Annotated in this window: 47 protein-coding genes and 1 pseudogene (2 of these 48 only partly in view); 16 read left to right on the plus strand and 32 right to left on the minus strand. The window is 54.8% G+C overall.

All coding sequences use genetic code 11. From position 1 onward, the window contains the following. From FJ695_RS16630 to FJ695_RS16650, 5 genes and pseudogenes are all read left to right on the plus strand, one after another. On the plus strand, positions 1-344 hold the final stretch of the coding sequence (locus FJ695_RS16630; protein ID WP_141186490.1) for an NAD(P)/FAD-dependent oxidoreductase. The gene continues 1,222 nt to the left of window position 1, outside the view; 344 of the gene's 1,566 nt are visible here — the last part of the coding sequence; the start codon falls outside the window, past its left edge; its stop codon occupies positions 342-344. A gap of 137 nt (positions 345-481) precedes the next feature. Beyond that, a pseudogene (locus FJ695_RS16635) lies at positions 482-820 on the plus strand (RidA family protein); the annotation flags it as partial. Between the two features lie 127 nt (positions 821-947). Then, positions 948-1,412, plus strand: coding sequence for a MarR family winged helix-turn-helix transcriptional regulator (locus tag FJ695_RS16640; RefSeq protein WP_141186491.1), 465 nt, complete (start codon positions 948-950; stop codon positions 1,410-1,412). Between the two features lie 94 nt (positions 1,413-1,506). After that, positions 1,507-3,663: an indolepyruvate ferredoxin oxidoreductase subunit alpha gene (locus FJ695_RS16645; protein ID WP_141186492.1), complete on the plus strand. Its 2,157-nt coding sequence runs from the start codon at positions 1,507-1,509 to the stop codon at positions 3,661-3,663. Positions 3,664-3,686: 23 nt separating this feature from the next. After that, positions 3,687-5,201: an indolepyruvate oxidoreductase subunit beta family protein gene (locus FJ695_RS16650; RefSeq protein ID WP_141186493.1), complete on the plus strand. Its 1,515-nt coding sequence runs from the start codon at positions 3,687-3,689 to the stop codon at positions 5,199-5,201. A gap of 70 nt (positions 5,202-5,271) precedes the next feature. Here the strand turns inward: FJ695_RS16650 and FJ695_RS16655 are convergent, their stop codons facing one another. Together FJ695_RS16655 and FJ695_RS16660 are read right to left on the minus strand one after the other, a co-directional pair. Continuing rightward, the gene (locus tag FJ695_RS16655; protein ID WP_141186494.1) at positions 5,272-5,679 is read right to left on the minus strand and encodes a thioesterase family protein; all 408 of its coding nucleotides are present in this window, start codon (positions 5,677-5,679) and stop codon (positions 5,272-5,274) included. A 606-nt stretch (positions 5,680-6,285) separates the two neighbouring features. After that, entirely contained in the window at positions 6,286-7,698 is a 1,413-nt protein-coding gene (locus FJ695_RS16660) for a nucleotide sugar dehydrogenase (protein ID WP_141186495.1), read from the minus strand. 473 nt (positions 7,699-8,171) lie between these two features. Between FJ695_RS16660 and FJ695_RS16665 the strand changes: the two genes are divergently transcribed. Together FJ695_RS16665 and FJ695_RS16670 are read left to right on the plus strand one after the other, a co-directional pair. Beyond that, positions 8,172-9,014: a hypothetical protein gene (locus tag FJ695_RS16665; RefSeq protein WP_141186496.1), complete on the plus strand. Its 843-nt coding sequence runs from the start codon at positions 8,172-8,174 to the stop codon at positions 9,012-9,014. 2 nt (positions 9,015-9,016) lie between these two features. Continuing rightward, the gene (locus tag FJ695_RS16670) at positions 9,017-9,589 is read left to right on the plus strand and encodes an NUDIX hydrolase (RefSeq protein ID WP_141186497.1); all 573 of its coding nucleotides are present in this window, start codon (positions 9,017-9,019) and stop codon (positions 9,587-9,589) included. Between the two features lie 305 nt (positions 9,590-9,894). Here the strand turns inward: FJ695_RS16670 and FJ695_RS16675 are convergent, their stop codons facing one another. The 14 genes from FJ695_RS16675 to FJ695_RS16740 all read right to left on the minus strand — a co-directional run bounded on the left by FJ695_RS16675 (position 9,895) and on the right by FJ695_RS16740 (position 31,200). After that, complete coding sequence (locus FJ695_RS16675; RefSeq protein ID WP_209010687.1) at positions 9,895-11,406, minus strand: sigma-54 dependent transcriptional regulator; 1,512 nt, start codon at positions 11,404-11,406, stop codon at positions 9,895-9,897. A 32-nt stretch (positions 11,407-11,438) separates the two neighbouring features. After that, the gene (locus FJ695_RS16680; protein WP_141186499.1) at positions 11,439-14,939 is read right to left on the minus strand and encodes a PAS domain S-box protein; all 3,501 of its coding nucleotides are present in this window, start codon (positions 14,937-14,939) and stop codon (positions 11,439-11,441) included. A gap of 130 nt (positions 14,940-15,069) precedes the next feature. Beyond that, positions 15,070-16,956: a hypothetical protein gene (locus tag FJ695_RS16685; protein ID WP_141186500.1), complete on the minus strand. Its 1,887-nt coding sequence runs from the start codon at positions 16,954-16,956 to the stop codon at positions 15,070-15,072. A 10-nt stretch (positions 16,957-16,966) separates the two neighbouring features. Further along, positions 16,967-18,475 (minus strand): MBOAT family protein, encoded by a 1,509-nt coding sequence (locus FJ695_RS16690; protein WP_141186501.1) that lies wholly within the window; start codon positions 18,473-18,475, stop codon positions 16,967-16,969. A gap of 3 nt (positions 18,476-18,478) precedes the next feature. Then, complete coding sequence (locus tag FJ695_RS16695) at positions 18,479-19,702, minus strand: tetratricopeptide repeat protein (RefSeq protein WP_141186502.1); 1,224 nt, start codon at positions 19,700-19,702, stop codon at positions 18,479-18,481. Then, entirely contained in the window at positions 19,699-19,908 is a 210-nt protein-coding gene (locus FJ695_RS16700; protein ID WP_141186503.1) for a hypothetical protein, read from the minus strand. Before FJ695_RS16700 ends, FJ695_RS16695 begins: the two co-directional genes overlap by 4 nt. Continuing rightward, positions 19,901-21,169, minus strand: a complete 1,269-nt coding sequence (locus tag FJ695_RS16705) for a hypothetical protein (RefSeq protein ID WP_141186504.1) — start codon at positions 21,167-21,169, stop codon at positions 19,901-19,903. The genes FJ695_RS16700 and FJ695_RS16705 overlap by 8 nt, the downstream gene beginning before the upstream one ends. A gap of 183 nt (positions 21,170-21,352) precedes the next feature. After that, positions 21,353-22,945: a glycosyltransferase gene (locus FJ695_RS16710; protein WP_141186505.1), complete on the minus strand. Its 1,593-nt coding sequence runs from the start codon at positions 22,943-22,945 to the stop codon at positions 21,353-21,355. Next, on the minus strand, positions 22,942-24,519 hold the full coding sequence (locus tag FJ695_RS16715) for an HlyD family efflux transporter periplasmic adaptor subunit (RefSeq protein WP_141186506.1): 1,578 nt from the start codon (positions 24,517-24,519) through the stop codon (positions 22,942-22,944). Before FJ695_RS16715 ends, FJ695_RS16710 begins: the two co-directional genes overlap by 4 nt. A gap of 283 nt (positions 24,520-24,802) precedes the next feature. Further along, on the minus strand, positions 24,803-26,941 hold the full coding sequence (locus FJ695_RS28455; protein ID WP_209010688.1) for a DUF4114 domain-containing protein: 2,139 nt from the start codon (positions 26,939-26,941) through the stop codon (positions 24,803-24,805). 312 nt (positions 26,942-27,253) lie between these two features. Further along, positions 27,254-28,036 (minus strand): heme ABC transporter ATP-binding protein, encoded by a 783-nt coding sequence (locus FJ695_RS16725; protein WP_209011156.1) that lies wholly within the window; start codon positions 28,034-28,036, stop codon positions 27,254-27,256. Between the two features lie 53 nt (positions 28,037-28,089). Then, positions 28,090-29,223 (minus strand): FecCD family ABC transporter permease, encoded by a 1,134-nt coding sequence (locus FJ695_RS16730; RefSeq protein WP_371708788.1) that lies wholly within the window; start codon positions 29,221-29,223, stop codon positions 28,090-28,092. Positions 29,224-29,230: 7 nt separating this feature from the next. Continuing rightward, positions 29,231-30,115, minus strand: coding sequence for a hemin ABC transporter substrate-binding protein (locus tag FJ695_RS16735; protein WP_141186509.1), 885 nt, complete (start codon positions 30,113-30,115; stop codon positions 29,231-29,233). After that, positions 30,112-31,200: a hemin-degrading factor gene (locus FJ695_RS16740; protein ID WP_141186510.1), complete on the minus strand. Its 1,089-nt coding sequence runs from the start codon at positions 31,198-31,200 to the stop codon at positions 30,112-30,114. The genes FJ695_RS16735 and FJ695_RS16740 overlap by 4 nt, the downstream gene beginning before the upstream one ends. A 263-nt stretch (positions 31,201-31,463) precedes the next feature. On the opposite strand from FJ695_RS16740, the gene FJ695_RS16745 reads away from it, so the two are divergent. From FJ695_RS16745 to FJ695_RS16765, 5 genes are all read left to right on the plus strand, one after another. Beyond that, positions 31,464-33,536 (plus strand): TonB-dependent receptor domain-containing protein, encoded by a 2,073-nt coding sequence (locus FJ695_RS16745; protein ID WP_141186511.1) that lies wholly within the window; start codon positions 31,464-31,466, stop codon positions 33,534-33,536. A gap of 86 nt (positions 33,537-33,622) precedes the next feature. Further along, the gene (locus tag FJ695_RS16750; protein ID WP_141186512.1) at positions 33,623-34,312 is read left to right on the plus strand and encodes a MotA/TolQ/ExbB proton channel family protein; all 690 of its coding nucleotides are present in this window, start codon (positions 33,623-33,625) and stop codon (positions 34,310-34,312) included. Then, the gene (locus FJ695_RS16755; RefSeq protein WP_141186513.1) at positions 34,302-34,688 is read left to right on the plus strand and encodes a biopolymer transporter ExbD; all 387 of its coding nucleotides are present in this window, start codon (positions 34,302-34,304) and stop codon (positions 34,686-34,688) included. The genes FJ695_RS16750 and FJ695_RS16755 overlap by 11 nt, the downstream gene beginning before the upstream one ends. Beyond that, a complete protein-coding gene (locus tag FJ695_RS16760; protein ID WP_141186514.1) occupies positions 34,685-35,086 on the plus strand; it encodes a biopolymer transporter ExbD in 402 nt (133 codons plus the stop codon). The genes FJ695_RS16755 and FJ695_RS16760 overlap by 4 nt, the downstream gene beginning before the upstream one ends. Then, the gene (locus FJ695_RS16765; protein WP_141186515.1) at positions 35,083-36,204 is read left to right on the plus strand and encodes an energy transducer TonB; all 1,122 of its coding nucleotides are present in this window, start codon (positions 35,083-35,085) and stop codon (positions 36,202-36,204) included. The genes FJ695_RS16760 and FJ695_RS16765 overlap by 4 nt, the downstream gene beginning before the upstream one ends. Positions 36,205-36,270: 66 nt before the next feature. On the opposite strand, the gene FJ695_RS16770 is transcribed toward FJ695_RS16765, so the two are convergent. Continuing rightward, positions 36,271-36,474, minus strand: coding sequence for a heavy-metal-associated domain-containing protein (locus FJ695_RS16770; protein ID WP_141186516.1), 204 nt, complete (start codon positions 36,472-36,474; stop codon positions 36,271-36,273). A 162-nt stretch (positions 36,475-36,636) separates the two neighbouring features. On the opposite strand from FJ695_RS16770, the gene FJ695_RS16775 reads away from it, so the two are divergent. Both FJ695_RS16775 and cueR read left to right on the plus strand, forming a co-directional pair. Continuing rightward, the gene (locus FJ695_RS16775) at positions 36,637-39,147 is read left to right on the plus strand and encodes a heavy metal translocating P-type ATPase (protein WP_141186517.1); all 2,511 of its coding nucleotides are present in this window, start codon (positions 36,637-36,639) and stop codon (positions 39,145-39,147) included. A 10-nt stretch (positions 39,148-39,157) separates the two neighbouring features. Then, positions 39,158-39,550 carry a Cu(I)-responsive transcriptional regulator gene (cueR, locus tag FJ695_RS16780; protein WP_141186518.1) on the plus strand — a complete coding sequence of 131 codons (393 nt, stop codon included), beginning with the start codon at positions 39,158-39,160 and terminating at the stop codon, positions 39,548-39,550. A gap of 44 nt (positions 39,551-39,594) precedes the next feature. Here cueR and FJ695_RS16785 read toward each other — a convergent pair whose 3' ends face one another. The 15 genes from FJ695_RS16785 to FJ695_RS16850 all read right to left on the minus strand — a co-directional run bounded on the left by FJ695_RS16785 (position 39,595) and on the right by FJ695_RS16850 (position 55,983). After that, the gene (locus tag FJ695_RS16785) at positions 39,595-39,852 is read right to left on the minus strand and encodes a hypothetical protein (protein WP_141186519.1); all 258 of its coding nucleotides are present in this window, start codon (positions 39,850-39,852) and stop codon (positions 39,595-39,597) included. Then, positions 39,849-40,610: a hypothetical protein gene (locus FJ695_RS16790; protein ID WP_141186520.1), complete on the minus strand. Its 762-nt coding sequence runs from the start codon at positions 40,608-40,610 to the stop codon at positions 39,849-39,851. The genes FJ695_RS16785 and FJ695_RS16790 overlap by 4 nt, the downstream gene beginning before the upstream one ends. Then, positions 40,607-41,674 carry a Rieske 2Fe-2S domain-containing protein gene (locus FJ695_RS16795; RefSeq protein WP_141186521.1) on the minus strand — a complete coding sequence of 356 codons (1,068 nt, stop codon included), beginning with the start codon at positions 41,672-41,674 and terminating at the stop codon, positions 40,607-40,609. The genes FJ695_RS16790 and FJ695_RS16795 overlap by 4 nt, the downstream gene beginning before the upstream one ends. Beyond that, positions 41,671-41,844 (minus strand): hypothetical protein, encoded by a 174-nt coding sequence (locus tag FJ695_RS28040; protein ID WP_168206397.1) that lies wholly within the window; start codon positions 41,842-41,844, stop codon positions 41,671-41,673. The genes FJ695_RS16795 and FJ695_RS28040 overlap by 4 nt, the downstream gene beginning before the upstream one ends. Then, entirely contained in the window at positions 41,841-42,062 is a 222-nt protein-coding gene (locus FJ695_RS16800; RefSeq protein ID WP_141186522.1) for a hypothetical protein, read from the minus strand. Before FJ695_RS16800 ends, FJ695_RS28040 begins: the two co-directional genes overlap by 4 nt. Positions 42,063-42,133: 71 nt before the next feature. Then, positions 42,134-44,110 (minus strand): thiamine pyrophosphate-binding protein, encoded by a 1,977-nt coding sequence (locus FJ695_RS16805; RefSeq protein ID WP_141186523.1) that lies wholly within the window; start codon positions 44,108-44,110, stop codon positions 42,134-42,136. 21 nt (positions 44,111-44,131) lie between these two features. Beyond that, the gene (locus FJ695_RS16810) at positions 44,132-45,751 is read right to left on the minus strand and encodes a glutamate synthase-related protein (protein ID WP_141186524.1); all 1,620 of its coding nucleotides are present in this window, start codon (positions 45,749-45,751) and stop codon (positions 44,132-44,134) included. 53 nt (positions 45,752-45,804) lie between these two features. After that, the gene (locus FJ695_RS16815; protein WP_141186525.1) at positions 45,805-47,052 is read right to left on the minus strand and encodes a sodium:proton antiporter; all 1,248 of its coding nucleotides are present in this window, start codon (positions 47,050-47,052) and stop codon (positions 45,805-45,807) included. A gap of 300 nt (positions 47,053-47,352) precedes the next feature. Then, positions 47,353-48,648: an FAD-binding oxidoreductase gene (locus FJ695_RS16820; RefSeq protein WP_141186526.1), complete on the minus strand. Its 1,296-nt coding sequence runs from the start codon at positions 48,646-48,648 to the stop codon at positions 47,353-47,355. 14 nt (positions 48,649-48,662) lie between these two features. After that, on the minus strand, positions 48,663-50,285 hold the full coding sequence (locus FJ695_RS16825; protein ID WP_141186527.1) for a GMC family oxidoreductase: 1,623 nt from the start codon (positions 50,283-50,285) through the stop codon (positions 48,663-48,665). A gap of 13 nt (positions 50,286-50,298) precedes the next feature. Continuing rightward, positions 50,299-51,156, minus strand: a complete 858-nt coding sequence (locus FJ695_RS16830) for an ABC transporter permease (RefSeq protein ID WP_141186528.1) — start codon at positions 51,154-51,156, stop codon at positions 50,299-50,301. A gap of 11 nt (positions 51,157-51,167) precedes the next feature. Then, on the minus strand, positions 51,168-52,034 hold the full coding sequence (locus FJ695_RS16835; RefSeq protein ID WP_141186529.1) for an ABC transporter permease: 867 nt from the start codon (positions 52,032-52,034) through the stop codon (positions 51,168-51,170). Beyond that, the gene (locus tag FJ695_RS16840) at positions 52,034-53,155 is read right to left on the minus strand and encodes an ABC transporter ATP-binding protein (RefSeq protein ID WP_141186530.1); all 1,122 of its coding nucleotides are present in this window, start codon (positions 53,153-53,155) and stop codon (positions 52,034-52,036) included. Before FJ695_RS16840 ends, FJ695_RS16835 begins: the two co-directional genes overlap by 1 nt. Positions 53,156-53,307: 152 nt before the next feature. Next, positions 53,308-54,384, minus strand: a complete 1,077-nt coding sequence (locus tag FJ695_RS16845; protein WP_141186531.1) for an extracellular solute-binding protein — start codon at positions 54,382-54,384, stop codon at positions 53,308-53,310. 111 nt (positions 54,385-54,495) lie between these two features. Then, on the minus strand, positions 54,496-55,983 hold the full coding sequence (locus FJ695_RS16850) for a PLP-dependent aminotransferase family protein (RefSeq protein ID WP_141186532.1): 1,488 nt from the start codon (positions 55,981-55,983) through the stop codon (positions 54,496-54,498). A 68-nt stretch (positions 55,984-56,051) separates the two neighbouring features. Between FJ695_RS16850 and FJ695_RS16855 the strand changes: the two genes are divergently transcribed. Together FJ695_RS16855 and FJ695_RS16860 are read left to right on the plus strand one after the other, a co-directional pair. Further along, positions 56,052-57,218 (plus strand): mandelate racemase/muconate lactonizing enzyme family protein, encoded by a 1,167-nt coding sequence (locus tag FJ695_RS16855; protein ID WP_256370128.1) that lies wholly within the window; start codon positions 56,052-56,054, stop codon positions 57,216-57,218. A gap of 2 nt (positions 57,219-57,220) precedes the next feature. After that, positions 57,221-57,671, plus strand: partial view of an aldehyde dehydrogenase family protein gene (locus FJ695_RS16860; RefSeq protein WP_141186534.1) — the beginning only. The gene runs 1,043 nt beyond the window's last position; the window shows 451 of its 1,494 coding nt (coding positions 1-451); it begins with the start codon at positions 57,221-57,223; the stop codon falls past the right edge of the window.

The following is a 57,671-nucleotide window of genomic DNA, read 5'->3' on the forward strand; positions in this document are numbered from 1 at the left end:
TGATCGAGACCGATGGCTCTTGGAATGAGGCAACGCGGGAGGCTTTTGCGGACCGGATCGAGGCCATCCTTGCACAGCATATTGAGGATTTCGCCGCAATTAAGTTGGCAAGGCGGGCTTATTCGCCAGCGGATCTCGCCGAAATCAATCCCAACCTGGTCGGCGGTGATCCGTATGGCGGGGCTTGCACGATCGATCAGTTCTTTGTCTGGCGCCCCTTTTCCGGGTCCGTCAACAACGCAACGAAAATATCGAACCTCTATCACATTGGAGCTTCCACACATCCTGGGCCCGGGCTTGGTGGAGGGTCAGGTTACAATCTGGCACGGAAGCTGGGGGCCTAATCAACAACTGATAGATCATGCAAACGATCTATGAATAAGCGAAACGACTGACACACCGAAGGAGAAATTGAATGGAACGCAAGGCAGTCAATCCAGCAATTTTGTACGACTCGGTGTAGTTCGGCTTTTCTCATGCTGTTGAGAGCACAGGAGAACGCCTTCTTCATTTATCTGGTCAGGTGGCATGGGATGCGAACGGCGATCTCGTTGGTCCCGGTGATCTGGCGGCACAAGCTGCCCAGTGTTTTGCAAATTTGACCGAGGTTTTAGCACAGAGCGGTGCTACGGCAGCGAATGTTGTTCGCTTGCGGACATATGTGGTCGGGTATTCGCCTGATAAACTAGAAATACTGGGGCCTGCAATTGCTGCGTTTTATGGCGATGTTGTACCTGCGGCCAATACTTTGATAGGGGTTCAGGCACTTGCAATGCCGGAGTTTTTGATCGAAATCGAGGCCACCGCAATTCTCGGGTAGCGGGCTGGAATGTGTCGAATTATCTGCAAATCCGCCGTTGGGTTTAGATAATAATTCCAATTGGTTTTCGGTAAGAACTTGTTAGACACTGGCTTCAGTAAGTCCGGCGGAAGACGAAAAGACATCCATGACAAAAACCGATAGTGATGAGCTGACTGCCACCCAATTAACTGAATTTGCGCCCTACCTCATGAACAGAATTGTTCACCGCTACAACCAAACTGCTCAGGTAGCGATGAGCGAGCGCGGCATCACCACACCAAAAATGCGCGTGCTGGCGGCTTTGGCATCTCAAGGTGATCTCACAGTCAATGAGCTCACTGTCTTTGCGGTATCCGAGCAGTCCACTATGAGCCGCACGCTTGACCAGATGGAAAAGTCTGGCCTTGTGGTCCGGAAAACCGGCGATCAGGACAGCCGTGTCCGGCACGTCTCGATAACGGAAAGCGGTTTGGCGCTTTACCGGAGTATTTGGCCTGACATGTTGAAAGCGGAGGCGGAGTTGTTTGCCGGGCTGGATAAAAAGAAGAAAACAGCATTTCTCAACACTCTGAACCAGATTTTGCTCAATATCAGGGTGAATAAATTTTAGGTGGTCAGGACTTGGATCGAGTTGGAAATGACCAGGCCAAATTGACTTCGCTTTGCCATAATATATATTCATTTGCATATTATGTGAGGGCGGTATGGCAGAGCGGTCTTTTGCGAAAGAAGTAGAACATCTCAGGATCGGTGCTGGCCAAACCTTTCGCGGTGAGGGCATTCTGGCGATAACAAAAGCCCTGTTAGAAAATGGCGTTGGGTATGTTGCCGGATACCAAGGATCCCCGATCAGTCATCTGATGGACGTGCTTGCTGATGCCCAGGATATTCTGGGTGAGCTCGGCGTGCATTTTGAGGCGAGTGCCTCCGAAGCGACCGCTGCGGCCACCTTGGCGGCCTCGGTTCACTATCCAATTCGCGGCGCCGTCACCTTCAAATCGACAGTTGGAACCAATGTGGCGTCTGACGCCTTAGCAAATCTGTCGTCAGGCGGAGTTACCGGTGGTGCGCTGGTGATTGTCGGGGAAGACTACGGCGAAGGGTCTTCAATCATGCAGGAGCGCAGTCATGCTTTTGCAATGAAAAGTCAAATTTGGCTGCTTGACCCTCGTCCAAATTTGCCATCCATCGTCAAAGCAGTCGGTGATGGCTTCCGGTTGTCGGAAGCGTGCCAAAGCCCCGTGATGCTTCAAGTCAGAATTCGCTCGTGCCATATGTTGGGTGAATTTGAAGCAAAGGACAATATTGCGCCGGCGATGACAGTCAAGGATGCTTTGGAAGCGCCGAAACGCGACATAGACCGGATAGTGTTGCCGCCCGCATCTTTCCTGCATGAACAGGAAAAGGTCACCAAACGGCTACCTGCGGCCCTACAGTTTATCAAGGACAACAAACTCAACGAGATGTTCGGTCCCACCGATCGCAAAGTTGGCATAGTTTGCCAGGGTGGCATGTACAATGCTGTCGTCCGGGCCTTGCAGCGCCTCGGGCTCTGCAATCTTTACGGCGATACCGATATTCCACTTTATGTCCTCAATGTCACCTATCCATTGCTGGAGGACGAGTTTCTGGAATTTGCCAAAGGCAAGGACAACGTTCTGGTCGTTGAGGAGGGATATCCGGAATACATCGAACAGGCGCTAAGATCTGCGTTGAACAAAGCAGGCTCGCAAACGAAATTGCACGGCAAAGGAGTGTTTCCTCAGGCCGGTGAATTAACCGCTACAGTAATGCTCGACAGCATATCGACATTTTTGCGGGATACCGCATCCAGCCTCATGCCGTCGGTTGCGCGAGCCCCCAACGCGCCCGTATTGGCGCCATCTTCTGAGCTTGCAAAAACCGTCCCGGTGCGACCGCCGAGCTTTTGTGTTGGCTGTCCCGAGCGGCCGATATTTGCGGCAACGAAACTGGTTGAAGAGGAACTGGGAGAACATCACATTGCCAGCGACATTGGCTGCCATTTGTTTTCCATCAATGCGCCGTTCAACTTAGGCGCAACGACAATGGGGTATGGACTTGGACCTGCCTCAGCGTCCGCTTTTAACGACAAGGCCGCAGACAGGCGGTCTATCTCCTTTTTGGGGGACGGGGGCTTCTGGCATAACGGGTTAACGTCATCCATCGGCAATGCCGTATTCAATGACAATGATGGCGTGATCGTCATTGTCGACAACTTTTATTCTGCGGCAACTGGTGGTCAGGACATTCTGTCATCTCGTGCGAACAACAAGACGAAGTCGACCAAACATCCCATCAAGGATGCAGTCGAAGGCATGGGTGTGAAGTGGGTTCGACAGATTGATCGCACCTACGATGTCGGCACCATGCAAGCGACATTAAAAGAAGCCCTGACCACTGAAGAAACCGGCCCCAAAGTCATCATCGCGTCTTCGGAATGTATGCTCAACCGGCAGCGCCGCGAGAAACCGCTGCGTCTGAAAGCTGTTGCGGACGGAAAACGCCTCAAACGCACCCGGTTTGGCGTTGATGAAGATGTCTGTACGGGGGATCACGCCTGTATCCGGCTCTCCGGCTGTCCATCACTTTCGTTGAAAGAGTTGGATGACCCGCTGCGGGATGATCCGGTTGCCAGCATTGATCAGAACTGTGTTGGATGTGGAAACTGCGGCGAAGTTGCAGATGCCGCGATCTTGTGCCCCTCGTTTTATCAGGCCGATGTCATAGAAAATCCGACTTGGCTGGACCATTTTTCAAAGTCGGTCCGGTCTTCTGTGATTGGCTGGCTGCAGCGTCGGCGCGATGCCAAACGCCTTGTGTCTGTCAACGGTTCAGCGTGATGGTGCAGGCATTGAAAGAGGACATGGCGGACCGCGGGCAGACGTCTGCTGATGTTATCAAAATCGCAGTTCTGGCTGTTGGTGGGCAGGGCGGCGGTGTCTTGACCAATTGGATCTCTGATCTTGCCACGCGCGGCGGGTATGCTGTGCAGATGACTTCCGTCGCCGGTGTTGCTCAGCGCACCGGAGCGACCATCTATTACGTTGAAATGGCGCCCAAAACCGAGCGCGATCCTGTGTTTGCTCTGAGCCCCTCTCCGGGGGATGTGGATGTCTTGGTCGCTGCCGAGTTGATGGAAGCCGGAAGAGCTGTGATGCGCGGCTTTGTTACACCTGATCGAACAACATTGGTGGCCTCGACGCACCGGATTCTCTCTGTTGCTGAAAAACAGGTTCCAGGGGACGGACGATCCGACAGCACATTGGTGGAAGAGGAAATCATCAAGGCATCGTTGTTGAGCGTGTGCTTCGACATGGAGGCAATTGCGACCAATGCCGGCAGTATGATATCGGCCAGCTTGTTCGGCGGATTGGCACGTAGTGGCGCATTGCCTTTCGATAATGTTCTCTTTGAAGAGGTGATTATGGCGTCCGGGCGCGGGGTGGATCAAAGCCTTGCAGCTTTCCGCGGTGCTTTGACGTTCGACGAAAACGCAGGACGAACTGACGATATAATTGAAGTTAAGAGGGTGGCAGGACCTGCTAAGCTACTGGAGGAATGGAATGCGCTGCTGAACACAGCTGAGCAGGTTGCACCCGAAAGTCGTGACATGGCGATTGCCGGATTGCGCAAGGTCGTTGATTTTCAAGACACGGCCTACGGCGCTGCGTATCTGCAGCACGTTTTGGATCTGCAAGGATTGGATAGCTCTGACCAAGGTTTCAGGCTCACAACAACCGGCGCCAAATATATCGCAAACGCAATGTGTTATGACGACATTGTGCGTGTGGCGGATTTGAAAACGCGCGCCAGCAGGCAAGACCGCTTGTTAAAGGATCAGGAGGCAAGCCGGGATGAGATCGTCCATGTGACCGAGTATTTTCATCCTCGGGCGCAAGAAATTTGCGGCACTTTGCCGGCCGGTCTGGGTGGCTGGATTGAACGCTCGCCCAAGGTCTTCAGGATGCTCGATGGCTTGGTGAACAAGGGCCGACGGATCAGAACCGATGGTTTGATCGGTTTCGGACTGTTGTGGTTCGTCAGTTCATTGAAACCTTACCGTCGGCGTTTTTTGCGCCATTGCTATGAACAGGCGCATCTTGATCGGCTGTTGAAGGCAGCACATGACGCCAGAGCGTTGGACTATGATCTTGCCGTTGAGGTCTTGTCCGCGCAGCGTCTGGTGAAAGGGTATTCCGACACCCATGAGCGGGGACAGTCAAAGTTTGCCAAGGTACTAGGTGCTCTACCCTTATTGCAGGGCAGAGACGATGCGGCAGAATGGTTGCGGCGCCTGCGGGACGTGGCCTTAAAAGACGAAGATGGCGCCGCTCTTGATGGTGCCTTGGCGACAATTGCCTCGTTCGTACAGGAATGACCTACGCAGCCAATCAACTAACAGAAGAATATCGGTGCGATGGCAAAGCGTTCGCGAACCTGCCGGCGAACTAAAGATACGAGAGCAATGTGTTCCGGACGTCTTCGGGCCAGGTGACGGACGTATGTTTGTCCAAGTCGCTGGCGGCCAGTACCTGTTTGCTACTCCAGCGCTTTTCTTCGCCGCAACTGATCACATGTTCAAAGGTCACTGACGAGCGGCCGACCCTTGTCACCCGCAATTCAAAGGTTAGCAACTCACCAAATAGCGAGGGTTTTGAAAAGTCACAGCTCAGGTGAACGGTAGGCGTGCCCCACCGTTCTTTCCAGATGATCTCGTGCCACGGGTAGCCAATTACCGTCCAGAATTCTTCATTCACGCCATTAAGAATATTAAGATAGGCGGGGAAATAGGCTGTTCCGGAGATGTCGCAATCGCCGAAGCGCAACTCTCTGGTGGTTGTAAATACTTTGGACATTATGACTTCCAAAATCCCTAAGATCGTTGCATTGTTTGCGTTGCCGCGAGTGTTCTCAAAAACTATTGAACCGGTAGACAGGACACAAGTACGAACTCGCGCCTGAATGACGATACTGTCTTGGTGGAGATTAAATTTGGCTATTCCTGCGGCCGTCGAAATGAGTTTATGAGCAACAAAGCCTGCGCGACGTGAAGATTTTTCGAAGTAAATCCGGAAATTTCGCGGTAGAAATAATTGCAGACTTGCCCCGTGGAGCGCTTTTTCGGTTAGTTAATACCGCCAAATCTCACGTAGCCCCGCATATTCCCGGCAAATAATATCTGGTTTTAAATAATTCCGGCCAGGGTCATTTAATTCTGACACGTACATATCTTCAGAAGCTGATTTTGGTTTGGCCTGATCGAACTTGGAAAGGTATCTTGCGCTTGCTGGATTTGGGAAACGATCAAATAGGAAACCCGTTCATTTGTAGACGGATCAAACGAACCCAAATTCGGGACTATGAATACCGGGCGGATAGGCACTGCGTCCGGATGCAACTGGTGTCCGCTCCTGCATAATGTCGATGGGGCGCAGTAGCAGGAGCGGACTGGAGTGCTTCTCTTATGACCAGCCAATGCCGGTGTAGCAGGACGACACAGGAGCGGTTGACGTGATACGGACCAAGTCCACTATCACTGCGTCTTTCTGCCTGGATTTTAGGGCACTCCTTATCTTTGGTTGGTTTTGAGCGATTACGATCGTATCTGCCGTTTCTAAAGCCGTTTCCGGTGTTTCCGCCAAATAGGTGGGCAGTGCATCTACAACGGCTTTCAAATGCGGGGCCGCATGGCGCATGTAATCGAATTGTTTTTCGATATGCGGTCCAGGTTTGATTGCCGGGTCATAGGCGGTGACTTCAATGCCGTCCTTTTGAAGTGCGGAAATCAGTTCCAGGACCGGACTTTCGCGCAGGTCGTCGGTTCCAGGTTTGAAGGCAACACCTAAGATTGCGACCTTCTTTGGCTTCGTGCGCTGGATGAGATCTACCGCCTGATCGATCTGTTCGTCATTCGAAGGCAGCAGGGCATCCATCAAAGGAAGATCGACGTCCAGCTCTTTGGCGAGATGGGTCACCGCACGAACTTCCTTTGGGAGGCAAGACCCGCCAAAGGCAAAGCCTGGCTTCAGGTAGTAAGGGGACAGGTTGAGTTTGGTATCCTGGACGAAGATGTCCATAACTGCATGACTGTCGATTCCCATCGGCTTGCAAAGACGGCCAACTTCATTGGCAAAACAGACCTTGGTGGCGTGCCAGACGTTGTCGACATACTTCACCAGTTCAGCCACTTCGATGGAAGTAACAATCGGGTTGGTGTCAACAGGCGCATAGATCTTTGACATAATGTCGGATGTTTTGACATCAGTGACGCCGATGACCGTTTTGGGCGGCGTATGGAAATCTGAGACCGCTGTACCTTCGCGCAAGAATTCCGGATTGAAGCAGATGCCAAAGTCCTCTCCAGCCAGTTTGCCGGACCATTTCTCGATAACCGGCTTCATGATGTTCAGTGTTGTGCCGGGTGGGACCGAACACCGAAGAACAACCACATGAAAATCGGCCTTGAAACGCAGCGATTTGCCGATGCTTTTTGCGACCGCTTCAATCGCCCTTGTATCGCATCCACCATCTTCATTTGTCGGAGTACCGACAGAGACAAAAGTAACGTCGGTCTCCCGGATGGCTCTGTCCAGATCTGTCGTCGTTGACAGTGATTTGTCTGCAACGCCTTGCGTCAGCAGATCAGAAAGACCTTTTTCAACGATTGGACTGTGGCCCCATGCGATGGATTCGACCTTGGATTTATCAACATCCACGCCAACGACTTTGTGACCCAACTTGCTCAGGCAGGCGAGGGAAACGGCACCGACATATCCGAGGCCGATAACGCTGATTGCTTCTTTGGTTTCGATCGCTTTGAACTGAAACGGTTCGAATTTTTGAGCCCGTTCGACGTTTCCGACATAGACATTCATTTGACTGCTCCCGTTTGAATGGACTTGCAGAACAAAGGAACAAGGACTGTGCCATTAGGCTCAGATTTGAAAAATAATATATAAATCAAATTGTTATTGGGAGGTTGGTGTTGTGGCTGCTTGTTCCGCCATTGCCAATTTTGAAAACTGTATTCCCAAAACAGAAACAAACTTTGATTGACGGCATGGATCGCAAGAGGAGGGGCAGCATTACCAAGAAATTCCGGTCCGCAGCAGGATCTATTTATAAAGCAATATCCAACTGCGTTTCCGGCATCAGGTTGGTTGCGAATTCAGAAATCGGATTTTGGAATTGCGAAGAGTAATACGCTTGGAAGACGCGTCTTAGATGCGCTCGATGCTCATTAACTAATTGAACAAAAACAATTATTACTTCCTTGTATGGGCGGTGTGGCTGAATGGCCAGGGCCTTGCAGTGCTTTCTTCAAGATTTCATTCCGAAGGAGAAAGCGATGTTTCCGCAAGCTGTATTCGCACCAATCGGTCAGGTTTCCGGTCCAGTCATCACACAAGCTATGCCGCGAGGAGAGGACGCCTTTCTCTTTGATTTGGAGGCGCTCCTGTCCAATACGTTGAGTCACATGGACTACTCGTTTGCAGACTATCTGCGCGAATTCCTGGATGAGAGGAAATGTTATCTTCTGTCGCGCAACAGCTTCAATGATGCTTGCAGCCGTCTACCATCGAGCGTCTTGAGGAGATTTGCAGGCGTATTTGCTTCCTGTGGAACAGAACTTTGGGTCGATCAGCAGCTGGTAGACTGTCATGATCACGCGTTCTCCGATGACCTTTACGAGTTCGTCGTCAATGTTGTTCGCAAGAGCGCATTTTATGAGCGAACCCCGCCACTCATCGACCAGGGTGCAGCTTGTCTCCGCATATGTTTAGCTGGTGTCCGTGCGTCTGCTGCAGAGCGCCGGAAATATGAACTTTGGGAAAAGAAGGCCCAGGAATTGCCGGAGATCGTGCGTGAATTTCAGTTCCGCTTTCCAAAGTACGCAATTTATCAGGATACGGCGACGAGCCTGCTTATTTTGCCTGACAGTTTTTCACTCGTCAGCATTCGCAAGCAAATTGAAACACACCAAAAACCGGCGCGCTTGATCAGCTATCTGCACGTGAATACAGCGAAAGGGTTTGCCAAGCCTTTGTGCGATGCCTTGCCCCGCACGGATGTTCTTTCAAAGATCGCCGGGCCAAGCGATGTCAGTCAGCTTTTGAGTTACGAAGTCCGGCGCATGTCGGGACGAGACCCTCTCATACGGTTGCCGGAAAACGCGCGAGAGGAGGCTTGAGAATGGGCTCTCTTTTGTCCAAGGGTTTACCCCTGGATCACTGGGCTGTCCTAAACACCGAAAGGGTGTTTGACGCTGGCAAACGCATTCAAGTCAGCAGACAAAAGGTCCGCTTGCCGGACAGCCGGGTGGTCGATGACTATTATCAGGTGGAATTGCCGTCATTTGCCACAATCTATGCCGTCAACGAAGCCAATCAGGTGCTTCTGCTCAAACAGTATAAACACGGCGTAGGCGATGTTTGTCTGACCCTTCCCGGTGGCCAGATAGAAAAGGGAGAGGATCCAGAATTCTCGGCGCGCCGTGAGATGCTGGAAGAAACAGGTTACGGCGGCGGCCGGTGGTACACTGGGCCGACGCTGGTTCTTCATGGAAACCAGAGAATTGCCCGTGCGCATGTTTTTGTCGCGCGTCACGTCATCAAACTTAATGAGCCTTCTTCAGGTGACCTTGAAGACACGACGTTGACGACGATGTCGCCATCTGAGGTTCGAACCGCAATCCAGACCGGAATGATGCCGGTCACATCACATGTTGCGACAGCCGGGATCGCGGACATAATCCTCAATCAGTGAAGCGGTTTCATAGGTCTAAGGCTGTGTGGATGAATTGGAGATGTCTTTCGCTGGGAATGGCGGCGTTCAAGATCAAGAAAATCTGCCGTGGGTGATGCTGGTGCATCATCAAGGCGGATTTTCGTCGAGGATTGGGCGCTGTAGGCCCAGCCCTTCGGGTGAGGCAAAGGGCAGCAATCTGACGCGGACAAGCCCCTTGACCGTATCACCGATACGCTCTGCAGGTCTTTTCACGCCATCTTTCGCCCTTTGTCTCACGAAAGGCGTCTCCAATTCGTCCACCCGGCCTAGGGCGTTCCATCCACTCAAGATGGAGCGTTCTCTTCCATCTGATCGATTGCAAAATCCGCGTTAGCCGCTCCCTGATCATCAGGCAGATCTGTTGCCGTTTCGTCTTGAGCGGCCCAAATCTCCTTCTTTCGATAAAGAGTGGACGGGCTGACCTGCAGAACTCTTGCGGTTTTTGGAAGACTGCCGCCACAGGCGGTGATCGTTGCTTCGATGAGTTGACGCTCCAGAGTTTCGAAGGATTGTCCAAGTGCAACCGTGATGGTCGGCCATCCGGCCGGCGCTGGATTATCCGCTATTGCTGAAACAGCGGGTGAAGGCGATACATTTAGGGGAATTGCAGACGGTGGAGGCGGAGCGGTTGGGGCCCTGGTTTGCATCGCGGAGAGCATTTCCGCCTCGACGATCGGTCCCTCGTTCAGAACCACAAGATTGCGGATCGTGTTTTGCATTTCACGAACATTTCCGGCCCACCCATGCGCCATCAGTGCTTCTTCTGCTTCTACGGAGAACCCTTCGAACTGCTTTCCTTCTTCTGCCGCAAACTGGGTTAGAAAGTGCTGGGCCAGCTCGATGACGTCTGCGCCGCGCGCGCGCAGTGGAGGCAGGCTGATCGGCAGAACATGCAGTCGGTAATAAAGGTCTTCCCGGAACCGGCCAGCTTCAACTTCTTTAAGCGGGTCGCGGTTGGTTGCGCAAACAATCCGGGCGTCCACTTTGCTGAGGGTGTCGCTGCCAACTTTTTGCACAGTGCCGCTTTGTAGAAAGCGCAAGAGTTTTGCTTGAAGCGACAGTTCCAGTTCGCAAATTTCATCCAGGAACAAGGTTCCGCCATCGGCCCGTGCCGCGGCGCCTTCACGGTCTGACGTTGCGCCGGTAAATGCGCCTTTCACATGACCAAATATTTCGGACTCGATCAGATCCTTCGGAATTGCAGCACAATTGAGCGGGATGAAGGGCTTTTTGGCCCGCGGGCTCGATCTATGGATTGCCTCCGCACAGACTTCTTTGCCGGTGCCGCTTTCCCCAGTGATGAAGACTGAGGCGTTGGAGCGCGCAACGCTTTCAATCATTTTGTAGACGGCTGTCATGGGCAAAGAAGAGCCAATGAAACCGTGGTTGGCTTTGGAACGGGCCGGCTTGCGGACTTCTGCCACCACTTCGGTGAGCGTCTCGCGCTCCATCGCGTTTCGTGTAGTGGTCACAAGCCGTTCTTCAGCAACCGGCTTCACAACAAAATCGTAAGCGCCAGCTTGCATGGCTTCGACGGCTGTTTTGATGGAGCCGGAACTGGTAACGACCACAACCGTTACTGGGAGTTGTTCTTCCCGGATTGTGATCAGGACCTCAAAGCCATTCATGTCCGGCAGTTGTAGATCCAGAAGGACGACGCTAATGCCGCCTTTACGCAATCTTGAGAGGGCTTCTGCACCGGTTTCGACATGCAGTGTATCCATGCCCGCCCGGGAGAGCTGGTGCTCATAAATGGTTGCCAATGAAAGAGCATCTTCAACAATCAGAACTTTCAACTCAGACGTTCCTCCCTGATTGATCTGGGAAATCATGTGTTAAAATTTATGTCGATCCCAATCTTGTCGGCCAGTGCTTTGACTTCCGTTAATGTACGCTCACATGTTTCCTGAAGTTCATCAACTTTCGCCATGGCGGCAACGGAATTGTTGTTTTGCGCGAGCAAATTGATCTCAGACGCAATCGTGGTGAGTTCACCGGCGCCAAACGTACCGGCAACGCTTTTCAAAGCGTGTGTCGCCCGCTCCAACATCTCGAGATCATTGTTTTCGACGGCGTCACGTGCAGCCGATTGCCGTTTCAAAGTGTCCTCCACAAATTGACGAAGCAGTTTTGACTGCAGGTCCGTCGGCATCGTTTTCAATATGTCCTGCGCGGCTTGCAGCGTCTGAGTGGAGTGGTTTTCAGCTGTGCTGCGTGAAATCTGGTCCGTCGATTGAATGTTTTTTGAAATGCATGCCAGAAGATCTTCTTTTTCCACGGGCTTGGCCAGGAAATCCGTCATTCCGGCCTCAATGAACCGTTCCCGGTCGCCGCGCAAGGAATAGGCCGTCAAGGCGATGATTGGTGTTTTGGAATTTCGATCGCCTTCCTGGATCTTTTGGGTCGCTTCAATGCCGTCCATTTCAGGCATTGAGATATCCATCAAAATGCAATGGTAGTCCCGGTTCTGTGCGGCAGCCACGGCTTCGCGGCCGTTGTTGGCGATGTCGATGTCACAGCCAGCTTGGGCGAGGGCATGGCTAACGACGATCTGGTTGGTGGCATTGTCTTCCGCCAAGAGAACCACCAGTCCCTCCGGAAGTGAGGCTTCTCCCATGTCTTGTGGAGCGAGTTTTTCGGGAATTTGTTTTTCAGACAACTGGATGGGCACTGTGAAGTGGAACGTGCTGCCCGCACCCGGCAGGCTCTCCAGCGTGACTTCGCCCTGCATAAGGGCCGCGATTTGCCGGCAAATCGCCAGTCCAAGACCTGTTCCGCCATGTTTCTTGGTGTAGCTGCTATCGACTGTGACGAAATCGCCGAACATCTCGTTCTGCCGGTTTTCCGGGATCCCGACCCCCGTATCTTTTACGGAAAAACGGAACGTTGGCTTGTAAGGATGATCCTGTTCCACACTGACCGAAATCTCGACGGATCCGAGCTCCGTAAACTTGATTGCATTGGATACGAGGTTGAGGATGACCTGTCGTAGCCGGCCCGCGTCACCGACAACATTTACCGGAATGCTTTCGGGATAATGCAGGCTCAGATTCAAACCTTTTTCTTGGGCGGTTGGCTGGAACAAATCGACGACACTGCGGACAACCGATTTCAGGCGGAAGGGAGTCCTCTCCAGTTCCATGCGGCCCGCCTCCAGTTTGGAGAAGTCCAGGATGTCGTTGATCAATTCCAAAAGCGACCGGCCAGATTCCCTAGCCGTTTTCACATAGGCCGATTGTGCGGGATCGAGGTCGGTGTCCCGCAAGAGACTTAGAATTCCGAGGACTCCATTCATGGGGGTGCGGATTTCGTGACTCATCATGGCAAGGAACTTGGCTTTCGCCTCGTTGGCCGCTTCTGCCTTTTCCTTGGCTTCCCTTAAGGCCGCATCTGCTGCCTTTCTCTCGGTCACATCGCGGACGTAACCCAAAAACAGCGGACCGTCCGAACCTTGCGTATGCCGGATTGCCAATTCAACGATGATTTCGTGGCCATCCTTGTGCAGGCCTTCAATTTCAAATCGTTTCCCAAGAACCGGGCCGTCACCGGTTTCCATGAATTTCTTCAAACCCGTGTCATGCGCATCGCGGTATTTTTCGGGAATAATCATGCTGGACATTTTCTGGCCCACAACCTCTTGAGACGTCCAGCCAAAGACGTCTTCAGCTGCGGGGCTGAAGTCCAGCACGGTGCCGTTGCCATCCATGACGATGACACCGTCAAACGAAGCATCGACGACGTTCCTGAGGAGATCTTCACTGCGGCGCAGGTCTTCTTCGCGGTGTTTTAACTCCGTGATGTCGACCCTGAATCCGACCAGGCCACCTTCGCTGGTCCTGGATTCAATGACCCGCAACCACCGGCCGTCATCCAAGTGCTGTTCCATCGGCGTGCCCGGATTTACGTGATGATCCATTCTGGCGGCAATCCAGTCTTCCAGATCCTCTTTGGGAACCTGATATTGCCCTCTATTGGCACCTTCTCTGATGATGGATTCAAACGTCCTGCCTGGTTCAATGAGATCTGCACTGCTGGCGTAGAATTCGCGGTACTTCTTATTGCAAATGACCATCCGGTCGTCCTTGTCATAAAGGACAAAGCCGTCGGGTAGGGATTCGATGGCATCGATCAGGCGTGTTTCGGCCTGCCGGAGTTTTTGTTCCGCGAGTTTTTGATTGCTCAAGTCCCGAAAGATGGCCGTGTAGTTGTCGGTCTCTTCTGTTGGAGCTTCTGAGAGGGACATTTCAACCGGGTAGGTATCACCCCCGATCCGCTTTCCAAGCGTTTCAAACCGGCCATCTTTGGAAACTGCGGCAGCTTGGTCTCCGTTGCAGCAAGCAAAGGGGAGGTTGGTGTCTGCGATATCCGGCAGGATCTCAGTGATCAATTTGCCTTTCAGCTGACCCGGTGTTTGCGCTCCGAACATGGCAAGTGCTGATTTGTTAACGTTGCGGATTTCGCCGTCCGCATTGATTGTCAGGAGACCATCCCGCATGGTGTCGAGGATGGCGCCGACCTGCGCTTCTCCGACTTCTGCCCGGTGGATGGCTGATTGAAGTTCTGCGTTCTTTTCCCGCTCAGCGTCTGCCAGGTCGGCAACGCGTTGCACGGCTCTTTTGCGTTGTTTGGACAGGACATAGGTCAGAGAAAGCGCGGCACCGAACGCAACGATCAGAAGAAAAACGAGATTGTTTGTCTCCCCAAGTCCTGATCCATAAAACGAAGACGCGGGTATTGAAACGGCCTGAATGCCCCGAATATCCCCGACTTCCCAATCGGTCTTGGGCGAGGATTCATGTGTGTTGTGGCAGGCAACACAGCTGCCTTCCATTTTGACCGCGGTCGCACTTCTGTAGACAGATCCGTCGCCCGTGTCTTCGAGCCGTTCAAATGGTCTGTCGGGGTTTTGTTGAATGGCGGACAGCGCTTCGATCTCGAAATCATCCAGCTGCCGGTCAGTGCGCCACGGCCAGGGATAATCCGATAGCATCCGGATGCCGCTTTCTGCGCCGGTATCCTTCAGTTCTTCTTCAAGTGCCAGCGTCATTGTAACGGGCGCTGGAATGGTCAAATCCCGGCCGTGAAAATCATGACTGACCTTCACATCGTCTGATGAATAGAGCTTGTCGACAACTTCGCGCGAATAAAACGAGCGGGTTGCAGACAGGAGTTCGGACTGCGCTCTTGCTGCCGCTGAAAGATCTGCAGTCCGGACCTTCTGGCCAAGATCGACGGCCAGCACATAGGCTGCGATTGCCGATGCGGATATGAAAATCAAAACAAGCCAGAAGGTGGCGTCATGGCTTAATTCCCGAACAATTTTCTGCATGGTTCGATTTTCTCGCCTGTGGTCTTCTGGGCCGTCGCTTAAGCCGAGGTCAGTTTGCATATGCTTGCTCACCGGATATGAATTTTCAATTGAAGACAGATTGCTGGCACCATCTGAGTTGTGCCGGCTGTCACTCGGATAGGCTCAACTTGAAGAACGGATTTCGGTCCAGAAACATCATCCAGCTGCTGAAATTGAACCTGTCTTCGATACGGCAGGTGTCGGTGCAGCGATGGATCTCGATGTTGAGCGAGAAATCGTCCATCGGGTCAAACAGTTGAGCATAGGCATAGATGGAATCTGCCGCGCTTCTATTTGGAATAGGTGTTGCGTAACGCTCCCGGAACGCATCCGTTGCGAAATTCGCCCATCCGCCGGCGGGAAACCATTTTGGTGACATGGGACCGGCACCGTCTAAGTCCCTCGGCGTTCGTAAGCCGGAAGCCAGCAGCATATTCAGCCGGGAATGAATGTCTCGAACCGGCAGGGATGAACCAGCGCCGAGAAGCTGAGCGAGCGACAGCAGACTGATCCCGGCGTGCCCAGTGTCTTCGTATCGTTGGCCAGCGATTTGCGCAACTGTCCGGCCCTTTTCCAGGTGATAAGCGTCGGGCCAATACCGCCAGAGACTGCCATCTTGATTGTCCGACCATGAGGCAAGGAATTTTTCTGTTATGGTCTTCGCGCGGGTTCTATACCGAGGTTCATCGAGATCGCTGAGCAATCTTGCGAAGGATGTTTGCCAGTTCCAGGGCGCGGCGGCTCCCGCAAACCTGAATTCGGCATCTGCTGCAATCCTGTAAAGTCCCAGATCGTTGTCAAAGTCGGGTTCAAAGGTTTCGGCAAGACAGGATTGGGTCTTGGCGATTTGGGACCGAAGGGCAGTCGGACATGCTTTCGCCAGATCGTTACACCCGTCAGAGAGACCATTAGCAATCATGGCCTGATTGATCATCAGGTTGAGCCTGTCATCTTCGCCCTTTGAATAGATGGTCGAGCTCCAGGCACATGCGGGGCCTGAGCGTTTTGTTGTGCCGTTTTGGGCAGATAATGTCAGGCGAATGGATTTTTGCGCGAGTGCTGCAAAGGCCGGATGTTTTGTTTTCCGGTAGAGATTCGCAAGTGCGCGGGTGCGATAGCTTTGGTTCCAGCTTTGCAGCCCTTCTGCATCAGAAGAACAGGCGCGAACCTCACCGGTTTGGCCCAAAAGAAGTCCTGTTACCGCGTAATAAAACTGCATTGCCGACTGAGAGCCTGAGAGGGTCGCGACCGCAAGGCCCTTTTGGCCCTTTCGTTTCGGTAAGCTGACAAACTCGGCCGTAGGATCGGCAAGCACCGGTGTGCCGATTTCACCTGTCTTCAGGGAGATCTTGTAAAGTCCGGAACCGCGTTCAGAACAAGACATGCGTGCCCACAAGTTCTTGCCGGAAAGCCGTAATCGCTCTGGCTGGCAAGACCCGAATTCTACCAGCGTGGTTGTACTCTGATCATCTGAACCGGTGCGATCAATCCGCTGGGTGATGAGACGGGGGGCTTCAGTTGAGCTGTCCAGGAGCAAAGTCACCTGATCTTGGTGTCCACGGATCAGCTTGACGGTTGTACCACGCTTCCAGGTGAGCAAGATTTCGCCGTCCTTTAGAAGTTCGGTTTGCTTGTCACCTGTTTTCCAGGTTCGCAAAGAGATCAGAGATCCATCGCGCAACAGCCGGAGTGTTCCCAGGCGCGCCTTGGCCGTCTCTTTGGTCTGGAGCCGTCTTATCTCTCCATTGACCGTGATGGTAGGATGATCATCTCCGGGCATTTTCTTGGCGATGAGTTGGTGGCTTCCCGCATTGGATACGGTTTCGATGCACTGACCCGTGACACCCTTTTTCAGCAGCAAGCCGGTCTTCAGATCGACGGTGATGTCCTGAGCGGGCAACTCCAGAAGAAATTCATTGGGCTGATCAGCGGACGCAGGTGCGGTCCATAAACCGGCTAGAGAGCTGACCAGAAACGGATAAATCGATTTTCTCATGACTGTGCCCTCAGAAATTGAAGTAGATGAACTCGGTCATTTCTGCGAGCCGATACGTTTGGATCAGAGCGATGCCAAATAGGATCGAGACGCCCAAGGCCCATTGTGGTGACGGCTTCCAGCGGATCGGCAGGAAGTTTTCCGATTTCCGTTGAGACAGCAGTTTTTTAAGACCCAAAACGGGGTTGTAGTTCTCTGTCAGTTCGATGGAGTTCGGCAGCAGGAAAACAATCGCAGCAAGTGCAGTCATGGCGGCCCAGACCGGCATGGTTCCTGTTGCGAAAGCTTCCCAAAGCTTGGGTTCGTAGACGGTGGAGTAGCCTGTCATTCCGGCCAGGATGTTGCTGGCCCCGTCGAAACTTTCCGCACGGAAAAACACCCAAGCAACGATCACGGCCAAAAGTGTGAGGCCACGGCTAACGAGAAGCGCTGCAGGCCGCGGAAGTATGTTTGGCACATACCCTTTTTCAGAAAGAGCAGACCAGCCGTGATTGATGGCCAAATAAGCACCGTGAAGACCACCCCAGAAGACGAAGGTCCAGCTCGCTCCATGCCACAGGCCGCCGAGCAGCATGGTCACCATCAGATTGGCATACCGGCGAACCGGCCCCGAGCGGTTGCCACCGAGCGGGATGTAGAGGTAGTCGCGCAGGAAATGCGACAGGGTGATGTGCCAACGGCGCCAGAAGTCGGAGATGTTGGTCGCTTTGTAAGGTGAGTTGAAGTTGACCGGCAGGCGGATGCCGAAGAGGCGCGCCAGGCCAAGGGCCATATCGCAATAACCGGAGAAGTCGAAGTAAAGCTGGAAGGTGTAGGCGAGGGCGCCAATCCAGGCCGCCTCCAAAGGTACGCCATTTGTGGTCTCGGCCAGCGCAAAGACACTGTTGGCGTAGGGAGCAATTCCGTCCGCCAAAACGATCTTCTTGAACAGCCCAATCGCAAAGAGCGTGCTGCCAACCGCGAGGTTCAAGACCAGTTTGTTCTGGAAGACAGGCAGCCGGAATTGCGGGATTGTCTCCTTCTGCATAACGATCGGGCCGGCGATCAATTGCGGAAAGAACACCACAAAGAGCATGTATCGCGGAAAGTCGCAGTGTGTGATGTTGCCCTTGTAGGTGTCGATCAGGAACGAAATCTGCTGGAAGGTGAAGAACGAGATCGCAAGCGGCAGCACCAGGTGCAGCATTGGGAAGTCGGTTCCGGCAAGAAAGTTGGCGTTACCAATAAAGAAATCGGCGTATTTGAAGATCGCGATCAAGCAGAGGTTAAAGACTATCCCGACCGTGAGGAGGTAGCGGTCCGGATATTTCCGCAAAGTGCGGTGGAAGCCAAAATTGACGGCAACAGAGCCGAGCAGAAGCGGCAGATAAATGGGCGTCCACCAAGCATAGAAAACCAGGGACGCGATGGTTAGCCACCAGATGATGCCGTTTTCCCATCCCCAATGACGCAGCAGCAGATAGCCGAGCAGAACCGGCGGCATAAAGAGATACATGAATTCGAGGGAACTAAAGACCATGACTTACCCCTCCTTCTGATCATCGGGGTTTAAGGGAGACCGCTCGATTGCCGTCACATTTGGCTGATCGGCTTGCATCAAATCTTTGAGGAGGTTTTTGCAGCCGACGTGACCTCGATCCGCCCCTTTTTGGGCAAGTTCGATCGCCTTGGAACGGTCCTGACTAAGAAATGTGCCGGTGGCATAAAGCCGGGCGAGTTCTTCCATCGCGCCGGGATGACCGACAGCGACACTGCGCTCCAGCAGATCAACAGCCTCCACCGGATCGAGGCCGTACTCTGATTTTAAATGCAGACGTGCAAGGGAAGTCAGGGCACCGCCGTGTTTTGCCTTGGCGCCGAGGCGCAGCCATTTCAAACCTTCAGTAGCTTCGCTGGTCTTGCCGCCGCTGAGCAGCAGATGCCCCAAATCATGCATGGCCCCGGCATCTCCGAGCTCCGCGGACCGCAAAAACCAGGTCTTTGCCTGGGTATGATCTGCATGCAGAAATTCGCCGTCGCGATAGATGCGGCCAAGGGTTTTGGCTGAGCTTGCAGACCCGTCACGGGCTTTTCTTTCCAAGCCTTCGATCGCTTTTGCAGCCCAGAAACGGGCTTTGTCTAGATCCGGCGTTGACCCGTAGCGGCCTGTCAGGAGAATGCGGGCGTAATTAATCGTCGAGGACGGATAGCCGGCAATCGCGGCCTTTTCATAATGATGAAATGCCAAATCCAGATCACGTTCGACGCCAATGCCGCGTTCAAAATGTTTGGCGAGTTGCACATGGGCTTTTGGGTAATCCCATCCAAGGGCTTTTTGAAACCACTGCAAAGCGATTTCCGCGCAGTGTTCTCCGGTTGACCGCTGAAACAGGCGGCCAAGTTCGTAAGCAGTTTCACCGCGATAGGCGAAAGCGTATTTGACCGCTTCCAGAAAGATCAGACGGGCTTGATCGAGGTCTGCCTCCACACCCCAGCCATTCTTGTAAGCTCTGCCTAGATGATAGAGTGCGGTCGGGTGCCCATCGTTTGCGATTTGGGTTAAAAGATCGGCTGCGGCTTCCCAGCGGCCGACTTTTTGGAGGCCCCGCGCTTGCTTGAGCATTTCTTCAATGGATGGATCGATTCGGGCTGATTGGGACTTGCGTTGAGCCGGTGTGTCGATCAATGCCACCGTGCCTGATACACCCAGGATCGTACCAAGAAGCAGTAGCTTCCAAAGCATTGGTTTTGTCGGTGCTTTTTTCATTGTGGTGGCTCCACGAAATCAAAGGTTGCGTAGCGAATCTCAATCATTTGCTCCTCATGAACGTGGCCGCGATCCAATAACCAATCGATCATCTTCAGATCATGGTTGAGTGAGTCTTCTGGCCCCATGAGGCTTGCGCCGATGACCATGCCAATGGCGAATCCGATTAGGCCGAGCAAAGTGTCTTCGACAATCCGTCTAACCATTGACTTGCCTCCATATCCGGCAGTTCTGGCCTTCAATGAGCTGAAGGGTTCCGTGTGTTCGGGTTTCAGAAATGTCTTCTTGGCGAACCGGGCATGCGAGGCCGGATCGGCGTTTCAATGCCAAGGCTGTAGAGGCACTGTCAGAGGTGATGATCTGCAGAAGTTCGCCCACAATCCGGCGGGCCGGTGTCGATCCGAAATGATAAGCGTCTGTGAAGTTGTTGAGGTCCCGGGTGAAGGGCGTGTCGAAATCTAGGTCGACGACAGGTGCCAGGGTCGATAGGCGGTCCCGGAATTGGTGATTGGCACCATTCAGTCCGAAGTCCGCGATCCGGCGCTGCATTTCTGAGATCGTTGGCGGGATCAGAAATATCAATTGAACGCCATTTTCATCAGTCCAGTCTGCGATTTCTTCAATCTTCGCCCAAAGGTCATCGGATTCCTTAAAACGGCGCCAATCGGCCGCTCCGTTGGTTCCGACCTGCTTGGCAAAAAGCTGAGGTAGATCGCGGTCGAGGTCGATGCGCGGCCAATAGGCTCCCCATAAGCCGAGGCCGATACCGTAGCCGCGATGGAGGACCGGGAGGATAAGTTTGCCAGGAGGAGTCTTGAGAGCACATTCGTCGCAAAGTGCTGGGTCGAGCAGGGCGTCAAGAGACAACTGAGAGGGCGCGGTGAAATCGGCAGCTTCTGCTCTTGCGACACTCAGCAAAGAGATTCGGTCGAACGCAGCAAATGCTTCTGGAAATTGGTCCTCCAGAAGACGCCATCCGGTCTTTGCAACAAACCAGTTTGAATAATAGCTGAATGGATTTTCAGCAAGCGAGATCGCTTCTGGGACGCGGTTCATACCGCCCTTGAACCTGGCATCCATACTGCGCAGCGGCAGGCTGATGATCAGGGTTTCAAGGTCCGCGTTTTCCTTCAAGTATTGGAAGGTGTCGTAGATCTCGTAAACTGTCGCTCCGCCATACGCGAAATTGTAGACATCGTTCCGGCCAAGCTCTTGCCAGTATTTGTCCTGCAGCGCACGCGCCCGGCTGTCCCCAAGAATGACTGTCGGTGCCTTGATCCTGGGATATTCGATCATCTTGTAAAGCGGGTAGTGCGCCTTGACGCTGATCTCTTTTTTGTTGAGGCCAAGATCGACAAGTTTGTTGTGATCAAATGAGTCCACGATTGCATTAAAAGCGATCGGAGCCAAAGCGGCCAAACCCGTCAGAGCCATTGCTGCCGTATAAAGTTTTGGTTTGAACCTCATTTGAAACACCCCGATCAATTGCTTTTCAGGGAGTGACATTCAAAAAGAAGGCCAGCTGTTTCATATGTTGAAATGATTTAAGAATCAGAGGGTTATAGTAATGTTGCGAATTTGCGAACCGGCCCGTTTTCCGATGTTAGAAAATTGCCTTTGCAAAACGGGAAAACTGAGATGTGCATGGGTCTATGCCGATACGCCAAGCACATGGAATATCATCCGGCTGCTTGGCGGTTCGATGAGCCCGGCCATCAGGCAGACACCGACAAAAAGTATGGTGACGTAAAGCAGAGTCAGATATCCGGCCATCAAGTTTTGCAATGTTGCGATCAATCCATCGCCTTCGCCTGCGCGTTGATCTCCCCGGTTCGACCAGCGTTGTTTGGAGAGACGGAAAATACAGTACACCTTCACTGAAGCATTGATCAGCTGGTTGAAATAGAGAATGAACGGATAGCTGAGATCCACCTTGCGGGCATATCGATACAAAAACAGCGACAGCAGCATGCGGGTGATGCAGATGAAGACAACATAACCAAAGATATAGAAGGGATCGAACAGCACGGTTGTGCAGACAGCCAGAACCGGGCTGACCAGCATCGTCCACATGGAGACCCGCTGGTCCAACAGGCACCACCAGATGAAAAACGGCATCCGGCCGGGCCCGAGCGCCAAAGCGCGGCTTCCGTTACGCAGCATGTTGCCGGACCAACGGCGGAAATTCTGCACCATCCGATCCATGCCGGAGCCTTCGATCACCTCGACCGTGTAGCCCATGGCATCGGGCACGTAGAGCATGCGGCAACCGGACTGCAACATGAAGTACCAGGTGCTTTTGTCATCGCCGGACAGGAATCTGAATTTGCCCCAAAGCCAATGTTCCAAGTGATCGGCTTCCAGCAGGCGGATGAATTTCAGTTTGGTGAGATGATTGGCGCGAAAGACCGACATCCGACCCGTCAACGTAAGAACGCGACCGGACAATGAGTGTGATTGCATCGCCAGGCGGCGCTGGGCGAACCGCATCGTCAGCCAGTTTGCTATCCAGCGCGGGCCGATACACAAGACTTCTTCATCCGTCGTACAGGCTTGTAGGTCTGGGTAGAGCTTGAACAGCGGCAAGCAGGCGCCGACTGCATTCTTGGCAAGGATGAAATCTCCGTCCATGAAGATAATCAGATCGTCGTCTTCAACGTCGCCGCGGCTCATTGCCCTGAGGACAAGGCCAATTGCGAGCCGTTTGCCAGGCTGATTTTGACGAACAACATGCAGTGTAACGGCTAGGTCAGGCCATTCCCGGATCAGGAGATTTTCAATCAAATCTTCATCATATCTGTCGCCAGAGCCGAGCCAGATGGTTCCTGGAACGCCTGCATCACGTATTTCCCGGCAAATCGAGCGGATGACTTTTTCCGTGATGTCCCGGTGTTCTTTGTAGGTGGTCATCATGAAATGCAGATGCCGTGGCCGCCAGCCGTCCGCCCATACTTTCTTGCCGGCATCGCGCATGGACGGATAGACAAACCGGCCATAGATCCAAGCCCGGACAGCATGGGTAAACCACCAGCCGTAGCGCCAAATTCCAAGAAGGCCGATCACAAGGGTAATTTCCTTGGTCGACGGACTGAAAAACACGTTTTCAAAGGTCGTCAGGCCGACAAAACACAGACCGAAATACAAGGTGATCTGAAACAGGGCGAACGGTGTCCACTTGTTCAATCCCTTCGGCTGGTCGGTGATTTCGTCGACGATAAAACTCTGATGCTGGCGCTGAGTCATTCCGTGCCTCCAAAGTAGCGGGACACCAATCGCAGCACCTTGTTGGACCGATGACGTTCGAAATAGACGATCACTGGTGTTCCGGAGGCCGGCAGCTCGCCTTCACTTGTATTGAGTTGGACTTTCGCAGACCGTGAATCAGGGGCTCTGAACCGGTGCATTTGAGTGATTTCATCGACAAAACCATCTGTCCGGTTGATCTGGCTGACGGTCGCCTCAATCCATCTGTCTTCCGCGGAAACATAGATCCGCGCTGGGCTACCTTTGCGGATTTGAGGTACTTCTTCTTGGGTGAGGAACGCAGTGATCGTCCTGTGAACATCCTCTTCGAGAACAGCGATGGGAGCACCCGCCTTCAATGTCTGGCCTTCGGCGGCAATGACATCGACAACCGTTGCGTTCGAACCGGCTGAAATCGGAATGGTGATCTGCTGATCCTTCAGTTGCTTCAAATCCGCAATCCGAAAGTCGACTTCCTTTTGCCAGCGAGCAACTTCAGCGATACGTTCTGGCTTCAGGCCATTGAACTTTTCACCATTCAAAACGCCAGTGTCTTGTGCGGTCGCGCCAAGCTGCTCTAGTTCAGCGACATGAATGAGATGTTTCTCAAGTCCACTTTCCGCAGCAGCCAGCTCCAGCTGCGCTGTCGCCAGGACATCGCGTTTCAAATATCCTTGGTCAAACAAGTTTTTGTAACGTTCTAGCCGGTCGCGTGCAGTTTCAACTGCTAGGTTGAGGGACACCGTTTCGGCGCGAGCCTGACGGAGATTGTTTTTGGCGACCAAACTGTAACCGGTTTCCCGGTCCGCCTCGGCCTTCAGGTAGAGCTCGTGTTCAGCAAGCTCGACTTGAGCCTGCATCAAGGCTGTTTCAGCTTTGCGGATGTCAGTAACCAGCTGGACATTTTCGATAAAGGCGAGGGGAAGGTGTGCGGCGGCAATGTTACCGGTGCGGACGTTCAAAGACGTCAGGCGACCGCTTACCGGTGCCGTCACCTCGTAGCGGTCCGCACTGACGACCGCCGTTGACACCTCGAGACGGAAAAGGGTCGCGAAGATGTAAACGCCGACGTACCCGAAAACAGCGAGACCGAGGATCAGATAAAACAGCGTCATCATGATCTGTCTGACAGGCCATCTGCGCACCGGGATGCTTTGTGCTGGATTGGGGTCTGGTTTGGTCGGAACCGGTGTCACCGGTGTGTCGATCCGGACGATGGTATCCGTCACTTCAGTCATCTTGCCGCGGACAAGATCTTCAATGAAGTGTTGCATCAAGGCAGTTTCGCGCTCGCCAAGTTCGACAAATTTAAAAGCTGTTTCACCGGTCTCTTGCTGCGTGCGGACGACCTCTGCTTCCGCTTTCAAGGTGATATTGAAGCCTTGGAAGGGGAGTGTGCAGAACAGCGTGTGGCGCGAACCGATTTCCGGAAGCGGTTCTGAAAGGCCGGAGATCCGGCAGCCACCGAGCCCCCAATCCACAGCATCGACGGTCTGCGCATCAAGGGTGACACGCATCGGTGCTGTTACCCTGTAGTGCAGCCTTTGGCTGGGCCTTTCGTGAATAATGTTCACTGGTGCTTCCCTTGATGTCGCCGGTATCCGGAGAGACGCAAGGACAATGCCAGTTGTTTTTGCTTAGGAAATCCAAAGCCGCCAGTTTTTGATATCAGTCCAAGTAGCTGAAATAATAGATTATATTCAAATTGGCGTTCGCGGAAATAATTTGGGATTTGCAAAATTGGAAACCGGACTGCCGGCAGGCAGGAGGTCCAAGTTTCCCATTTTGCAAAGACGTAAGCGTCGCATCTGATAATCCGGCCGCGACTTTGAAGGTCACGGCCGGGCTATTTCTTGACTAAAAAATGAAGCAGTCATTTTCGAACAAGGTGGTCACTGTTTCGTTGTCCGCATTGTTGAGAATACAGACATCCGTATAGGCACCGCCTCCCGACAAGTCCGCAGACAGTGTCAGGTTCCCGCTCTCAGACGAGGACTGAAGGCGGGACAAAAACGTCTGATCGTCTGTGCTGCCAGCCAAGTGGCTGAAGTCCAGAAGGTCGATGCCGATCTCAAAGTCGGTAATGACATCAGCTTCATCCAGATCGTAGGTTCGGAACACGAAGGTGTCGCTTCCGGCTCCGCCGGTCAGGGTGTCCGCACCCTGCAACGACCGGATGGAATCGTCGCCGGCGCCGGCCTCGATCACATTGACTCCTCTCGATCCCTTCAACGTATCATCACCGCCTCCCGAGACGATGTTGTCGATGAACCTGATGGTGTCGGTTCCAATCTCCAGCCCGTGGGCCCGTGCGTTGTGAAGCGATACAGACAGGTCAACGTCAAAGGCGGAGTAATCGACCGTGTCATTGCCACGGCCGCCGTGCATCATGTCATCGCCAGCATCGCCGAAGAAGACATCATCGTCATGGCCGCCATAGAGGCTGTCGGCGTTGTTGCCGCCACGGAGCTCGTCATTGCCAGCCCCGCCTCGGATGGTGTCTTCACCATATCCGCCGGTCAGGACATCATCGCCTGATCCGCCAATGAGGCTGTCATCGCCATCGCCACCATCAAGCTGGTCGTTGCCAGCTCCGCCTGTCAGGTCATCTTCTCCATTCCCTCCAGTTAGAATGTCGTTGCCGGCGCCGCCCACGAGTTCGTCGTTGTCGTTTCCGCCGTCGAGCTGATCATTCCCAGCACCGCCGCGGAGTGTATCGTTGCCATATCCACCCAGTTGGACATCGTCGCCGGACCCGCCGATCAGAGTGTCATCCCCATTCCCGCCTTCAAGATAGTCGTTGCCGGTGCCTCCGATCAGGGTGTCATTGCCAGCTTCACCGTAAAGAGCGTCGTCGCCATTGTTGCCGTTCAGATTGTCATCATGGTTGCCGCCGTAGAGGTGATCATTGCCGGAGTTGCCATAAAGGTTGTCCTGGCCCGCGTTGCCGTTGAGTTCGTCATTGCCTGATCCGCCGTGAAGGTCATCGTGACCATTGTTGCCGGATAGGTCGTCGTCACCGGAGCGTCCGTGCAATTCATCAGCGCCGTCGCCGCCGATCAGAACATCATTGTCGGAGCGTTCGATTTCGTCGACATTATTGCCGTTTCCCGGCTCAGGTTCTGGATCGCTGCCGTCCGTTTCCTGCTGATAGTGTGCGTTGAGAACGAGGGCGTTCGCCAAACCGATATCGACCGTAAATACGCTGTCGTCGAAATCTCGGTCGCCGCCATTGTAGAGGTCCTCGAAACCAAGGGTAATTGTACCGGCGTCGGCTTTCAGAACGCCCGTAGTGTGCAGGATCCCATCCGGGTTGAGGTCGGCGGTCTCCTCAAAGGCTGCCGTGTGGTAGGCATGTGTGCGGATCCAGGTTTCCGAGCCATCGGCCGCAATATGATAGAGCTTTGGTCCGTCGCTGTGGATCGTTGCCTGGTTGCCGTCATCGTCGCGGAATACCAGTTCTGGAGCATTTTCCGTATCTTGTGTGACATCGAGGTCCAGGCCCTGGTAGCCGTTGTTTAGGCTGTAGCCGTTGGAGATGATGAAAAAGCCGATCCGGTCGCCGGCCTCAACATCCAAAAACTCCCGGCTCTCGCCTTGAACCAAATCTCCGCCGCTGCCTTGCAGGGAGGCATTGGGCCAAAGGATCTCGACATCGGTGATCAATCCGTCGTCCTGGACCTTGTAGTCGCCGAATGTGTTGCGGTAACCGGCAGTTTCTCCTTCAAACACCACTGACACTGGGTGGTCATCAACAATCTCAATGCCGGTGACATCTATGAGATCCGGTCCGCCGGATCCGTAAAGGATGTCGTTTCCGTTGTTGCCATAGAGTGTGTCATCCCCGGTGCCGCCCCAGACTTCGTCATTGCCGTTCTGGCCTGTCATGATGTCGTCTCCGAACCGGCCGGACATGACGTCAGAGTGCCGTGTGCCGGTGAGAACGTCGTCTTCGTTTGTGCCGATCATGGGGCGTGTTGCAGGCAAGCTTGCCATCTGTACCACTCCTTCTTTTGATGCGTTGAGTCGCAGATCAGAAGGAGTGGTGCAGGTTGAAGGCCAGTTTTGACGGCCGGTGATTGTTTCATTTTCTGCTTAAAAAACAACACATAGAGCTGGGTTGCCGACAAAAGAAATCGACCCCGGTTTGCAAAATCGAATTTTGAAAATCCGAATTGGGAACTTCCATTTGGGCGGTACATTAATGTGGAACAGGTTTTCCGGCTGCTGATCCGGCTCGCCAAATGGGTCTGAGACACGGTCACTTGCTCATCCGTTTTTCCGAACCCGCGTTGCCATAACTTGGGTTCAACGAGAGAAGGTCGGCATGACCCGGATGAGACCTTGGCCCGTGTTGCTGATTTCCAGGGGCATCTCAAATGCGGGGCTCAGGATGTCGCTTGAAAAGACTTCCTTTAAGACGCCGTGCCGAACTTTAATCCCGGACTTCATAACCAGAACCTTGTCGGCAAAAGCGCTTGTCAGATTAAGGTCATGCATGACCGCAACAACACCGCCGCCGCTCTTGGCGTAGTCCCTGGCTAGCTGCATGATCTGATACTGGTGTTTGATGTCCAGGCTGGAGACCGGTTCATCCAAAAACAGCCAACGCGGGGTGCCATCTGGCGCAACCGGGTCCCAGACCTGGCACAGAACCCGGGCCAGCTGAACGCGCTGCTGTTCCCCGCCGGAAAGGTCCTGATAGGTCCGGCCGTCAAATCCGGGTAAACCAACTTTGGTCAATGCCTCTTTGATCCGCTGTGCCCGGTCTGCGCGGCCTGCGCTCCGATCGAGGATACCAAGCCCGATGACTTCTGACACGGTCAGTGGAAACGACAGATGACTGGCCTGAGGCAATACTCCGCGCACGAGTGCTTGTGCTTCCGGCGTGGTCGAAGAGATTTCGGTGCCGTCCAGGCTCAAGCTGCCAGTGTATCCGCGCTCGCCGGTTATCGCCTTCAAGAGCGTTGTTTTGCCCGAGCCGCTTGGGCCGATAATGGCAAGGAGTTCGCCGGCGCACGCTGTCAACGACATATCATTGACGATCTGTGTCCGGCCAAGACTAACGCTGACATTTGAAACGTCCAATATCCCACGGGGCCGGTGGTCGATGTTTCCGCTGGCAATGTGTGATGCTGCTGAAGTCATAGCCCCATTTGCCCCCGGTTTCTCAAGAGGATCCACAGGAAGAACGGTGCACCAACGAAGGCGGTGATGATGCCGATCGGCAGCTCTGCTGGCGCAACGATGGTTCGTGCGAGCGTATCAGCTGCAATCAAAAGACAGGCACCCAAAAGCGCGGAAGCAGGTAGCAGGTAGCGGTGGTCTGGCCCAATGGTCAGGCGCAGAAGGTGCGGCACGACAATACCGACAAAGCCGATACCGCCACTGACCGCAACAGACGCGCCGGTGGCGGCTGCAACCAGCAGAATGCTGATATTTTTAAGCCGCTGGACACGAATGCCGATATGCGCTGCTGCTGCTTCGCCAAGGGTCAAACCGTTCAGTCCACGTGCCAGAAAGGGCGTTGCAAACAACATGAGAAGGATGATCGGCGCGACCGATGCCATCTTTTCCCAGTTCGCGCCTGCCAGCGAGCCTAGTCCCCAGAACTGCAAATCCCGCATCTGCTGGTCATTGGAGATGTAGACAAGAACGCCGGTAACTGCACCGGCTAGAGCGCCGAGAGCAATGCCGGCCAAGAGCAGGGTGGCAACGGAGGTAAACCCTCCGCGTGTCCCGATCCGGTAAAGCAAAAGGGTGGTGATCAAGCCGCCCGTGAAGGCCGCAAAGGGGACCGCATAAATCCCCAGGACGGTCATGACCGGGGCCAGGGTGGTGCTGCCTAAAACGATGAAGAATGCAGCGCCGAGCCCGGCTCCGGCCGATACGCCGACGATGCCGGGATCGGCAAGCGGGTTCCGGAAGAGCCCCTGCATCACCGCACCTGAGACAGCCAGCGCCGCTCCGATCAAGGCGCCAAGTAGGATGCGAGGAAGCCGAATTTCCATGACAACGATCCAATCGCGCAAGGAAATACCCTCCGGCAGCGGGCTACCCGGATCAAAAATCTGACCTGGAATGTGCGGCAGGATCGATAGAACCGGGATTGGAATTGGCCCAATCGCAACACTGGCGAGCATTGTTGCCGCTAGTGCCATCCCCAAAAGCCCGATCACCCAGAGCGCCAGACCGGCCCGGTCACCGTTTTTCAGGTCGGTCAGGCCAAGGACATGGGCAAACCCGCGACCCGGCCGCGTTGAAAGAACGTCACTCATAGCCATGTCAGCTTTGCATCCCGCTCAGCTCCTGTGCCAGATCCCGGATGGCATCGGCCGTGCGCGGACCAAAACCCAAGAGGTAATCCGGCGGCATTTTGATAAGACGGCGCGCTTTGCCGGCCGCCGTTTGGGCAAGGGCAGGGTGGCTGAAAAGTTCATCTGCGGAAGCGCCAAAACGGCCGTGGCGGTCCATCATCAGCACAACATCGGGCATTGCGCTCAAGATGGCTTCATCACTGAGTTGTTTGTATCCGGGAAAATCTTGAACCGCGTTCGTGGCTCCAGCCAATTCCAAGATGCCGTGGGCGGCCGTGTCCCGGCCCGCAGCCATAATGCGTCCGCCCCGCGTCGATAGCACAAACAGAACCCGTAAATCCGTGTCCCTGTCCTCAGCTTCTTTCTGCGCGGCTGCAAGATCAGCTTCCAGCGCCTGAGCCAGCGTTTCCGCTTTTTCCGGAACCCCAAGCGCCTTTCCGATGACCCGGACTTTTTCCGTAATGCCTTCGGCTGTAAAGTGATTGGGAATATGCGCGATACCAACGCCGGATTTTTTAAGAACATCAACGGCTTCCAGTGGACCGCTGCCATCCAGCATTAACAGAAGGTCCGGATCTACCGAGAGGACACCTTCCGGTGACAGCGCGCGGATATAGCCGATGTCGGGCAGGTCGTGGACTTCACGTGGATGCACGCTGGTTGAGTCTCTTGCAATCAGCCGGTCTTGTTCTTCTAACGCATAAACGACTTCGGTCACGGATCCGCCGACGGCAACGATCCGCTTGGCGATCTCTTGGGCCGAAATCGGATTTATTGTCAGGATCAGCGCAAGGAGTGCGAGTAGCAATCCAGCTGTCACGTCCAGATAAGGGAAACGTAGAACGGACTTCATTCTGCTGCTCCGAGGCTGATGGCACGATCAAGTTTGGGGAGGTTTTCGGCCAGAGTGCGCCAGTCATCACGTTCGGCGTTGCCTTCTCCGCGTGCGCCAAAGAATTGGATGATCTGTTTGCCGTCGCTGTCGTAGGCTTCAATCGACGTTACATGCCCGGTATCGGCTTTCTTTCGAACCGCCCAAACGTCATGGATGTGATCGGTTCTCAAGTGAAGATGGAACGTTGGGTCCATGATGTTGATCCAAGGTCCCTTTGCCATCACGGTTTTGATTTTTCCGGTGTGAATCTGGATGCAGCCTTTGTTGCCTACAAAACACATGATCGGGATTTCCTCGGCTGCCGCGAGGCGCAGAAGCGCTGGAACCGAGCCGTTGTCGAGCCGCCAGGCCCAATCGTCCCCGATAAGTTCAAACGCGCTTACTCGGTCAAGGTCCAAATCTCTTAGGAGTCCATGGAATTGATGGATATCGGTCAAGGATTTCCAGCGATCGCGGAGCTGTAACTCCACACCATCAGCCGGAGTTTTACGGGTGAAAACTGGTGCAGGCGTGATATTCGGCAATACGCCGGGTTCCTGATCGTCTAACGCCAATTCGTCGATCAGGCGGTCCCAGGCCTTCATATCCGTTTCCGGGCGGGCATAGATCTTCTGAACTGCATCGCCATGGGCATCGAAAAACTGCAATGACCGGCGCACATCCTTGCCATCTTGTTTTTCAACGGCAAATCCATTGACCCAGTTGGAGGGGAACATTCGTGTGTCGATCTGTTCACCGAGAATCAAGGCTGCCCGTTCGCCGTTGATGAATTTTTCGAACGGGCCGATTTTCTCGTGAACAGCACTTTCGTTGCGGGTGAGCGCCATCACTTTTCCGACTTGCTGAAGACCGGAAAAAAGGTTGTCGAACCGTGGCTCAATCCGCCGGGTTCCATAGCCAACAAAAGCTGCGGCAAGCTCCGCTTCCGAGATGTCCAGAGATTGCGCAAAGTCACGTTCCCGCATCTTCGGATTTTTTGCGCGTGCTTTTCGGATTTGCGCTGCGTCCAGCCCGCAAACGGTTTGAACTTGGTCAGTGGTCATTAATAGATTCTCCTTCTCACTTACCAACACGGACGCCGTTACTGAAACGGGGCGGTTTCCTGCAAGACTGTAAGTCCCTGCGTTAACTTGGTAATTTGGAACATTTCTAAAGAGTGTGTCTCTTGGTTCCACTACTAATCCAATACTTGACTCTCATATTCATGTTTTATATTTGACGCAATACCTGAGTTGAAGACTCAAGATAAAAGTGCTGCGAGGCAGGCAGCAAAACGGACGCTGAACGCGCACTCTTGGAGAATTAAATGGGGCACAAGAATTCCCGTCATGCTCAGCTTTTTGGCGGCGTAGCTCTCTGGACTTTTGCAATATCGGGGACAGCTCATGCGCAAGACGAGGTTGCGACCCCGCTGCAGCGGATCGTCCTTGGCAGCGGAGTGGAAAAGGTTGCGATCGACACGCCGCAGGCCGTTACAGTTCTCGACCAGGACGCGATCGACAATGAGCAAGCCCAAACAATAGGGGAGCTGTTTCGCGACATTCCCGGTGTGACGGTGACTGGCAGCGACCGGGCCATCGGCCAATCCTTTAATATCCGCGGTATCGGCGCCCTGAGTTCATCAGATGAATCAAAAATCATCGTCACAGTCGATGGAGCAACCAAATTCTATGAGCAATACAGGGTCGGTTCGTTCTTCTCCGATCCGGAGCTTTACAAACAGGTCGAGGTTCTGCGTGGGCCTGCGTCTTCGACGCTCTATGGATCAGGTGCTATCGGTGGTGTGATCAATTTCACCACGAAAGATCCGAGCGACTTTTTGAAACCGGACGACACCTTCGCAGTTCGCCTGAAGGGAATGTTCGATTCCAACAAATATGGTTTCATGACATCTGCGGTTGCAACTGCCCGTTTGTCGGAGCAGACGGAAGTTCTCTTGAACGGAAACTTCCGCAAATCCAAGGATTACGAAGATGGCCAGGGGATTGAAATTCCGGGCTCTGCGTTCAAATCCTTCTCCGGACTGGCCAAGGTCGTTCATCGCTTTGGAGACAACAACGAGCAGGCCGTTCGCTTGTCCTATCAACGCTGGCAGAGTGATGCAGATGGGACGGAGTATTCCCAAACCAACACCTCGGGCTTCGGCACAATCGACCGGGAAGTGACAGACCAGACCGTAGTTCTGAACTATGAGAATCCGGCCAGTGACAATCCGTACTTGGATTTGGCGGTGAACCTGTCGTTTTCCGATACCGCGGTTGATCAGGAAAATGCGTCCTTGGGCGCTTTCTCTTCCTCCCAGCTGTTTGAAGATGCCGAATATGGCTACCGAACCTGGCAAGGGAAGGTGGAAAACACCTTTGAGCAGTCCGGCTCGAGTTTTGAGAACTTCCTGACGGTCGGCACTCAAGTCTCCTATCAAGAGAGGATTGCAGAAACGACCAGCGGGGGAGTTGGTTTTCACCCGGAAGGAACCGACACAAAGTTTGGTTTTTATGTTCAAGACGAATTCATCTGGCAGGATCGTCTGACCCTTATTCCAGGGGTTAGGGTGGATATGATCGAGTTGTCGCCGGACAGTTCAATCGCTGGAGCCTCCGATCAGTCAGAGGTCGCGTTTTCTCCCAAATTGGCAGCACTCTACAAATTCAATGACACATTCTCGATTTTTGGGTCTGTCGCACATACAGAGCGTGCAGCGACGCTGGACGAGATGTTCTCAACGTCCGGGCCGGCGAGAGGGTATCCGGGAGGCCGGACGGCTAGCCTTAACTTGGACAAGGAGAAATCCAACGCCGTGGAAGCCGGGTTCTCTGTTTCCGCCTGGGATTTACTCCAAGATGGTGACGGGCTTCAGCTGAAAACAACCGCCTTCTACAACGACCTGAAGGATCTGATCTCGACCAATCCGGACCAGGGGCAGATCACGCCGGTTCGCTATTACGTCAACATCGACGAAGCCGAGATCTACGGTGTTGAACTGGAAGCGGCCTATAACTCCGAATATGTCTACAGCACCGTTGCGCTGAGCCTTGTGCGCGGTGAGGACAAGGCAACCGGCGAGACCTTGACCTCAATTCCGGCTGATACGCTGGCGGTCACGCTGGGCGGGCGGGTTCCCGATTACGACATCGATTTCGGCTGGCGCGGTCTGTTTGCGGCAAGCATCGATTCAGGGGCAACGACCGGACCGTTCGCCGGGTATGCCGTGCACGATGTGTTTGCCAGCTGGACGCCGGACGAAGGCCGTTTCGCCGGTATGGAGCTGCGGGCAGCAGTCGAGAACATCTTTGACAAGTCCTATCAGAACAATCTGGCCGGCGATAAGGGGCGCGGCCGGACATTCAAACTCACCCTAAACAAACAAATCAGCTGGTGAGTTGAATGAGGCGCCGTCCGGCACTGGAAAATGGCTTTTCGTTTTCCCATACCGGGCGGCCTTAATTCCAAGGTTTGGAGTGTGTGATGATCACAAAAATCTTAGAGCAAGTTGTGTCGTTTCTTCAGCTGGGCGGACCCGTTGTCACGGTTATCGCCGGTTTGTCCGTGATCGCATTGGCTTTGATCCTGGTGAAGGTCTTTGAATTTCTGTTCTGCGGCATCGGCAATACCCGGCGGGAGAAAGCAGGAGTCCAGGCCTGGCTCTCTAATCAGCAAAGAGATGCCATTACGCATATTCAGCGGTCCAAGAGCGCCGCCGGTAAAGCTGTCCTGACCACCTGCCAACTCTTGGAAAAACGGGCCCAAAAGCCCGAAATTGAAGAGCGGGTCTCGGTCCAGGCAGCCAGCGACCTTCATCATTTTTCCAAAGGCATCCGGGCGCTGGAAGCAATAGCCCAAGTCGCACCGTTGATCGGTTTGTTCGGGACGGTATTGGGGATGATCGAAGCCTTTCAGGCGCTGCAGTCTGCGGGCAGCAATGTCGACCCATCGGCGCTGGCAGGTGGCATCTGGGTCGCCCTTATGACGACTGCAGCTGGGCTCGCGGTTGCCATGCCGGTCTCATTGATCGTGACCTGGCTGGAAGGGCGCCTCGAAGCGGAACGCATTGCCATTCAAACCCTGACATCGCGTCTGCTGCTGCCAGAAAGCGGCATTCTGGACTATCAGCCGGATGGGCCGGTAACCGAACCGGCCTTTGCCTATGCACATTGAACCGCTGCCCAAGAAACACAAGCCGATCTCTCTGACACCACTGGTCGATGTGATTTTCCTGCTGTTGCTGTTTTTTATGCTGTCTTCAACGTTCAGCCGGTTTGGTCAGGTGGAAATCGGCGCACCGGCGGCAGGGGGCGGCAGTGGGGCCATGCCCAAAGCAATCCTTTCCATTAAGCCGGGCCTGATGCGCTTGAACGGGGAACCTGTGTCGGAAGACCAGCTCCAGGAGCAGGCCCGAGATCTTTTGGATCGAGATATCGACAGCCTGCTGGTGTTTATGAAAAGCGGCAGCACGACGCAGCAGCTTGTCATAGTGATGGGCGTTTTGAAGTCGGTTGACGGTCTGAATGTGTCTGTGGCCGGATCCCAATGATCAATCTTCCGCAAAAGGTAGAAAAACGGCCGTTGGAAACGACGATATCGCTCATCAATATCGTGTTTTTGATGCTGATCTTCTTTTTGGTGGCGGGTCAGCTGGCACCGCCACAGGACCCAGATGTTGTGCTTTCAAAATCTGAAGATGCGCCGCCCTTGCCACCTCCCGATGCGCTCTATGTGCGGAAAGACGGCAGTTTGGTTTACCGGGACGAGACAACAACGGCCGCAGACTATTTTCTTGTGCACCGCGAGACCGCTGAGGGTGAGCGTGAGCCGGTTCAGCTTGGTGCAGATGCAGATCTCCCGGCGAAGAAGCTGCTGGAACATGTGGCCGCGCTTTATTCGGCTGGAGCGTCAAACGTTGTGATCGTTACCCGGATGAGCGCTGAATGAGCGGGCTGCGCAAGGCGTTTTTAGCAGCGTTGTGCCTGTCCTTGGCAATCCACGTCGGCGCTGTCGCACTCACCATCAAATCTAAACCGGACCTTGAGATTGCCGGGGCAGGGGAGGTTCAGAGTATTGTTCTGGGCAGTTCCCCTTTCAGCACGATTTCCGCAGGCGCTGTACCCCAAGCTGAAACCGTCCCGCCAGCAGAAAATCCTGTTGCCGAACAGCCGGTCGTGCGACCTCAAACGGATGCCGCCGAAATTGCGCCAACGCAGCTGGTCTCGCCGGTTCAGCCACCATTGGCGGTGCCGACCGTCGCTGTTGCTGAAGTGCAGCAGATGGAGGCAATACCACTCGCTCAGACAGGCGGAGAACTACTGGTTACGCCAAAGCAAGAGAACAAGGCCGTTGTAAAATCCCCGCCTTTGGCACCAGCTCATTCTGAGGTTATGCCAGCACCAGAGGCTGTGGCCGCGCGCCAGGTGGAGGTCCTGGAGCGTAAGCAAGCCGAACCGGCCAAAGAAGTCTTAGCCGACGCCGCTCGTCAGCCACAAAAATTTCCGGAACACGGGCTTCAAACCAGGGTCAATGAACAAGTAGACCCCTTGAAAGAGGTTCAGACCTCTGTCCCGGCACCAAAACTGAAACCTGCTCCGCCCAAACGCGAGATTGTCAAAAAACTTCAGAAGACCAAGAATAAGAAAACTGCAACTCGGTTGAAGAAAAATCAGAAAGACGTTCCAAAGGCACAAACGGCCAGACGGGCCGGAGCTGGAGGAAAATCAAACCGGACTGCGCAAAAGGGGGGCTCCGAACGCAAGGGCAAAGGCAAGACCGCCGGCAATTCAGATGTGACCAGCTATCCGGCTAGGGTGCATCGCAAAGTCTTGAGGTCGGTTCGCTCACCTCGGAGCATTGGCCGGCTTAAGACCGATGCTCATGTCCGTTTCACTGTTCAGGCAAGTGGTGCTGTGGCGGGTGTTCGCCTCGTGAGATCTTCAGGGAATGAGGCCTTTGATCAGGTGGCGCTGAAGTCGGTCCGCCGGGCTGCGCCTTTTCCAGCGATACCAGCCAGCGCCAAACGCAAGTCCTGGACCTTTACATTGCCGATCGGAGCAAGGTGACAAACGTTGGCTGCCAATGCCATCATGTTTCGACAAGCCCATCTGCAACGCGTTTGTCAAAGTGGATTAGCTGACTGCAAGCTGCGCAGTTTCATATCCGGCCTCCCGGAGTGTCTTTTCCATGACTTCTGAGTTCTTCGGTCCATCAACCGTGACGGTCCGGTTTTCCAGGTCGCAGATGACAATTGCTGCAGGTTCGAATGTGGTGATGGCTTTCTCGATGGCCGCAACGCAATGGCCGCAGCTCATATCCGGAACGCTGAATTTCATGATGACTCTCCTGTCGATTGTGTCCTGGTTATCAAGGTTCTTGTCATGGGATGGTCAACAGGTGGAACTACGTATGGAGAAATTTGCGCTTTCGTGTTGACCTTCCAGTGACTGGAATCCTTATGTGAAGGAACAACAATCAACATCCCATTGGACTCATCCATGTCCCCAAAACAAAAATTGTCGTTTTCCATTGAAGGAATGTCCTGCGCGTCCTGTGTTGGACGCGTGGAGCGCGGTCTCTCCGGGCTCGAGGGCGTGACAGATGTCACTGTGAACCTTGCTACAGAAAGCGCGCAGCTGACCGTGGACGGTGCCGAACACGCGGCCACTGCAATCAATACGCTTGAGCAACTGGGGTATCCGGCGCGGATAGAAACACTCACGCTCAGTATTGGGTCGATGTCTTGCGCTTCATGTGTCGGTAGAGTGGATCGTGCTCTCAAAGCCGTGCCCGGCGTCGTGGAGGTGAATGTTAATCTCGCCGCTGAAACCGCCAGCATTTCTTATGCGGCGGGAACCGTGACACCCCAGGTGCTCATGAATACATCTGCTGCAGCAGGGTATCCGGCAACGCTTGTTGAAGCCGGGGCAACCTTGGACCGCAGCGAACGCAAGGAAGAAGAAGCGCTGGCCCTTTTCAAAAACATGATTGTCGCGGCTGTTTTTGCGCTTCCGGTGTTCGTCATTGAAATGGGCAGCCATGTCATTCCCGGAATGCACCATTGGGTCAATATGACGGTCGGACAGCAAAACAGCTGGATCCTGCAATTCATCTTGACCACCATTGTCCTGGTTGGCCCGGGACGAAGCTTTTACATCAAAGGGTTTCCAGCGCTGCTGAAGGGTGCGCCGGATATGAACAGTCTGGTCGCAGTGGGGACAGGTGCTGCTTACGCCTCTTCCGTTGTTGCAACCTTTCTACCGGGATTGATTCCGGATGATGTTAGAGCGGTGTATTTTGAAGCTGCGGCCGTGATTGTGGTCTTGATCCTTCTGGGGCGGTTCCTGGAAGCAAGGGCCAAGGGACGGACCGGTGCTGCAATCCAAAAACTTCTCGGCCTTCAAGCAAAGACGGCGCGGGTCTTGCGCGGTGGTGAGCAGACCGATGTCGCGATCGATGCCCTTGCAATCGGCGATACGATCGTTGTGCGCCCCGGTGAGCGGATTGCGGTTGATGGCGAGGTGATCGAAGGGATTTCACATGTCGATGAGAGCATGATCACCGGAGAACCTGTGCCAGTGGAAAAAGCCGCTGGTGCATCAGTTACAGGCGGCACGGTCAACGGTTCGGGCAGTTTGCAGTTTAAGGCGACCCGGGTTGGGGCGGACACGACGCTTTCGCAGATCATCCGTATGGTCGAGGAAGCACAAGGGGCGAAACTCCCAATCCAGGGACTGGTCGACAAGATCACCCTCTGGTTTGTGCCTGCTGTCATGGTGACAGCTGTGTTGACAAGCCTTGTGTGGCTGATTTTCGGCCCAGATCCGGCGCTCACCTTTGCACTTGTCGCCGGTGTGTCGGTTCTGATCATTGCTTGTCCGTGTGCCATGGGATTGGCAACACCGACCTCGATCATGGTTGGCACCGGCCGTGCCGCCGAAATGGGGGTGTTGTTCCGGAAAGGCGATGCGCTTCAGCAATTGGCAGATGTCGATATCGTCGCGCTCGACAAAACCGGAACTGTCACAGAAGGGCGCCCGGAACTGACCGATCTCGTCCTGGCTGACGGATTTGACAGGCAAACCGTTCTGGAGAGGATTGCCGCTGTCGAAAGCCGGTCCGAACACCCCGTCGCAGAGGCGATTGTGCGGGCAGCTGCCATAAATGGTGGGAAACAGCTGGCGGCAGAAGACTTTGTGTCGATCACCGGCCATGGCGTCAGTGCCTTCGTTTCCGGCCAGAAGGTTTTGGTCGGCGCCGACCGCCTGATGATCCGGGAAGGCGTTGAGATTGAGAGCTTGCGCGGTCAAGAAGAAGATCTTGCCCGGCGTGGCCGGACGGCCCTGTTTGCGGCCATCAACGGTCAGGTTGCGGCAGTGATCGGCGTTTCCGACCCGGTCAAAACCTCAAGCCGGGAGGCCATTGCAGCCCTTCATGCGCAGGGGCTCAAGGTGGCGATGATTACCGGAGATAAGTTGGAAACCGCCGAGGCGATTGCTGCAGAGACTGGCATCGACACCGTCATCGCCGGGGTGCTGCCGGACGGCAAGGTCGCTGCTTTGAACGGACTGCGCAAAGCTGACATGAAAATCGCGTTTGTCGGCGATGGGATCAATGATGCGCCGGCCTTGGCGCATGCGGATATCGGCATCGCGATCGGAACTGGAACCGATGTCGCGATTGAATCTGCAGATGTTGTCCTGATGTCGGGTGATCTGCGCGGTGTTGTGAATGCCCTTGAGGTGTCCAAACGCACGATGCGTAACATTAAGGAAAACCTCTTCTGGGCGTTCGCCTACAACACTGCTTTGATTCCGGTGGCAGCAGGCGTTTTGTATCCGGCGCTGGGTGTGCTGTTGTCGCCGGTTCTGGCGGCGGGTGCGATGGCCTTGTCGTCTGTGTTTGTCCTCACCAATGCCTTGCGATTGCGCGGCATAAAGCCCTTGATGGACGAAAGGGCAGCACCAAAACCACAGCTGACAGCGCCGGTCCCGGCGGCAGCGGAGTAGGGAGGCAAAAATGAATATAGGTGATGTTGCCCGCAAGTCCGGGCTGCCTGCAAAGACCATCCGGTATTACGAAGATATCGGCCTTGTGACCCTGCCGCGCAGCGAGAACGGCTATCGGACGTTTCGCGATATCGAACTGCACAAATTGACATTCCTGGGCCGGGCCCGGGAACTCGGATTTACCATCGAGGACTGCCGGACCCTTTTGGCCCTTTATGAAGACGATGGCCGGGAAAGCGCACAGGTGAAGCGGGTGGCTGAAGACCATTTGCAGAAGATCGATGAAAAGATCGCGCAGCTGCAGTCCATGCGTGGAACTCTGGCTCACCTCGTCCACGAATGTGCCGGGGACCACCGCCCGGATTGTCCGATCCTGGAAGATCTTGCAGGAGAGCAGGGGTAAGTCAGCGGCAGTTTCGCTGCTTGCCCCTTTACCCGGAAGGCTGGCTAATCAGTGTTTTTGAGCTTGCCGGCGGCATAGCTGAAGATCCGGTCGGCGAAGGTCAGCACCACGAACACGGCCAAAAGACCTGCAAAAAACCGCAGGTCTTTCAAAAGCGCAAAAAATCCGGATCCCCTCGGCAATTGCCGGACACCGATGTTGGTGTAGATCCAGGCGTAATATGCCAGCGCGGCCAAAGCACCGGTCAGCACAAGCGACAGGAGGAGGGCTTGCCACTGCGGACGTTTGTTGTCTGCGCTCATTTCAAGATCCTCGCCGTTGCCAGATCCGCCTTGAAGACCATCAGATCGTCCAGACGCTCCACGTCGCCTTCCACCTCGATATAAAGCGCCAGCAAATCCTTGATCTCATCGCCGAGCAGATTGCCGTTCTTGTCCGCCATCAAAAAGAAGGTTCGGCCGTCAACCGGGCCGGTGGAGACAAACACCGGCGGGATGCCGCCCGTGAGGCAGAGGTCCGCACAGGCTTTATGTGCCAGCCCGCGGCCCGGGCGCATGGCCCCGGCGTAACACTTGCCGTCACAGATCTCGCCAGAGAGTTTCCAACGGCCGAGCGGAACTGGATCCGATGGTTGAAAGCCCGTAGGTCCGTCTTCCGTGGCTTCGACCTTGCCGACCTGGATCATGGTGAGATCGCCGCGGTTGACCGGCACGCCCCGCAGATTGACGGGTGTTTCCTTGTTGGCCTTTGCTGGCCCAAACACACCGCGTTTGCCCTGGCCCGACAGCATGTAGGTTCGGGCAGGGGTGGTGCCATCAGCTGGTACCCGGAATACCGGATACGGCCGGAGTTCTAGAAGTCCGGCCTGTTCAAACCGGTTGCCCCACTGAAAACCGCCGCTGCCGGGGTCGTTTTGCGTTGAAGACAGTGCCAGGGCCGCCAGGCCCATGCCACCGGCGAAACACACAGCAAATATGCTCAGAAAAACCAGGAGTGGTTTCGGAACCGCATTCAGATAGCCAACATAAAACGGTGCGTCCTTGGTTTGCCGCCAACTCATGCCGCACCTCCAATTTCCACCGGATCCACATGGGTCCCAGGTGGCAGAGCATTGGGATCGAGCAAGACTGTCGACCCAATCAGTTTCAGCCGGTAGGTCGAGATTTTCTCGGTGAATGGAGCCGGTGCCCGGCCGTCAGCCAGATTGTACTGGTAGCCGTGCCAGGGGCAGGTGATACAGCCCCACAGCACCTTGCCTTCTCCCAAAGGGCCATTCTGATGCGCGCAGGCGTTGGTGATGGCAGAAAGTTTGCCATCGTATTTGAAGATTGCGACACGCTCATCCTCATTCAGTGTTACGACCTTTGCGCAGTCTTCATCAATGTCGTCCAAGTCGCCGGCGACAACCCAGCCGTTTTCTTGAAGCGAGGCTTTAGCCGTTTCCTCACCGCGTTCGCGCGCAGCTTCCATCCGTCCGGTCATAAAATGCAGCCCGCAGACAAGAACAACGCTGGCCGCCACGACACCGGTGAAGATCGGGTCGGCGGGGCCTTGCAATGCTCCAAACGCTACATGCAGCACGACAAAGGCGTAGGCGGCATAAATCGACATATGTAGCGCCTTCCAGATCGGCGCTCCGAGAAAACTCAGCCAAAAATCGTGACTGGTAGCCGCCAGAACAAACAGGATTAGAAGAGCCGCGATGCCAAGGCTTTCAAAGGGAAACCCAAGGACTTGGCCGTAACTTGTGTTGGACGACAGCAGGGCTGCATATTTGTCTGTTGGCGAAAAATTGAAATACCAGCCGAGAACGTAGTTGGCATGGACCGCGGCAATGCCGGCCGTCAAAACGCCGAAGTGGCGGCGGTTATAGAGCAAAGGCAAAAAGCGCCGGTCGAGCCGGGCGAGGGGGCCAATACACAAGATGATCGTCAGCATCAGGAAGGCACAGCTGCCAAAGGCCCGCATCCTGAGAATTGCGCCGTCGATGGGTTTGCTGACATCTTCAAAGGCGGGGGCGACCCGGATGAACACGAAGAGATAGAGCCCAACGGCAATCAACAGAACAGCGTCGTAAAAAATCTTGTTCCGGTTCCACAAGACCGGCATGTATTGAACGCTCATTGGGAAGCCTCCCCAGAGGTTTCGCCGTTGGATGGTTTTTCGAGAAGGACGGCTGGCCGGTCCGCAGGCGGGGATTGGCGAAGCGCCAGGATGGTGAAGAAAGCCAGTGGCAGCGCGATGCCAAGCACTGTCCAGATGCGGGCGTGCGCGGTCCGGTGAGCCCGTTTCATTCTTCAGCCTCCTTTTCCCGTTCCAAATGGAACCAGCGATAGAGTACCAAGGGCCAGATCAGGCAAATGCCGGGGATCAGCAATGGCCGGAAAGCGTAAGACTCCTGTGCAGAAGGCTCGACCCGCTCAATTCCGATGACAAGAAAAAGCACTGCAACGGCCCCGCCGGCATAAAGGTAATAACGGCCGATATCGATCAAAAACTCAGCGGTCTGCACTCTTCTTCCCCTTTACCGGTTACGGGAGGCATTCGTAGTTCCGGCCTCAGCCAGATAGAAATGGCGCTGCGTTACACGAGATCCGCATCGGTGATGATTTCCACCAGCGACGGCCCTTCCTGAGCGATGGCTTCAGCAAGGGCGGTGTTCAATTCCGCAGGATCTGTGACCCTGTGTCCATGCCCGCCGCACAGCCGGGCGAACGCGGCAAACGACGGGTTGGTGAGATTGGTTTCCCAGACCGGCCATTCTCCTGACTTTTGCTCCTTGGTGATTTTCCCGAGCTGGCTGTTGTTCAAAAGAATATGCGTGATGTTCATGCTGTATTTGACGGCGGTGGTGAACTCCATTGCATATTGGCCAAAGCCGCCGTCGCCAGAGATGGAGATGACCTTGCGGCCCTTGAACTCGTCGAAATCCTGGGTCGCGCACCAGGCGCCCAAAGCGGCCGGCAGGCTGAAACCGATGGAGCCAAGATATCCAGACATCAGGATCCGCTGGCCACGCGGCTCAAAATAACGTCCGAAAGAATAGGTGTTGTTGCCGACATCGACCGGAATGATCGCATCTTCCGGGCAAAGTTCGGTGAGCGCTTTAAATACGGCTGCGGAGTGAATACCCCCGCCATGATCTTCTGTCAGGCGCCGGTCTTTTTCTTCGCGCCAAATCGCCCAGCGTTCTGTGATTTCGCTGATCTGATTGGGGGCATCCGAAGGTTTGTTCACCTTGTCCTGCACGGCATCACAGAAGGTGCCGATTTCGCCCCAGACCGGCAAGGTCACCGGATGGAACTTGCCGAGCTGCATACGCTCAAAATCCACCTGGATGATCGGCTTGTAGGGGGCAATGCCGGTGTGGTTCGCAAAGGAAGACCCAAGCGACACAATTAGATCAGCTTCGTTCATGAACCAGCTGGCAATTGGTGTGCCGGACCGGCCCAGAACACCGCAAGACAAAGGATGGGTGTCAGGAATGAGCCCCTTGCCTTTGAAGGTGGTAAGGACCGGAGCTCCGAGTTTTTCTGCCAGGGCTATGACTTTATCGCGCACATCCTTGGCGCCATATCCAAGGACGATCACGGGGCGTTTGGCTCCGTTGATCAGCGTGATGGCGTCAGTTAGGTCGTCATTCGACGGTGTCACCTCAATGCGGCTCAACCGGCCTTCGGGTTGTCCTGCATCCTTGGTGCTTGGCAGGGTTTGCACATCGTCGGGAAAAATCAGATTGGCGACGTCCCGATCGACAATTGCGGTTTTTAAGGCCAGCGACATCAGCTCAGAATGTTTTGAGGAGCTGAGCACGGGCTGGGAGAATTTGGAGACCGCTTCAAACGCGGATTTCAGATCGATGTCTTGAAAAGCGCCCGGGCCGAACACCTGGGTCTGAACCTGTCCCGTTAATGCCAGAACGGGCGCACGATCGACTTTGGCGTCCCAAAGCCCGGTCAAGAGATTGGTCGCCCCAGGTCCGGCGATCGTCAGGCAGGCCGCGGGTTTGCCGGTCAATTTGCCGTAGGCGGAGGCGGCAAACGCTGCAGCGCCCTCATGGCGGATGCCGATAAACTCGAGAGTGCCCTTGTTGGCCTGCAGACGGATGGCATCGGCGAGGCCGAGATTGGAATGCCCGACCATGCCGAACACCCGTTTGACGCCCCAATTGACCATGGTTTCGGCCATCACATCGGTGACTGTGCGCTCATGCTCCGGTTCAGCTTCAAGTCCGACCAGAATGTCCCCATCCTCGATCTTGAGCGGATAGACTTTCTGGCCACTGTCTTCATGGCCGCCGGGTGGTTTGCCTGTGAGCGGATCAAAATCCCAGCCGTGCCACGGGCAGCGGATCCAGCACTTGCCGTCTGTTCCTTTTTCGATGGAGCCTTCACCGAGCGGCCCGCGCTGGTGCGGGCAGTGGTTGTCCATTGCCGCCCATTGGCCATCGAAGTGGGACAGGCAAATAGAGGTTGTTCTGGCTGTGACCGTTTTTACCCGGCCTTCCGGCAGATCATCCACGTGGCCGACTTTGATCCAGTCGAGATTTTGAGCGTCCATGAATTCCTCCATCAGAACCAATCAGCTGGATCGGGCTACACCACCGTACGCGACGCCGGACAGATCTGCCATCTCCCGTTTCCAAGTCGTCAAATCATCCGGATTGAATTGATTAAGGTGCGTGTATCCGCAGGCACGTGCCATCACTTGCATCAGTTCAACAGAAGCTTCGAAAAAGTTGGTGAGCTGGCGGGCCGATTTTTCAATGACCAGCCGGTTCACCAAATTGGGTTTCTGGGTCGCAATCCCGACCGGACAGTTATTCGTGTGGCAGGCGCGCATCGCGATACAGCCAATCGCCTGCATCGCCGCATTGGAGACCGCGATTGCATCTGCCCCAAGCGCCATGGCTTTGATAAAATCGGCAGGTTTCCGCAAGCCGCCGGTAATCACCAGCGATACGTCGGCACGACCCAGTTTGTCCAGATGGCGCCGGGCTCTCGCCAAAGCTGGAATCGTTGGCACAGAGATGTTGTCGCGAAAGATGATTGGGGCGGCTCCCGTTCCCCCGCCGCGGCCATCCAGGATGATGTAGTCAACCCCGACCTCCATCGCGGCATCGATATCTTTTTCGATATGCTGGGCCGAGAGTTTGTAGCCAATCGGAATGCCGCCGGTTCGGCTACGGACTTCGTCCGCAAATTCTTTCACCTGGGCGCAATTGGTCCAATCAGGAAACCGCGGCGGAGAGATGGCGTCATCGCCTTCGTTCAGTCCACGGACTTCGGCAATCTTTCCTTTGACCTTAGCACCGGGCAAATGTCCGCCAGTGCCGGTTTTGGCACCTTGTCCGCCTTTGAAATGAAAGGCTTGTGCCTTGCCAAGTTTATCCCAGCTGAAACCAAACCGGGATGAGGCCAATTCATAGAAATAGCGGGAGTTTGCTTCCTGCTCCTCGGGCAACATGCCGCCTTCGCCTGAACAAATGCCGGTTCCCGCGAGTTCTGCGCCCCGGGCCAGAGCGATTTTCGCAGGTTCGGAAAGGGCGCCGAAACTCATGTCGGAGACAAACAGCGGGATCTTCAGATGAAGCGGTTTTTGTGCGTTTGGTCCAATGACAACATCGGTTCCGACCGGATCCTCGTCCAAGAGGGGGAAGCGTTGCAGCTGTGCGGTCAGGAGTTGAATATCATCCCAATCCGGCAGCTGGACCCGCGGCACACCCATGGCGTCAACCACACCGTGGTGGCCGGTTTTTGAAAGACCATCCCGCGCGTAGGACTGGATCAGTCCAGTGTAGGGTTCTTCTTCCGTGCCATGGCTGGTGTCTGCATAGAGCCCCAGATATTTGTCGCGCTGAAACGGCTGCGGATTGTCATTGGCCCAAGCGGCAATTTCGTCGGCATCGACCAAGATCTGATCGCCTTCGACCCAGCTCTTGAATTTCGGCAAGGCCTCGGAATTGTTGTATTCAGACACACCGCTGTCGATCCGGTAATCCCAGTAGTGAACCCCGCAGATCAGGTTGTCACCATCTACGTAGCCATCGGACATCAATGCGCCGCGGTGCAGGCAACGGCCATAAAACACCGACACCTCTTCATCAAACCGGACCACAACGAGATCAACATCTTCGACCAGTGCATATTGCGGATCCCGATCCGGCAACGCGCTTAATTTGGCGACAACTTCAGTTCTCATTGCAATCCCCCAGCTAGTGGCGTGTCCGCCTTGGCGTTAAAGGTTTTGTGCTTTCAATCTTCCGTAATATTGGGCCGCATAGGCGGCATGGCAGCCATTTCCGCAGCTCCGTCGTTTCCCGCCATTCGGGCGCCGTATAACTTGGCAAGAGGCACTGCACTGATCCCATGCAGAACAGCGCTGATCCAAACAGCGTTGATCGCAAGGTTCAAAAGGGTTTCGCCAATTTCATGATCGATCTGATCGACAATCAGCAGTGCAAACAGGGCGGTCGCCAATCCGCGCGGACCGAACCAGCCAAAAAACAGCTTTGTTGTCGGCGCGGCATCTGTCCCTAAAAGCGAGAGCCAGACCGCCAGAGGACGGACCACAAACAGGCTTGTCAGAATAATCGTGAGGCTGAGGGCATCTAGGTGAGCAACGGCGTTGGGTAACAGGGCCAGGCCGATCAGGAAAAATGCGCCCCAGCTCAGCATCTGTCCTTCACTTTCGGTGAATTCGTAGATGAACGCACATTGGCCCTTGATGACATTGCCAAAACATAATCCAGCAATGAAGGCCGCGATAAACCCGTTGCCATCAATCATTCCGGCCGAGAGATAGGCGCAGCCAGCCATTGCCAGCGCACCAATGCCTTCGATTTCGGCGGTGGTCATTTTTTGTTTTTTGGCTGCAAGGAACAAAACACCACCGATGCCACCGATAATAGCACCGACCAAGGGGCCGAAAATCAGCTGTTTTGCGCCAAAGAGCACCCAATTGGTGGCATCTTGCTGCATCATTTCTGCAGTCAAGCTGGCAAACAGCAGGATGACCGGCAGCGCGAGCCCGTCATTCAGCCCGCTTTCCAGCGTCAGGGCGCGGCGGACACGTTCAGGAACAGCTTTGTTTGTTACAACAGCTTGCCCGAGAGCTGCATCGGTTGGCGCAAGCAAAGCTGCGACAAGCGCTGCAACGATCAGCGGATATGCCGGCAACAGGAGTGCGGCAAAAGCGGTTCCAATCAAAACCGACAAAGGCAAACCCATGACCAGCATACGAAAAGGCCATTGATGCCGTTCACGCAGGCTCTTGAGATTGATTTGGGCAGCATCCAGAAACAGAAGAACAATCAGCGCGAGTTCAGCAACGATGTGAAGTAGGTGTTCGGCTTCCGCAACAGGCATTTGACCTGCTTCCGCCATCAGAAACCCAAATGCTAAAAACAGCATGGGGGCGGTTAGGATTCCGTTCGACAGCTTCTTGGCCAAAAGCGTGTAGGCCATCGTGAACATTCCCAACATCAACAGCCCGTGTGTCACGTCAATTCACCTCCCGTCGTCCGAGCCATTATTGGTCCGGTTTTATTCAACGTCTCAAATCATTTCGGCTTGACTATCCTGTGCGGCTGGTTTGATGGGCCTTCAAAAGGAATTGCTGCAATTTGTGACCCTGAGCACAAAAGCTCCCGGAAACCGGAAGCTTAGCCGCATGTTGCCAGAATAGTGAGATCACAATCGCTTGATTGGATCTCCATAAGCTCCATAAGCTCCAAAAGCAGCGCGTTTTCACAGACCGGCGTTTGCGTGCCGGCAAACGACTTTTTCGATTGTTTTGAGAAGCTATATCCCGAGCCGGTCCCTGACTCTGTAGACCATCACAGAAGGTGCGAGGAACCAAGGGTTTCCGGTGTAGAGTGGTCTGGTGCTGTTCGGGATTTTCTCGAACGCGGAAAGAACAGGTTCCCGTCCGGCTGCCTTTTGGCCGATACGCATGCCAAGGTAACTCGCCATGCCAACACCCGAGCCGCAATAACCATTGGCATAGAAGAGGCCCTGGTCTTCGCCGCAGTGGGCGAGCGTGTCGAAGGTGTAGCCGACAAACCCCATCCAGCCGTGACTGACTTTGTATCGGGCAAGATCCGGGAAGAGGGCGCACATATCCAGGTGCAGCTTGCTGGCGCTGTTGCGTGGATCCGTTTCGCTCAAAGACACCCGGCCGCCGAAAATCACCCGTTTGCGGTCCGGCGACAGGCGATAGTAGTAGACCAGCTTGCGCGTGTCAGAGAGCACACGATTGGTCGGAAACAGCCGGTCGACGAGATCTTCCGGCAACTCTTCGGTCGCAATGACATAAGAGCCGATCGGGATGATGCGGCGTTGATGCCAAGGCGACAGCGGCCCGGAATAGCCATTGGTCGCCAGTATAACTTTTCCGGCTGTAACAGCGCCTTGTTCCGTCAGCACCTTGAAGCCGGATCCGGCCCGCTCCAGCGACAGCGCCCGGCAATTGCCCTTGACCTGTGCTCCGAGTTTCAATGCGCGCAAGAGAAGGGATGGCAGGTATTTCGACACATCGATGCTGCAATGATGCGGATAGACGATGCCGCCGAAATAGGCATCCGTGCCAAGCTCGCTTGCCATCTCTGACTTCGGAACCATGAAGGCGTCCGGTTTCCAGACCGGATGGCCGCTTTCTGCTTCCCTCGCGAGTTTGCCATATAGATGCGGTTTGTGGGCGCCGTGAAAGCGGCCCACGTCCTTCAATCCCATGTCGAGACCGTCCGCTGACAGATCATGCATATAGTCAAGCGATGCTTGGCCTTCCTGGCACAATTGCGTTGCCAGCTCAGCTCCATAACGGCGGGACAGTGTGGAGAAGGAAGGTTTCAGGCTGGTGGAGAGCTGGCCGCCGTTGCGAAGGCTGCAGCCCCAGCCTGGGTCTTCCGCATCAATCACCAACGTGCTCATCCCTTCGCGCGCGGTTTGAAGGGCAGCATTGAGGCCTGTGTACCCAGCGCCGATAATCAGGACATCGACTTCGGCAGCAAGCTCATGTTCAGGGAGCGGTACATTGGGGGCGATGTCCTGCCAATAGGGCCTAGACTGAAAATCCGCCGCAAACACATCGCTCCACATTGTCTTCAATCCTCTTAAGTGTTCCGGGTGTCTTCCAGAATAAGATCCGCGCCTTTTTCTCCGACCATGATCGCCGGTGCATTGGTGTTGCCGGAGGTCACTGTCGGGAAGATTGAGGCATCGACCACCCTGAGGCCATCGACACCATAGACCCGCAGACGCTGATCGACGACGTTTTCGGTTTTATCCGTTCCCATCCGGCACGTGCTGACCGGGTGGAACACGGTGGAACAGCGGTTGCGGACATCTTCCAGCATGTCCTCATCGCTTTTAACGTCCGGTCCCGGTGCGATCTGGCTGTCGATGACCTCTTGAAACGCTGGGGCGGCAGCGATCTTGCGCAAGAGCTTGCAGCCTTCGATCATTTCCTTGCAGTCATGGTCTGTGCTCAAGGAATTGGGATGAATGGCCATCGGCTCAAATGCATCGGTCGATTTCAGCTCCAAATGCCCGCGGCTGGTTGGCCGGGTTGGCTGCATACCGAACAGGAAACCCGGGAATGGATCCGGATTCATTAGCGGCCGTTCTCCCTTCGGCGCCTTGGTGTAGCTGACCGGTGAGAAATAGAGCTGCATGTTCGGCCGTTCGCAGTCCGGATTGCCCTTCACAAATCCGCCCGCCTGATTGAGGCTCAGTGCCAAGGGGCCGCCGCGTGTCAGAACATAGCGGATGCCTTGCGCCAACTTGCCCCACCAAGGATACAGCTGCTGGTTCAAAGTCGGCACCTTGGACCGGTAGAGGTGATCAAGGCCAAGGTGGTCCTGCATGTTCTTGCCGACCGCCGGGCTGTGGACTGCAGAGGCAATGCCTTTGGACTGAAGTTCGGCTCCGTCGCCGATCCCGGACAGCATCAGGATTTGCGGCGAGTTGACCGCTCCTGCACTCAGGATAACTTCGCGCCGTGCCGAGACCGTTTGTTCGCGGCCACCACTTTCGTAGACAACTCCAGTTGCCCGGCTGTTTTCCAGAAGAATGCGCTTGGTGTGGGCCTTCGTCAGGATCGTTACGTTCGAACGCTTCTTGGCCCGGGCAAGATAGGCCCGGGCAGTGGACATGCGGAAGCCGTCCTTGGCTGTGATCTGGTAGTGGCCAACGCCTTCCTGGTCTGCGCCATTGAAGTCGGAATTAAATTTGAACCCGGCTTGTTCGCTTGCCTTGAAGAAGTTCTGGCACAATGGATGTGTGTACTTCGTCATGCTGGACACATGAAGGGGGCCATCACCACCACGGAAGGCGTCGGCACCAGCGTCATTGGTTTCGGACCGTTTGAAATAGGGCAGGACATCGTCCCAGCCCCAGCCGGTGTTGCCCATCGCTTTCCAGTCATCAAAGTCCGCGTGCTGGCCGCGGATGTAGACCATGGCATTGATCGAGCTGGACCCACCTAGAACCTTGCCGCGCGGCCAATATCCTTCACGGTTGTTCAGGCCTGGATCCGGTTCTGTGTAGTACATCCAGTTGATGTGTTTGTTGTAAAACGCCTTGCCGTAGCCGACCGGAACCCAAATCCAGAAGTTCAGATCCGAGCCGCCGGCCTCCAGAACGCAGACGGAATATTTGCCGTCTTCAGACAAGCGGTCTGTGACGGCGGCACCGGCAGAACCGGCGCCGACGATGACAAAGTCAAACTCAGCCATGATGTCCCTGCGTTTAAGCGTTTTTATCGCGCTGGATGAGAATGGACAGCAGCGCCAAGAGGCCTGAGCCAACCATCAGGAAGAACGACACGGCGTTTAGAACCGGCGTGGAGCCGACCTTAGCCATGCGGTCATACATGGTGATGGTGAGCGGGGCTTCGGAGCCTACCAGGAACAGCGTCGTGTTGAAGTTTTCAAACGATACCAGGAAGGCAACAATCCCTGCTGCGAACATCGCCGGCCGCAGGAAGGGCAGGGTAATCGTCCTGAGAACGCGTGCCCGGCTGGCGCCAAGGTTGAAAGCAGCTTCTTCCATGGTTTCATCAAACTTCTTCAAGCGCGCGGTGATCACCAGAGAGGTGATCGTGGCGATGAAGGAAAATTGTCCGAGTACAACAAGCAGCATGCCCGGTCGCAGGAATTCCAGCTCTAGGTCGAACTTGTTTTCCACGAAGTTCGCCGTGTCGCTGGCCAGAACCAGGATCGAGATACCCAGGATCACACCCGGGATCACGAGAGGCACGACCATCATGATGTAGAAGAAGTTCTTGGCCGGAAAATCCCCGCGCACAAACAGGAAGGCGTTGGTGGTGCCGACAAAAACTGAGAGCGCAGCAACGAAAATCGCAATCACAAAGGAATAGTAGAGCCCCTGCAAAAGCCGACGATCGTGGAACATGCCCAGTTTCGGTTCGGTGTCGGAAAAGAACCAGTCCAGTGTGAAACCTTGCCATGGCAAAGCCGGGAACAAGCTGTCATTGAACGCAAACGCGCCAGCGGAGATGAGCGGTGCTGCCAGAAAGATGAAGAAGGCAAGCACATAGAGCCGGTAGCCAAAGAGGAACGGCGTGGTCTTGTTGGTCGCAAGCATGATCGTCCTCCTCAGCTCTTGGCAACAGTGTTGGCGAGCGTCTGTCCGCTAAGCTTCAAGCCCAACCAGATGACGAACGAGGTGAACATCAACAGCAGCATGCCGAAGGCCGCGCCACCTTCCCAGTTAAACCGGGTGATGAACTGGTTGTAGATCTGTTCGGTAAACCAGCTGGAGTTTTTGCCGCCCAGAAGGATCGGGGTGAGGTAGGAACCAGCGGTCAGCATGAAGGTGACGATACAACCAGCAACAATCCCCGGCATGGCGTAAGGTACGATGATCCGGCGCAGAACTGTAAAGCCGTTGCCACCCAGATTGTAACCCGCCTCGATCATGGAATTGTCCATACCATCCAGTGTTGAGACCAGCGGTACGATCATGAACAGGATTACAGTGTAGACCAGGCCGACGATGACGGCTGCGTCGTTGTAGAGGAACTCAATCGGTGTGCCGGTGACGCCAGTCCATAATAGAAAGTTCGATATCACGCCTGTTTCCCGCAAAAGGAGAATCCAGCCGAAGGAGCGGATCAGATCGCTGACCCAAAGCGGGATCAGGCACAGCAGAAACAAGCCGCCGCGCGCCCGCGGCCCGGCGATCTTGGCAATGTAATAAGCAATCGGAAAACCGATCAGCAGGGCCAAGGCGGTCACCAGAAGCGACATCGACCCAGTGCGCAGCAGTGTGTTCCAGTAAATCGGTTCGTTGATGAATTCCAGATAGTTGGCAAAGCTGTATTCATAGACCCGCGGTGCGACTTTCTCTCGCAGCGACAACATCACCATGCCGATGTGCGGCAGGATGATCAGAAGAATGATCCAGAGTGCAAAGGGCGCAAACAAAAGGATCAACGACAGGCGTTTGATGTCCTTTTGCATCAGGCGGGCTCCTCATTTGCAAAGCACATGGCTTGCTTGGAGGACCAGACAAGTCGGACGTCTTCACCCGGTTTGATGTCATTATGTCCAGTTAGGGTCACATCGGATTCAATCAGTTCCCCATTGCCGGAGCGCACAAGAACGCGGCTGTTGGCGCCGTTGAACAACAGGCTGTCGACAACGCCGTCCATCTGGTTGTCGCCGTCAACACCGCTCTTTGCCGCCTCAGACGCGCGCACGGTGTGAATGAATTCCGGCCGCACGAAGATGTCGACTTTGGAGCCTTCGCCGATCTTGCTGCCGCCAGCGGCGGAGAAGTTCATCGGCAGGCCTTGGCTTGTCTCCACTTTGCCGCCAGTGCCATCGCTGGATTTGACGGTGCCGGACCACCGGTTGCTGTCACCGACAAACCCGGCGACGAATGCTGTCTTCGGTTCATGGTAGAGCTCTTGTGGCGTGCCGATCTGTTCGAACTGTCCCTGGTTCATGATCGCGACGTTGTCGGACATGACCAATGCTTCGGATTGGTCATGGGTGATGTAAATAAAGGTGGTGTTGAACTGGTGCTGCAGCAGTTTCAATTCGATCTTCATCGCTTCGCGCAGCTTCAGATCGAGCGCGCCGAGCGGTTCATCGAGCAATAGAACGTCCGGGTCGAGCACCATGCAGCGGGCAATCGCGATGCGCTGTTTCTGACCACCGGACAGCTGGTGAATTTCGCGTTCGGCTACATCCGGCAGCGCGATCCGCTCCAGAACGTCGTGAACTTTTTTCTTGATGTCCGCATTGCTGGCGCCGTTGCAGCGCAACCCGTAGGCGATGTTCTCATAGACATTCATCATCGGGAACAGCGCCAGGTGCTGAAACACCATCTTAACGTTGCGCTTGTTCGGCGGTGTCCCCAGAACGGATTTGCCCTTGATCTTGATCTCGCCGGATGTCGGCTCCTCGAAGCCGGCAATCATGCGCATCAAGGTGGTTTTGCCGCAGCCGGACGGCCCCAGAATGGAAAAGAACGAGCCGCTTGGAATATCGAAGGACACGCCCTTCACGGCCTGGAAGGACCCGAAGTTCTTGGTCAATCCGGCGCATTCGAGGTCGTAATGGGGAGGATTTGTCATGGATTTTAAGACACTACTGGAGAGGTGATGAAGTTGGGGGGACACCGTTTATGGCGGCATCCCCCGAGATTTAGGCTTTCGCTCTTCGGCGTATGGCCAATTGGCGGGAGCAGATAAGCTATGTCCGCCAATTTTACTTTTAGATCAGTCGATTAGCCGCCGGTTGCCGCTTTGATTTTCTCCAAAGTTTTGCCTTCCATGTCTTCCACGCCCGGAGGAATATTGGCAAAGAACTTGAGATTGTTGATGTCGGCGTCGGTGAAGGCCGCGTTCACGGCAGCTTTCTTGTCTGCCGGAAGCAAGTCCTTGCCGCCTTTGACGGCTGCGATTGCGCCGGAGCTGGCGGACATCACAGTGACGTTTTCCGGACGCAGCACAAAGTTGATCCACTTATATGCGGCATCATCAGCCTTGGCCTTGCGTGGCAGGGCAAAGGTGTCGATCCAGGCCAGAGCGCCTGTTTCCGGCGGAACGAAAGTGATGTTCGGGTTCTGGTCGAACAGCTTGTAAGCCGTGGAATCCCAGGTCTCGGAGGCCACGATTTCGCCGGAAAGCATCATCGCGCTGAGGTCGTCGCCGCCTTTCCAGTAGGCTTTGATGTTGGCCTTACATTCGATCAGCTTGTCAGCGACTTTATCCAAAATGCCCTGGTATTTTTCCAGGTCAGAGTAAGCCTCGAACGGGTTCTCACCCATGGCGAAGGCAGTGCCGAGCAAGATTGTGCGCTTCAAACGCATGGAGGTCTTGCCTTTGTAGGCCGGATCGCAAAGATCGCCCCAGCCCTTGAAGTCAGGTGCCTTCGTCTTGTCGGCCATCAGGCCGGAGGTGCCCCATTGGTGCGGAACCGCGTAGACTTCGCCCTCAATGGTGGTGTTTTCTTTCACGCCGCCAAGGAGGCTCCCTTCCATGACGCTGGTGTCGATCTTTGACAGGTCCAGCGGCTTGTAGATGTCATATTCCAGCTGAGCTGCGTAAATACGGTCGTGGCTTGGCTGAGCAAGGTCAAATCCAGCACCGCCGGTCGCGCGCAGCTTGGCAATCATTTCCTCGTTGTTGGAAAAGGTGACTTCCACTTCAATGTCCGGATATTCGGCTTCGAATTTCTGGATCAATTCATCGGGAGCATAGGAGCCCCAGGTCAGAAGGCGCAGGGTTTCGGCCTGTGCCGAACTAGCGCCCGCAAGCATTGTTGCCGCCAAAAGGCCGGTAAGAGTTGACTTTAGATGCATAACGTCCCCCTGAAATCATCATTTTTGTCAGTGAATACGGTAGGTTTCAATTGGACTGCGAAATATATCCATTCCAGATATTTTTACAGACCAATTTGCACCTCAAAAACGTTAGCCTATTTTGCATGCGGGTAAAACATCTTTAAGTGTCTGAATGCCTTTACGGATATCATCCGGGCTGGCGCTGCCGAAGCCAAGAACCAGTCCGCGTTGGCTGAGATCGGATAAAGCGTAGCGTGCCAATGGAGCTGTTGTGATGCCTCGGGCAGCCGTTTCGGCGACAAGTTTGTTTTCATCCAATTTGTCATTGATCAGACCTACGGCATGAAATCCGCTGCTGGTCGGCTGCAGGTCTATATCGCCGGCAAGGTCGGCGGCAGCGCTCATGAGTGTATCGTGGCGATGTTTGTAAAGCTGGCGCATCGTGCGGATGTGAGTGGCGAACATACCTTCATCCATAAATTCGGCGACCATTGCCTGGGTCACGGTTGGAACGCCGCTGAGCCACGTCAGAAAGATGCGTTCAAAACTTTCCACCAATCCTTCCGGCGCCAGCAAAAAACCGAGCCGGAGAGCCGGAAACAGCGATTTGGAAAAGGTGCCGACATAGATGACCCGGTCATGCGTGTCGATGCTTTTGAGGGTCGGCGGCGGTTGGTCGCCGTAATAAAACTCACCGTCATAATCGTCCTCGACAATCATGGCATCGGCTTCGCTCGCCGCTTTCAACAGCGCCAGGCGGCGGGACAGGCTCATGACATGGCCGAGTGGTTGTTGGTGCGATGGTGTAACAAAAGCGAGGCGGAAGTAGGGTGCTTTTGCAAGCCCATCTTCAACACACAAGCCTTCTTCGTCTACTGGCACTGGGACCGGCTGGGCACCGATCGCGATAAAGGCGTTTCGTGCGCCAATGGCGCCGGGATTTTCAAACCAGACAGATTCTCCTGGATTAACCAGCGTGCCGCCGATGAGGGAAAACGCCCGCTGAGCGCCGTTGGTCACAAAAATCTGTTCCGGCGCGCATTTGATGCCGCGCGATGCATTGAGTTGACGGGCGATCGCCTCGCGCAATGGAGTATAACCGAAGGGTTCGCCATAGCCGGTAATGTTATCCCGGTCTTTCCGCCAATGACGGGCCGACAGCTTCGACCATTGCGCCATTGGGAACGCGTCAAGCGCCGGGAGAGCAGTGACAAAGGCCTGAGATTTGTGCGGCAGGCGCTTGCGGACGGCAAAGTCCGGGATTGCGTGTTTGGCGGCGTGCGAAATACGTGGAACCGCTTTGATGACGTCGCTGGTCGACGGCAAGGGTTTGGGTTCAAGCCGGGCCTGCAAAGCTTCGCTGACAAAAGTTCCGGCGCCGACCCGGGCTTCCAGCAGGCCTTCAGAAATCAGCCGGTCGATGGCATCGATCACTGTCGTGCGCGAGACGCCGATCTCCTGGGCCAGTGTCCGGGTTGCTGGCAGCCGGTCGCCCGGCATGAGCGCGCCTGTCAAAAGAAGGTCACGCAAAGCCATATAGAGTTGGATCGAGATTTTCTTTTCGGCGCTCTTGTCAATCTTGATGGAGGACAGGACCGCGCCCGCATGCCGTTTCATACAATTCTCCCAATTGGTCTGGGAGATTGCGCAAAACGGACCTTCTATCAAGTCCAATTCTGGATAACTTGACAGTCCAATCTACAAAAACTGCGCTCCGGGAGCCCCGTTCAAGGACCTCAAGCCCCATGAAAATACAATCAATTGAGACATTTACCAATGAGTTTGTCTGTTTCACCCGTGTGACGGCAGATTCTGGCGAAACCGGTTGGGGCCAGGTCGCGCCGTACTATGCAGACATCACGGCGGAAGTTGTCCACCGGCAAGTGGCCCCATATGCACTTGGCGAAGATGCGCTAAACATCGAACATCTGATGGATATCATCCCGGACCGCGAGCACAAGTTCCCGGGTTCTTATCTGCGCCGTGCCATGGGCGGTCTCGACACTGCGCTGTTCGATCTGCGCGGCAAGCTGGAAGGCAAACCAGTTTGCGAACTGCTCGGTGGCACGGCTGGTCCGGTACGCGCTTATGGCTCGTCGATGAAGCGGGACATCACACCGCAAGATGAAGCGGACCGGCTGAAAAGGCATCAGGACGAACGCGGTTTCACAGCTTTCAAATTCCGGATTGGGGCAGAATGCGGCCGCGATCAGGACGAATGGGAAGGCCGGACAGATGAAATCGTGCCCTTGATGCGCAAGAGCTTTGGCGATGAAACTTCATTGCTGGTGGATGCCAACTCCTGTTACTCCCCGGTCAAAGCAATTGAAATCGGTCGTTTTCTGGAAGCCAACGGCATCTCTCACTACGAAGAGCCTTGCCCGTATTGGCACTATGACCAGACCAAACAGGTCACCGAGGCGCTCAATATTGATGTCACCGGTGGTGAGCAGGATTGTTCTCTGGTCGACTGGAAACGCATGATCGATCAAAAGGTCGTCGACATCATTCAGCCGGATATCTGTTATCTTGGCGGGATGGTGCGTACGATGAAGGTCGCGCAGATGGCGCACGCCGCCGGCATTCCCTGCACCCCGCATGCAGCCAACCTGTCGCTGGTGACGCTGTTCACCATGCATTTGCTGCGCGCCATTCCGAATGCCGGAAAATATCTGGAATTCTCCATCGAGGAGGAAGACTACTACCCGTGGCAGTACGACCTCTTCGTCAAGTCTCCATTCGACATCGTCGACGGCAACGCTCTCGTGACCGACGCCCCGGGCTGGGGTGTTGAAGTCAATCCGGAATGGCTTGCCAAGTCCACCTACAAAATCAGCTCCCTGGAGGGCTAATCATGACGTCTCAACAAGACCTCATCGCCGAATACGAAAAGACCGGCACACTCTCTGCTTTGCCATTGGGCCACTTCATTGACGGCGCGTTCACGCAGCCGTCACACAATCGCACCATGGAAAGCTTCGATCCGGGCAAGGGGGCAGCGTTTGCCCGCTTTACCGCCGGAACGGCTGAGGATGTCGATGCGGCTGTGGCTTCATCGCGCAAGGCGTTTGAAACTGTCTGGCGCGACATGGCACCGGTGGAACGCTCCCGCATTCTTTTGAAAACGTCGGAACTGATCCTCGAAAACTTGGATCTGCTTGCGGTGGTCGAAACACTCGATTGCGGCAAACCGCTGCAAGAATCCATCGGCGATGTTCGTGGTGCAGCACGCACGTTCGAATACTATGCCGGTGCCTGTGACAAGTTGCAGGGCGACAGTTTCCCGCTCGCGGGCGATTACATTG

Origin of the sequence: Labrenzia sp. PHM005, assembly GCF_006517275.1 — a bacterium.
Lineage (GTDB): Bacteria > Pseudomonadota > Alphaproteobacteria > Rhizobiales > Stappiaceae > Roseibium.

Bases quoted from the DNA above. Each gene is read 5' to 3' on its own strand.
- FJ695_RS28040 (WP_168206397.1), bottom strand. From the start codon at position 41,844: ATGAAACGGGCTCACCGGACCGCGCACGCCCGCATCTGGACAGTGCTT.
- FJ695_RS16655 (WP_141186494.1), bottom strand. From the start codon at position 5,679: ATGTCCAAAGTATTTACAACCACCAGAGAGTTGCGCTTCGGCGATTGC.
- FJ695_RS16785 (WP_141186519.1), bottom strand. From the start codon at position 39,852: ATGAGCGCAGACAACAAACGTCCGCAGTGGCAAGCCCTCCTCCTGTCG.
- FJ695_RS16790 (WP_141186520.1), bottom strand. From the start codon at position 40,610: ATGAGTTGGCGGCAAACCAAGGACGCACCGTTTTATGTTGGCTATCTG.
- FJ695_RS16805 (WP_141186523.1), bottom strand. From the start codon at position 44,110: ATGGACGCTCAAAATCTCGACTGGATCAAAGTCGGCCACGTGGATGAT.
- FJ695_RS16765 (WP_141186515.1), top strand. From the start codon at position 35,083: ATGAGCGGGCTGCGCAAGGCGTTTTTAGCAGCGTTGTGCCTGTCCTTG.
- FJ695_RS16775 (WP_141186517.1), top strand. From the start codon at position 36,637: ATGTCCCCAAAACAAAAATTGTCGTTTTCCATTGAAGGAATGTCCTGC.
- FJ695_RS16745 (WP_141186511.1), top strand. From the start codon at position 31,464: ATGGGGCACAAGAATTCCCGTCATGCTCAGCTTTTTGGCGGCGTAGCT.
- FJ695_RS16850 (WP_141186532.1), bottom strand. From the start codon at position 55,983: ATGAAACGGCATGCGGGCGCGGTCCTGTCCTCCATCAAGATTGACAAG.
- FJ695_RS16845 (WP_141186531.1), bottom strand. From the start codon at position 54,384: ATGCATCTAAAGTCAACTCTTACCGGCCTTTTGGCGGCAACAATGCTT.
- FJ695_RS16795 (WP_141186521.1), bottom strand. From the start codon at position 41,674: ATGAGCGTTCAATACATGCCGGTCTTGTGGAACCGGAACAAGATTTTT.
- FJ695_RS16705 (WP_141186504.1), bottom strand. From the start codon at position 21,169: ATGAGGTTCAAACCAAAACTTTATACGGCAGCAATGGCTCTGACGGGT.
- FJ695_RS16695 (WP_141186502.1), bottom strand. From the start codon at position 19,702: ATGAAAAAAGCACCGACAAAACCAATGCTTTGGAAGCTACTGCTTCTT.
- FJ695_RS16645 (WP_141186492.1), top strand. From the start codon at position 1,507: ATGGCAGAGCGGTCTTTTGCGAAAGAAGTAGAACATCTCAGGATCGGT.
- FJ695_RS16750 (WP_141186512.1), top strand. From the start codon at position 33,623: ATGATCACAAAAATCTTAGAGCAAGTTGTGTCGTTTCTTCAGCTGGGC.
- FJ695_RS16700 (WP_141186503.1), bottom strand. From the start codon at position 19,908: ATGGTTAGACGGATTGTCGAAGACACTTTGCTCGGCCTAATCGGATTC.
- FJ695_RS16730 (WP_371708788.1), bottom strand. From the start codon at position 29,223: ATGAGTGACGTTCTTTCAACGCGGCCGGGTCGCGGGTTTGCCCATGTC.
- cueR (WP_141186518.1), top strand. From the start codon at position 39,158: ATGAATATAGGTGATGTTGCCCGCAAGTCCGGGCTGCCTGCAAAGACC.
- FJ695_RS16740 (WP_141186510.1), bottom strand. From the start codon at position 31,200: ATGACCACTGACCAAGTTCAAACCGTTTGCGGGCTGGACGCAGCGCAA.
- FJ695_RS16825 (WP_141186527.1), bottom strand. From the start codon at position 50,285: ATGGCTGAGTTTGACTTTGTCATCGTCGGCGCCGGTTCTGCCGGTGCC.
- FJ695_RS16670 (WP_141186497.1), top strand. From the start codon at position 9,017: ATGGGCTCTCTTTTGTCCAAGGGTTTACCCCTGGATCACTGGGCTGTC.
- FJ695_RS16835 (WP_141186529.1), bottom strand. From the start codon at position 52,034: ATGCAAAAGGACATCAAACGCCTGTCGTTGATCCTTTTGTTTGCGCCC.
- FJ695_RS16760 (WP_141186514.1), top strand. From the start codon at position 34,685: ATGATCAATCTTCCGCAAAAGGTAGAAAAACGGCCGTTGGAAACGACG.
- FJ695_RS16650 (WP_141186493.1), top strand. From the start codon at position 3,687: ATGGCGGACCGCGGGCAGACGTCTGCTGATGTTATCAAAATCGCAGTT.
- FJ695_RS16840 (WP_141186530.1), bottom strand. From the start codon at position 53,155: ATGACAAATCCTCCCCATTACGACCTCGAATGCGCCGGATTGACCAAG.
- FJ695_RS16710 (WP_141186505.1), bottom strand. From the start codon at position 22,945: ATGACTCAGCGCCAGCATCAGAGTTTTATCGTCGACGAAATCACCGAC.
- FJ695_RS16690 (WP_141186501.1), bottom strand. From the start codon at position 18,475: ATGGTCTTTAGTTCCCTCGAATTCATGTATCTCTTTATGCCGCCGGTT.
- FJ695_RS16770 (WP_141186516.1), bottom strand. From the start codon at position 36,474: ATGAAATTCAGCGTTCCGGATATGAGCTGCGGCCATTGCGTTGCGGCC.
- FJ695_RS16820 (WP_141186526.1), bottom strand. From the start codon at position 48,648: ATGTGGAGCGATGTGTTTGCGGCGGATTTTCAGTCTAGGCCCTATTGG.
- FJ695_RS16660 (WP_141186495.1), bottom strand. From the start codon at position 7,698: ATGAATGTCTATGTCGGAAACGTCGAACGGGCTCAAAAATTCGAACCG.
- FJ695_RS16640 (WP_141186491.1), top strand. From the start codon at position 948: ATGACAAAAACCGATAGTGATGAGCTGACTGCCACCCAATTAACTGAA.
- FJ695_RS16685 (WP_141186500.1), bottom strand. From the start codon at position 16,956: ATGAGAAAATCGATTTATCCGTTTCTGGTCAGCTCTCTAGCCGGTTTA.
- FJ695_RS16755 (WP_141186513.1), top strand. From the start codon at position 34,302: ATGCACATTGAACCGCTGCCCAAGAAACACAAGCCGATCTCTCTGACA.
- FJ695_RS16810 (WP_141186524.1), bottom strand. From the start codon at position 45,751: ATGAGAACTGAAGTTGTCGCCAAATTAAGCGCGTTGCCGGATCGGGAT.
- FJ695_RS16665 (WP_141186496.1), top strand. From the start codon at position 8,172: ATGTTTCCGCAAGCTGTATTCGCACCAATCGGTCAGGTTTCCGGTCCA.
- FJ695_RS16735 (WP_141186509.1), bottom strand. From the start codon at position 30,115: ATGAAGTCCGTTCTACGTTTCCCTTATCTGGACGTGACAGCTGGATTG.
- FJ695_RS28455 (WP_209010688.1), bottom strand. From the start codon at position 26,941: ATGGCAAGCTTGCCTGCAACACGCCCCATGATCGGCACAAACGAAGAC.
- FJ695_RS16680 (WP_141186499.1), bottom strand. From the start codon at position 14,939: ATGCAGAAAATTGTTCGGGAATTAAGCCATGACGCCACCTTCTGGCTT.
- FJ695_RS16830 (WP_141186528.1), bottom strand. From the start codon at position 51,156: ATGCTTGCGACCAACAAGACCACGCCGTTCCTCTTTGGCTACCGGCTC.